Genomic DNA, 56,387 nt, shown 5'->3' with positions numbered 1-56,387 from the left:
TTCGGCCATCGACGCCTGGTAGCGGATCTGGCCCTTCTCGAGCACGTAGGCCCGGTCGGACACCAGCTCGGCGAAGTGCATGTTCTGCTCCGACAGCAGGATGCTCACGCCCTGTGCCTTGAGCTCCAGGATCATGTTGGCCATCTGTTCGACGATCACCGGCGCCACGCCCTCGGACGGTTCGTCGAGCAGCACCAGGTAGGGGTTGCCCATCAGCGTGCGCGCCACGGTCAGCATCTGCTGCTCGCCGCCGCTCATGCGGCCGCCCGGGCGGTTCGGCATTTCGCCGAGATTCGGGAACAGCTTGAACAGGCGCTCCGGCGTCCACAGCGGGGCGTCGGTGCCGTCGTTCCAGCGGCGTGCCGGCTGCTTGCCGACTTCGAGGTTCTCCATCACGCTGAGGTCGGTGAACACGCGCCGATCCTCCGGCACGAAGCCCAGGCCCAGGCGCGCCGCCAGGTGCGGCTCGCTCTTCGAGATGTCATGGCCGAGGAAGCGCACCGCGCCGCGGCGCTTGGCCAGCATGCCGATCAGCGCCTTCAGCGTGGTCGACTTGCCGGCGCCGTTGCGGCCCATCAGCGCGACCACCTCGCCGCGCCGCACTTCGAGGTCGACGTCGTAGAGGATCTGCGCGGCGCCGTACCAGGCGCACAGGGCCTTGGCTTCAAGCAGTACTTCATGCGAACTCATGCGTGCTCTCCCACCGCCGCGTTCACCGCAGCCGCCTTCTCTGCAATCTTCTCGAACGTCTTGCCGCTGCCGAAGTACACCTCCTGCACCTTCGGATGGTCGCGGATCTCGAGCGGCTTGCCCTGCGCAATGAGGCGCCCGCGGGCCAGCACGATCATGCGGTCGGCATAGGCGAACACCACGTCCATGCTGTGTTCGGTGAAGAGCACCGCCATGCCGCGGTCGATCACGAGTTGCTTGGTCAGGGCCATCAGCGAATTGCGTTCCTTGGGCGCCATGCCGGCGGTGGGCTCGTCCATCAGCAACAGCTTCGGGCTGTTGGCCATCGCGATCGCGAGCTCGACCCGCTTGACGTCGCCGTAGGCCAGCACGCTGCAGGGCCGGTCAGCCTGGGCCTTCATGCCGACCTGTTCGAGCAGCGCCAGGGCCTCGTCGCGCTTGTGGTCGGACGCGCGGCGCCAGGTCGAGAACAGCTTGTGGTCGTGCGACAGCAAGGCCATCTGCACGTTTTCAGCCACCGTCAGCGAGGCGAAGGTCTCGGCGATCTGGAAGGTACGGCCCACGCCCAGGCGCCAGATCTCGCGCGGCTTGCGCCCGACCAGCTCCTGGCCGTCGAGCAGGATCGAGCCGCGGTCGGCCGTGAGCTGCCCGTTCACCATGTTGAAGGTGGTGGACTTGCCGGCGCCGTTCGGGCCGATCAGCGCCAGCAGTTCGCCGGCCGCCAGTTCGAAGCTGATGCCGTCGACCGCCTTGACGCCGCCGAAGGACTTGCCCAATTCGTTCACTTTCAGAAGGCTCATGCCTTGGCCTCCTTGAGATCGACCGCTTCGGCCGCGTGGCGGCGCCGGTCGAAGAGTTGCTTGGCGAAGCCCGCGATGCCTTGCGGGAACAGCAGCACCAGCAGCAAGATGATGCCGCCGAGCATGGCGCGCCAGTAGTCGGTGTTGCGCGCCACCGTGTCGTGCAGCCAGGTGAAGGTGACCGCACCGACGACCGGCCCCGCGAGGGTCTGGATGCCGCCGAGCAGCACCATCACCAGGCCGTCGACCGACTTGCCGACGCTCAGCGATTCGGGCGAGATGCTGCCCTTCGAGAATGCGTACAGGGCCCCGGCCAACCCGGCCGCGGTGCCCGCGATCACGAAGGCCACCCATTGCATGCGCTTGACGTCGATGCCGATCGCATCGGCGCGCAGCTGCGAATCGCGGCCCGCGCGCAGCGCATAGCCGAAGGGCGAGAACAGCACGCGCCGCAGCCAAAGCACGCCCAGCCCCACCAGCGCCAGCGTGACCCAGTAATAGGCGCGCTTGTCGGCCAGCCATTCGGACGGCCAGACCCCGGTGAGCCCGTTGCTGCCGCCCGTGAAGCTGTCCCACTGGTAGGTGATGGCCCAGGTGATCTGCGCGAAGGCCAGCGTGAGCATCGCGAGGTAGACGCCCGAGAGCCGGACCGCGAACCAGCCGTAGACGAAGGCGCCCACCGCCGCCACCAATGGCGCGACGATCAGGGCGAGCTCCATCGGCATGCCGCTGGAGCGCACCAGCAGCGCGGCCCCGTAGGCGCCGAGCCCGAAGTACGCGGCGTGGCCGAAGGAGTGCATGCCGGCCGGCCCCATGATGAAGTGCAGGCTGGCCGCAAACAGGGCGGCGATCAGCAGGTCGATCATCAGCACGGTGGTGTAGGGCGAGCCCGCCGTGATGAACGGCATCGCCGCCAGCACCAGGCCGAACAGCGCCGCGGTGATCACGTAGGTGCGGCCCGGACGCCGCAGCGGCTCCTCCTGCATGCCCACGTAGCGGCTCGGTGCCTGCGGCTTGCCGAACAGGCCCCACGGCCGCCAGACCAGCACGATGGCCATGACGAGGAAGTCGACCACCAGCGTGAGCTTGGAAAACGAGACGCTGAGGCCGAACACCTCGACCACGCCGAGCCAGATGCAGATCGCCTTGATCTCGGCGATCAGCAGCGCCGCGGCATAGGCGCCCGGGATCGATCCCATGCCCCCGACCACCACCACCACGAAGGCAGCGCCGATGGTGTTGAGGTCCATCTCGAGCGTGGCCGGCTCGCGCGGCAGTTGCAGCGCGCCGCCCAGGCCCGCGAGCAGCGCGCCGAGCGCGAACACCGCGGTGAACAGCCAGGCCTGGTTGACGCCGAGCGCGCTGACCATCTCGCGGTCCTGCGTGGCGGCGCGCACCAGGGTGCCGAAGCGGGTGCGCGTGAGCAGCAGCCAGACCAGCCCGAGCACCACCGGCCCGACCACGATCAGGAACAGGTCGTAGGAAGGAAACTGGCGCCCGAGGATCATGACCGAACCCGAGAGGCCCGGCGCCCGCGGGCCCAGCAGTTCATCGGGGCCCCAGAGCCACAGCACCGCGTCCTTGATGACCAGCACCAGCGCGAAGGTGGCCAGCAACTGGAAGAGTTCGGGCGCCTTGTAGATGCGCCGCAGCAGCACCATCTCGATCAGCGCGCCCAGCACGCCGACCGCGAGCGCCGCCATCACCAGCGCCGGCCAGAAGCCGAAGCCGGTGCCGAGCCGGTCGACCAGCGTGTAGGCGACGTAGATGCCGACCATGAAGAACGAGCCATGGGCGAAGTTCACGATGCGCGTGACGCCGAAGATCAGCGACAACCCGGCTGCCACGAGGAACAGCGAGGATGCGCTCGCCAGCCCGTTCAGGAGCTGGACGATAAAACCGGAGAAGCTCATTCGATATTCCTAGACGCTCAAGCCAGATCCACGGAGCTGCCATGCGACCGCATGCCCCCCGCCGCGCGATACCGGCGCAGCCAGAGGCCAGGGATACCGCGGAACCGGCTTTGCCGGGCCGCTGGTATCGCCCCCTTGAGGGGGCGGCGCCGCAGGCGCTTCGGGGGTGTTTCCATCTCAATCCGCTGCGCGGGATTTCTTGATCTCGGCGGCGGAAGGCTGGTACTTCGCGTCTGCGCCGTCGAGGTAGACGTAGTCCACCATCACACCCTTGCCGCCGTCGTTCTTGGTGCGGCCGACGAAGGCGCCCATGGTCGACTGGTTGTCCTCGGCGCGGTAAGTGATCTTGCCGAAGGGCGTGTCCACCTGCAGGCCCTTGAAGGCCGCGACCACCTTCTCGGTGTCGGTGCTCTTGGCCTTGGCGATGCCGGCGGCGGCGGACTTGATCATGCTGTAGCCGACCACCGAGCCGAGCCGCGGATAGTCCTTGAACTTGGCCTGGTAGGCCTGCTCGAAGGCCTTGTGCGCCGGCGTCGTGATGCCGTACCACGGGTAGCCGGTCACGATCCAGCCGTTGGGCGCTTCGTCCTTGAGCGGATCCATGTACTCGGGCTCGCCGGTCAGCACGCTCACCACCTCGCGGTCCTTGAACAGGCCGCGGGTGTTGCCTTCACGCACGAACTTCGACAGGTCGGCGCCGAACAGCACGTTGAAGATCGCGTCGGGCTTGGCATCGGCCAGCGCCTGCACCACACTGCCGGCGTCGACCTTGCCCAGCGGCGTGGCCTGTTCGGCGACGAATTCGACGTCGGGCTGGGCCGCCTTCAGCAGCTGCTTGAAGGCCGCGACCGCCGACTGGCCGTACTCGTAGTTGGGGTAGACCACCGCCCAGCGCTTCTTCTTGAGCTTGGCCGCCTCGGGCACCAGCATCGCGGCCTGCATGTAGGTGCCGGGGCGCAGGCGCACGGTGTAGGCGTTGCCGCCCTGCCAGGTGAGCTTGTCGGTCAGCGGCTCGCCGGCCAGGAAGAAGAACTTCTTCTGCTTGGCGAAGTCGGCCACCGCCATGCCGGTGTTCGACAGGAAGGTGCCGGCCAGGATGTCGACCTTCTCGCGCGAGACCAGCTCCTCGGCCACGCGCACCGCGTCGCCCGGGTTGGCGTTGTCATCGCGGCTGATCAGCTCGATCTTCTTGCCGTTGACGCCGCCGGCGGCGTTGATCTCGTCGACCGCCAGCTCCATGCCTTTCTTGTAGGGCTCGAGGAAGGCGGGCTGCGCCTTGTAGCTGTTGATCTCGCCGATCTTGATCACGCCCTGCGCATGCGCGGGAACGAGTGCAGTGGCGAGCGTGGCAACGGCGGCCGCGGTGAAGGCAAGGCGCAATGGATTCATCGGGAACTCCTTGGGATCGAACAGAAAGAAAAGCTTTGCGGCGAACGGGCTCAACGGAGCCCGTCCTCACCCTTGATCTCGGAGGCTTGCAGGCCGCCGATGCGCGCCAGCGGGCGGCCGCTGTCGGTGACCGCGACCGCGACCACGATCTCGTTGGCGCGCGGCGCATCGGACACGCGGGCCTCGATGGCGTCGAAGTGGCTGCGCACGAAGGCCGCGTCCTTGTGGCCCAGCGGCACGTCGATGGCGGTGCCCAGCGTGCCGCGCTTCTTGCTCGACGGCACCAGCGCGGCGCCCTTCTCGACCGCCATGCGCAGCGGCGCGCCGAGCTTGGGATGCAGGATGGCCGCTGCATGCTCGAGCTCGCCGGCCTCGCCGACGATGGCCGCCTTGCCGTAGCTCTGCGCCTCGCCGGGCTGGATGCCCAGGGCCGCCACGGCCTTCTGGCCCAGCAACGCGCCGAGTTCTTCGCCGATCGCGATCAGCTCGTCGAGCGATTCGCTGTAGCGGCCGGCGTAGGGGTTCTCGATCACGGCGATGGCGACCGCGCGGCGCGTGGGCGGCTCGATGGCCTGGCCCATTTCCTTGCGGGTTTCGTCGACCTGGACGACGAGCTTGCGAATGTTGGCGGTCATTGGCTCACCCCCAGGTTGCCCGGCACTGCGTGTCCGGTCGCCCACCCCCTTCCGGGGGCAACACCAGCGGCCAGGCAAAGCCTGTTCCGCGGTGTTCCTGGCATAAATCCGTTGCGACTTGGTTGATGGATGCTGGTTTTCATCGGAGTCCGTCCCACTTAGAAATGTTTTCGGCACGCAGGCCGCCGACGCGATCGTGCACGCGGTAGCCGGTGCTCATCGCGAGGATGAAGACGATCTCGTCAGCCGCCGGCGCACCGGGCACGCGGACTTCGATGGCGTCGAACTGGCCGCGCACATAGCTGGCATTGATGTTGGTCAGCGGCACGTCGAGCGCAGCGCCCGGCGGGCCGACCTTCTTGGTCGAGGGCACGATCGACAGCGCGTTGCCGGGCTGGCCGGTCTTCTCTTCGGCCTTGCCTTGCCGATAGGCGTCGCGGTCGCCCTTCCAGCCGAGCAGTTCGCGCATCGCGTAGCCGCCGGGCACATGCCACAGCGCACCGTGCTCGAGCTCGCCGGCGGCACCGACGATGGCGCCCTTGCCGTAGGTGGCGATCTGCTCGACCGGCACGTCCATCGCGGCGCGCAAGCGGTGCGCCATGTCGACGCCGACCGGATCGAGCAAGGCCATCATCGGCAGGATGTCGGGCTCGTAGCGGCCCGCGAAGGGATTGGTCAGCACCGCGCCGATGGCGCCACGCACCAGCGGCGTTGCAGCGCGCGGTCCGAACTCGTGGTGGATGTGCTCCACATGGGTGAAGACGCGACGTATATCGATCATGAAAAAGAGTCCTGCTTTTCGTTAAGCAAATACTGAACCAACTGCATCGGCCATCGGTTCGCGGCCCGTCCGCGGCAACCCGGGCGAAGCCGTCGAGCTTAAGGGTTGAAGCACTCGCCATTGCCCCTGGCAAACCAGCACCACCGACCACACCAGCCCGGCGCGCTGCAGCGCCGCCGCACGGTCGGCACCCGCATCCAGTGCACGCTGCACCTGCGCCGGCGCCAGCACCGCGACGTGGGTCGTCACGGGGATGTCACCGAGGTCGCTGTCGTCCTTGCAGGCATTGGCGGGCAGGCGGCGGATGCCGGGATCGTCGACATTCACCGCGTTGGCGATCACCGTGGCCGCGGCATCGGCCTCGGCCGCGGTGGCCGCGAGCACGGTCACGCTGTCGGCGATGCCGAGCGAGAAGCTGCGCCCGCGCCAGCCGCTGGTGGCGACGCCGCGCACCGGCTGCTCGGCGCGAAGCTCGAACTGGCCATCGGTGGTGATCGGCCCGGCGTCCCGCAGGTCGAAGCGCGCGAGGTCGGCGAAGAGCCCGATGCGCGCGGAATGCCCCGGCGCGAGATGCAAGGCGATGTCGCCGCCGTTGTTGATCCAGGCGCGTTCGATGCCGCAGCGCTGGTAGCAGGCGATGAGCTCCTGCGCGACCGCACCGGCGACCGCGGCCATCGGCGTGATGAAGCCGGCGCTGAACGGCGCGCAGGCATTCCACATGCGCCGCGCAATGGGGCCCTGCAGCGCGCACGCCGCACCGACCGGCTGGCGCAGCAATGGCAGTTCGGCGACCAGTTCGTCCAGCACCTGGGCGAAGCGCCGCCAGGCGAGCTCATGCGCCACCGCGACCTCGACGGCGTCGCCATGGGCCTCGGCGACGATGTCGATCGGGCCGTGGTTGAAGTGCCAGCGCGCACCGTCGAGTGCGCTGCGTTGGGCGCTCATGATCAGCCCAGCATGGGAGGCTGGCCGAGCGGCCACGGGTTGGCCGGGTCCATGCGCAGCCACTGGCGCGCCAGCGGCGCTCCGTCGTCCTGCCAGGCGCCGCGCGCCAGCGCCTGCTCGAGCGAGAACACATGCTCCATGTGGCCGCCCAGCGCCGCGTAGTCGTCGCGCCGCATGCTGAACTCGATCGGCGCCACGATGGCCGGTGTCGGCACCGTGCCGAAGCTGTTGTCGGGCATGCGCAGCACGTCGGCCATCACGGTGATGCCGCCGCCGGGCCACACATAGGCCGGTGCGCCGCCGCAGGTCACGTTGACCAGCGCGCGCTTGATGGCGCGCGTGAGCAGCACCGGGTTTTCGGTGACACCTGCGCGCAGGCTGCCGCCGGCGCCGCCGAGGAACAGCACGGTGCACAGCGACGGCTCGCAGTTCTCGCCGATGCGATCGACGATGCGGCGAACCTCCGCCGGCATCGGCGCCTCGACCGGCTGCAGCTGCGCGTCGAGCACGTACCACTGCGCATGCTCGCCGGTGGTCGAGGTCATGAGCAGGCGCAGGCCCGGCCGCGCCACGCCCTCTTCCCAGCCCTCGATGATCGACAGCGGGTCGTCGATGTCGGTGCCGCCCCAGCCGTTGCCCGGGTTCGCGACCTGGAAATAGCGCCCCGGCGTCGACTTGCGCCCGCGCATCTGGATGCCCGAAGGCGCCATGTCCAGGCAGCGCCCGGCCTGGTGCTCGGTCAGGACGCCGGTGATGTGGTCGTCGACCACCACCACTTCGTCGGCATGGCCGAACAGCTGCCGCGCGAAGATGCCGACCGCCGCCGAGCCGCAGCCCACGCGCATGCGTTTTTCTTCGACGCCGTTGACGATCGGTGCGCGGCCGGCCTGGATCACCATGCTGGCGCCGCCGTCGATCACGCACTCGACCGCCTTCTTGTTGCCCAGCAGCTGCATCAGCTCGCAGGTCATGCGGCCTTCCTTCTTGCTGCCGCCCGTGAGGTGGTGCACGCCGCCCAGCGACAGCATCTGCGAGCCGTACTCGGCGGTGGTGACGTGGCCGACCACCTCGCCGCGATAGCGCACGTTGGCCTGCTCGGCGCCCAGGAAGCGGTCGGTGTCGATCTTCACCTTGAAGCTGCAGTAGCTGAAGATGCCTTCGGTCACCACGGTCACCATGTCCACGCCCTGCGCCTTGGAGGCGACGATGAAGGGCGCGGGCTTGTAGTCCGGGTAGGTGGTGGAAGAACCCACGCCGGTCACGAAGACCTCGTCAGCATGAAGGAGATCGCCGTTCCAGTCGGCGTCCGCCACCGGCGCCTCGATGCGCTCGGCCTCGCCGGTCTCGCCGCCCGCGCGGGCGAAGGGCACCAGCGCCGGAGTCTCGCTCGTGAGCTCGCGCCGCAGCAGCAGCACCGGATCGACCCGCACCAGCACGCCGTCGCGGTTGGCATAGCGGTCGCAGGCACCGGTGCGCCCCTCTGAAATCTGGCACAGCACCGGGCAGGCATTGCACTCGACCTTGGCCGCATTCATGCGCTCGTTGCGCAGGGGCGCCCGGCCCGTGGCCTCTGGCATTACCGGCATGTCCATGCCGGGCAGTCCGTCTGTCTTGGTGTGTTCGGTCATCGCGGATATCTCGTGGGTTCAGGCCGGCGGGAGTGCAACATCTGTGCCGGCGGCCCGCTTGCAACTGCACTTGTGCTGGAACTGACGTTTGTGTAGCATTCCCTACACCTTCATGTGGTGAACACTACATTTGAGATCAATGTAGCAAACGGACTCGATACTGGCAATGGTGTTTTCGCTGGCATCGCCGACAATTGGTGCATCCCTTTTTCGTTCATAACCATTCCTGCCCCCTATGAGTGCATTCAGCGAAGAACGTGTGCTGAGCGTCCACCACTGGACCGACCGCCTGTTTACCTTCACGACCACCCGCGATCCGGCCCTGCGTTTCTCGAACGGCCACTTCACGATGATCGGCCTGAAGGTCAACAACAAGCCCCTGCTGCGGGCCTACAGCATCGTGAGCCCGAACTACGAGGAACACCTGGAGTTCCTGAGCATCAAGGTCGAGGAAGGCCCGCTGACCTCGAAGCTGCAGCACATCCAGGTCGGCGACACCGTCATCGTCGGCCGCAAGCCGACCGGCACGCTGCTGAYCGACTACACGCTGCCGGGCAAGCGGCTCTACCTGTTCGGCACCGGCACCGGCCTGGCGCCGTTCATGAGCATCATCCGCGACCCCGACACCTACGAGAAGTTCGAGCAGGTCATCCTGGTGCACGGCGTGCGCCAGATCGACGAGCTGGCCTATCACGACCTCGTGACCGACCACCTGCCSMAGCACGARRTCCTGGGYGAACTGATCGAGAAGCAGCTGCTCTACTACCCGACCGTGACGCGCGAGGAGTTCCGCAACATGGGGCGCATCACCGAGCTGATCGAGAGCAACAAGCTCACCGACGACCTCGGCCTGCCGCCGCTCAATGCCGCCGAAGACCGCGTGATGCTGTGCGGCAGCCCGGGCCTGCTGGTCGACCTCAAGCACATCCTCGAGGCGCGCGGCTTCAAGGAAGGCAACACGTCGACGCCGGGCGATTTCGTGGTCGAACGCGCCTTCGCCGAGAAGTAGCCAAGAAGCCCGCGATGGCCGAGCCCAAGGCAGCCGCGCGCAAGAGCGCACCCAAGCCCGCGACGCGCCGCACCGGCGTGCGCGAGGCCTCTGCGCAGGCCACGCGAGAAAGCATCCTGCGCGCCGCGACCAAGGTGTTCGCGAAGTACGGCTTCGACGGCGGCAGCGTCGAGAAGATCTCGAAGGCGGCGAAGTCGTACGACCGCATGATCTACTACTACTTCGGCAGCAAGGAAGGCCTGTTCATCGCGGTGCTCGAGGGCATCTACCGGCGGATGGACGATGCCGAGGCCGCGATCGACCTCGATGCGTCCCGGCCGGTGGAGTCGCTCACCGCGGTGATCCGCTTCGTGCTCGGCTACTACCGCAAGAATCCCGAGTTCGTCACGCTGCTGAACACCGAGAACCTGCACAAGGGCCGGCATATCGCGAAGTCGCTGCGGGCCCGCGAATATTCGTCGCGGGCGATCACGGTCATCCACGAGATCCTCGCCAGCGGCGTCGAGCAAGGCCTGTTCCGCGATGACGTGGCGGCGCGCGATCTGTACCTGCTGATCGCGTCGACCGGCTATTTCTACACGTCGAACCGGCACACGCTGACGGCCTTCCTGGGCGAGCCCCTCGAAACGCCGGAAGCCGTCGCACACTGGGAAAACTTCGTGATCGAGACCGTGCTGCGCACGGTCGACGCCGGAGCTCCCGACGAACAAGAGTCCACTCACTCCCACGAGAGAAATATGACCCCCAAAGCTCACATGCGTTCGCAGGCCCCCAAGGGGGCGCAGGCCTCCCTTGGGGCGGCCCGGCGGGAGGCCTGAAATGAACTGCCCCCACGCTCATCACTTCGTGTATTCGCTGCCCCCCAAGGGGGCGCAGGCCTCCCTTGGGGCGGCCCGGCGGGAGGCCTGAAATGGCAGAAATCGCAACCGGCGCCAAGTCGGGCAAGGTCGTCATCCGGAACATAGGCCTGCTGCTCTCGGGCGATATCGACAAGCCCATCCTCGACGCCGACACCATCGTCGTCAACGACGGCCTGATCGTCGCCGTCGGCAAGGAGAAAGACTGCGATCTCGAAGGCGCGACCACCGTCATCGACGTGAAAAAGACCTGCGTCGCGCCGGGCCTGATCGACAGCCACGTGCACCCGGTCTTCGGCGACTGGACGCCGCGCCAGGGCCAGATCGGCTGGATCGACTCGACCATGCACGGCGGCGTGACCACCATGATTTCCGCCGGCGAGGTGCACCTGCCCGGCCGGCCCAAGGACATCGTCGGCCTGAAGGCGCTGGCGATCACGGCGCAGCGCGCCTTCGACAATTTCCGCCCCGGCGGCGTCAAGGTGCTGGCCGGCGCGCCGGTGATCGAGAAGGGCATGGTCGAGAGCGACTTCAAGGAACTGGCCGAGGCCGGCGTCGGCCTGCTCGGCGAGGTCGGCCTGGGTTCGGTCAAGGCCGGCTACGAGGCCAAGGAGATGGTCGCCTGGGCCCGCAAGTACGGCATCCAGAGCACCATCCACACGGGCGGCCCGTCGATCCCGGGCTCGGGCCTGATCGACAAGGACGTGGTGCTCGAAGCCGATGCCGACATCATCGGCCACATCAACGGTGGCCACACCTCGCTGCCCGAGGCGCACGTGTGCGAGCTGTGCGAGAAATCGTCGCGCGCGATCGAGATCGTGCACAACGGCAACGAGCGCGTCGCCATCGCGGCGGCCAAGGCCGCGCTCGAGCTCAAGTGCCCGCACCGCGTGATCCTCGGCACCGACGGGCCCGCGGGCTCGGGCGTGCAGCCGCTGGGCATCCTGCGCATGGTGGCGATGCTGTCCTCGATCGCCAACATCCCGGCCGAGCTGGTGTTCTGCTTCGCCACCGGCAACACGGCACGCATCCGCAAGCTCAACTGCGGGCTGATCGAGGTCGGCCGCGACGCCGACTTCGTCTTCATGGACCGGGCGCAGCATTCGCCCGCGATCGGCCTGCTCGAAAGCGTGCAGCTCGGCGACATCCCGGGCGTCGGGATGGTGATGATCGACGGCATCGTGCGCTGCGGACGCAGCCGCAACACGCCGCCGGCGACCGAGATCCCGGTGATCATTTAGCTCGCCCCCAGGTTGACTCACTTCGTGTAGTCGCCCACCCCCTGCCGAGGGCAACACCAGCGGCCTGGCAAAGCCAGATCCGCGGTGTTTCATCAATGGGCCTGGCTGCGCCGGCCGCGGGAAAACCGGCGCTGTGTTTGTTGTTCGGCTGCGCGGGCTACCTGAACACCAGGTGCCGCGCGGTCAGGAAATTGACCACCAGCCCGGCGCCGCTGCCGAGCGCGACACCGAGCGCAGGCGCCAGCGGGCCGCCGAGCCAGTGCAGCGTCAGCACATACGCCACATAGTTGACCAGCGCGCCGGCCAGCATGGTGAGCAGGTAGCGAAGGTATTCACGCGCGATCGATGCGCCCGACCGCCGATCGGCGAAGGTGTAGCGCCGGTTCAGCGCCCAGGTGGCGGTGGCCGCGGCAATGAACGAGACCACGCGCCCGCCATACCAGCCGAGCGTCGGCGCCACCAGGTAGAGCACGCCCAGGTCGACGCCGAAGCCGAGCGCGCCGACGACCGCGAACGACAGGAATTCGCGACCGATCTTCACGACCGACCGCGCTGCCGCACGCCGGGAATCGCCAGGTAGCACAGCCGCTTGGCCTCCTGGCGCCCGATGGTCACGGTGTGCAGCACCACGCCGCAGACGAAGGACAGCATCGCGACCAGCATCATGCCGGTCACCAGCACGGCGGTCGGCACTCGCGGAACCAGGCCGGTCTGCAGGTAGGTGGCGACCAGCGGCTCGGCGATGATCACCGACGCCAGCGCCAGCAAGGCCGCGATGCCGGCGAAGAACTGCAGCGGCCGTTCGCTCACGAACAGCTTGCAGATGGTCTTCAGGATGCGCCAGCCGTCGCGGTAGGTCGACAGCTTGCTTTCCGAGCCCTCGGGCCGCGAGCGGTACGGCACCGGCACCTCGGCGAAGGGCATGCGCAGTTCGAGCGCGTGCACCGTCAGTTCGGTCTCGATCTCGAAGCCTTCCGATACCGCCGGGAATGACTTGGCATAGCGCCTGGAAAAGACGCGGTAGCCCGAGAGCATGTCGGTCAGGCGGCCGCCGAAGAGGCTGGCCACCGCGCCGGTCAGGAGCGCGTTGCCGAAGCGATGGCCGCGCCGGTAGGTCTGCTGGTCGGCGCGGTCGTCGACCCGCGAGCCGACCACCATGTCGAGATTGCCCTCCACCATCATCTCGATCAGGCGGCGCACTTCGCCGACATCGTAGGTGGCGTCGCCGTCGACCATCACGTAGACGTCGGCCTCGACGTCCGCGAACATGCGGCGCGCCACGTTGCCCTTGCCGCGCAGCGCGACGTGCGTCACGGTCGCGCCGCAGGCCCGGGCCACGGCCGCGGTGTCGTCGGTCGAGTTGTTGTCGAAGACATGGATCTCGGCCTCAGGCAGCGCGGCGCGGAACTCGTCCACCACCTGCGCAATGGCGAGCGCCTCGTTGAAGCACGGGATCACGGCTGCGATGCGCAGGCCGCTCAGGTCGGGACGATCGGTCATTTCTGGATGGGCAGGATGCGGTAGGCCTTGGCACCGGCTTTTTCGTACATCAAGGCGAAATGGTCAAGGAAGCCGGGCTGGGCTTCGAGCAGCGGGGCGCTTCCGGCGCCCACCGCGATCGCCTCGAAGCCCAGCCCGGCCAGTTTGCGGGCGAACTCGACCGGTGGCAGGACGATGAAGTCGGAATAGCGCCAGGGTCCGATCGCGTCGCCCCACACCGGCGCCGGCCCATAGTAAGTCGCTTCGCTGAGTGCGATCTGGTAGACGCGTCCGCTGGCGTGCTCGCGCAGGTAGTTCATGACGGCGTAGCCGGGCACCTTCGCCTCGAGGAAGGCCGTCCGCTCGGCCGGCGTGGTCGCGATCGCCGCCACGCTGCGCCGCGTCATGTAGAACGAGCCCCCGACTCCGATCACCACCAGCAGCACGCCAAGACAGCGGCCGGCGCGGTCGAGCGTGCCCTGGGCGTTCCAGCGCGGCAGCGCGCGGCGCAGCCAGCCGGCCAGACCGCCCAGCAGCGCCTGCCAGCCCACCACCGAGACCAGCGCGATCAGCGGCACCGAGGCCGCCAGATAGCGCGGATAGCGCGAGGTCAGGGCCCAGACGCCCAGCGAATAGATGCTGAAGACCGCGGCCGCACGCACGGCGGGCGAACGCTTCCAGAGCAGGGCGAGCGGGGCGAACAGCACGCCCCAGAGGAAGCCGTTGGGCCACGCGGCGTGGGCCTTCACGTCGTCGAACTGGTTCTTGTAGTCGGCCAGGTTCCAGTTGGTGAAGCCGAACAAGCGCGAGCCGATCGGGTTGAAGGGGTCGCCGGTCAGGACGGCGTTGCGCGCATACCAGTAGATGCAGGGAACCAGGAAACACAGGAGCGCCACGGCCCAGACCCTGAGCCTGCGTTCGCGCCGCACCACGAACAGCGCCACCAGTGGCAGCACGGTCAGGGCCTGGTACTTGGAACCCGCGGCGATGCCGAGAAAAAATGCTGCCAGCGCCAGCCAGCGCGGCCCCCGCACCGGGTCGTCGGACTCGCGCCACCACCACAGGGCGGTGCAGGCCGCGAGCACGAAGAGCGCCACGCTGATGTCGATCAGCGCGCTTTCATAGTCGCCGATGCCGAGCCAGATCGCGGCGGCGATGAGGCCGGTCACCCGGCTCGCATGCTGCACGCCCAGGCGGTAGACGATTCCCACCGAAAGCCAGCCCGCGAGGCCGCTCAGCAGGTGCGGCAGCACGTCGTCGCCGACCAGCAACCCGCCCGCATGGATCAGGTTGTAGTTGTACGGGAACCAGGGGTAGCGCAGCCATTCGTGGATGGCGAGCCGGCCGCTCTGCGCCAGCTCGCGCGCATAGGGCAGGTGGTACATCAGCTCGTCGAAGGCCGCCGGCGGCGCCAGCGGCTCGACCAGCGCCGGCAGTGCGGTCAGTGCGAGCACCGCCAGCGCCAGCTTCTCGACGAAGGTCCAGGGCGCCGAGCGCTCGCGCGCGCGCAGTTCGCGCCGCCAGGCCGGCGCCTGCAGGCCGGCCGCCAGCACGCCGGCCGCGACCACGCCGATCACCGCGCCCCGGGTGAACAGGCCGGCGATCGCGATCGCCTGGAAGACGCAGACAAAGATCCCGAGCCCGGCCGCGGCCGCCATCGCGGTCTCGAGCCACACATCGCGGCGCATGGGCGCGCCGATGCGCATCAGCAGCGCCCGGCCGAAACCCCAGCATCCGACCACGAACACCGCCAGCGCCGCGTAATGCGTGGCTGCAAACATCAACTTCTGAATAGGAACTCCCGCTCGCCGTTCGCGCTGGCAACGACTTCCCGTGTCATAGATTCGGCGCCAGCAGGCGCTCGAGGTCCGCCTCGCTCTGGTCGCGCCGCGCCGCCTGGTCCTGCAGCTGGTCGTGCCCGATCTTGCCGACGTTGAAATAGGTCGCGTCGGGATGGCTCAGGTAGAAGCCGCTCACGCTGGCGGCCGGCATCATGGCGAGGCTGTCGGTCAGCGTCATGCCGATGTCCGCGCAGTTCAGGAGGTCGAACATCGGCCGCTTCACGCTGTGGTCCGGGCAGGCCGGATAGCCGGGCGCGGGCCGGATGCCGCGGTACTTCTCGCCGATCATCTCCTCGTTGCTCAAGGCCTCGTCGGCCGCATAGCCCCACAGGTCGGAGCGCACGCGGTGGTGCAGCGCTTCGGCGAAGGCCTCGGCCAGGCGGTCGGCCAACGCCTTGAGCATGATGGCCGAGTAGTCGTCGAGGTCGTCGATGAAGTACTTCTCCTTCTTCTCGACGCCCAGGCCGGCGGTGACCGCGAACACGCCCACGTAGTCCGCGAGGCCGCTCGCCCGCGGCGCGACGAAGTCGGCCAGGCAGCGGCTGGGCCGCATCACGCCCTCGATCTCCTGCTTCTCGGTCTGCTGGCGCATGCCGTACCAGGTCATGGCGACTTCGGTGCGCGACTCGTCGGTGTAGAGCACGATGTCGTCGTCGTTCTCGGTGTTGGCCGGCCAGAAGCCGATCACGCCGCTGGCCGTGAGCCAGCGGCCCTCGATCAGCCGCTTGAGCATGCGCTGGCCGTCGGCATAGACGCGCACCGCCTCGGTGCCGACCACCTCGTCCTTGAGGATCGCCGGAAACGGGCCGGCCAGGTCCCAGGTCTGGAAGAACGGCCCCCAGTCGATGTACTTCGCCAGCTCGGTGAGGTCGAAGTTCTTGAACACGCGCCGTCCGATGAACTTCGGCACCGGCGGCACATAGCCCGTCCAGGCGATCGGCGCCTTGTTGGCGCGCGCCTTGGCCAGCGGCCACAGCGGCGTCTGCTTCTTGTTGGCGTGCTGGTGGCGCACCTTGTCGTAGTCGGCGTTGATCTCGTTGATGTAGTTCGCGGCCTGCTCCGACAGCAGAGACTGCGCCACGCTCACGCTGCGCGAGGCGTCGGGCACGTAGACCACCGGCCCTTCGTAGTGCGGCGCGATCTTGACCGCGGTGTGCACGCGGCTGGTGGTGGCGCCGCCGATCAGCAGGGGGATCTTCTTGATCCGGAAGTGCTCGTCCTTCTGCATCTCGCCGGCGACGTACTGCATCTCCTCGAGGCTCGGCGTGATCAGGCCCGAGAGGCCGACGATGTCGGCGCCCTCGACCTTGGCGCGCGCGAGGATCTCATGGCAGGGCACCATCACGCCCATGTTCACGACCTCGAAGTTGTTGCACTGGAGCACGACCGTGACGATGTTCTTGCCGATGTCGTGGACGTCGCCCTTGACGGTCGCGATGACGATCTTGCCCTTGGTCCGGACGTCACGGCCGGCGGCCTCGTCCTGGCGCTTTTCCTCCTCGATGTAGGGGATCAGGTGGGCCACCGCGGACTTCATCACGCGGGCCGACTTCACCACCTGCGGCAGGAACATCTTGCCCTGGCCGAACAGGTCGCCGACGATGTTCATGCCGTCCATCAGCGGGCCTTCGATCACGTGCAGCGGACGGCCGCCCTTGGCCAGGATCGCCTGGTAGGCCTCTTCGGTGTCCTCGACGATGAAGTCGGTGATGCCGTGCACCATGGCATGCGAGAGGCGCTGGCTCACGCCCACCGGATGCTCCGGCGTGCCGCGCCATTCGAGCTTCTTGCTCTCGTCCTTGGCGCCGCTCTTGGCGGTCTCGGCGACCTCGACCAGGCGCTCGCCGGCATCGGGCCGGCGGTTCAGCACCACGTCTTCCACCCGCTCGCGCAGCTCGGGCTCGAGGTCGTCGTAGACGCCCACCATGCCGGCGTTGACGATGCCCATGTCCATGCCGGCCTGAATGGCGTGGTACAGGAACACGGTGTGGATGGCTTCGCGCACCGGGTCGTTGCCGCGGAAGCTGAAGCTCACGTTCGAGACCCCGCCCGACACCTTGGCGCCGGGCAGGTTCTGCTTGATCCAGCGCACCGCGTTGATGAAGTCGACCGCGTAGTTGTTGTGCTCCTCGATGCCGGTGGCGATCGCGAAGATGTTGGGGTCGAAGATGATGTCCTCGGGCGGGAAGCCGATCTCGTCGACCAAGAGGCGGTAGGCCCGCTCGCAGATCTCGATCTTGCGCTCGTAGGTGTCGGCCTGGCCCTTTTCATCGAAGGCCATCACCACCGCCGCTGCGCCGTAGCGCCGCAGCAGGCGGGCCTGGTGCCGGAAGGGGTCCTCGCCCTCCTTCATGCTGATCGAGTTGACGATGCCCTTGCCCTGGATGCAGCGCAAGCCGGCCTCGATCACCTCCCACTTCGAGCTGTCGACCATGATCGGCACCCGCGCGATGTCGGGTTCGCTGGCGATCAGGTTCAGGAAGCGCACCATGGCGGCCTTGCTGTCGAGCATGGCCTCGTCCATGTTGATGTCGATCACCTGGGCGCCGTTCTCGACCTGCTGGCGCGCGACGGCCAGCGCTTCCTCGAACTGGCCGTTGAGGATCATCCGCGCGAAGGCCTTGGAGCCGGTGACGTTGGTGCGCTCGCCGATGTTGACGAACAGCGAGCCCTGGCCGATCTGCACCGGCTCGAGGCCGGACAGCTTCATCGGGGGGACGGCGACGGAGGAAGGATCGGAGGACATGGGCTCACCTGTGGAAACGGGGTCAGGCGAGCGTCGTTGCACTCCAGTGGCTGGAAGCCCAAGCCTGACGCCGCCGCCCGGATGGACGGCAGCGCTGCAACGCTCCTTGGGAGCCGCGGATTTTACGCCGGCTGGGCGGCGCCGGCCGCCGATGCGGGCAAGCCGAAAATGGCGTCGAAGGCCCAGTTGAAGACGAAGGTGTAGACCAGGAAGAAAACCACCAGTCCCAGGTCCATCACCAACGCCTCCCACAGGCTCACGTCCAGCCACCAGGCGAAGATCGGCACCAGGAAGGCCACCAGGCCGCCCTCGAAGCCGATCGCATGGGCGACGCGGCGGCGGACGCTGCGGCCGCGCACGGCCTGGCGCGATTCCCAGCGCTCGAACAGGGCGTTGAACGTGAGGTTCCAGAGCACCGCGATGACCGAGGCGATGACCGCCAGCACGCCCGAGTGGCCCAGGCCCTGGCCCGACATCAGCGCCAGCCCCGCGCTGGCCACGACGATGGCGATGCCCTCGTAGAGGCTGATGTAGACGACGCGGCGTTTGAGCCCTTGCATGAAATCGATCCCGTGTTGGTTGGTGTTGATGGGTACTTTATATTTGTTTGACTGACATATAAAGTCATCTTCTTTCAAGTTAATTGATAGGTCGGACCGCATGAGCTTTTCCAGCGACAACGTGGAGGTGTTCCTCGCGGTCATCGACCACGGTTCTTTCTCGGCCGCGGCGCGGGCCCTGGGCCGGGTGCCCTCCGCGGTCAGCATGGCGATCGCCAATCTCGAGGCGGAACTCGACCTGCTGCTCTTCGACCGCAGCGGCCGGGAACCGCAGCCCACCGAGGCGGCGCGTTCGCTGGAACCGCAGGCGCGCCTGCTGGCGGCGCAGCTCAAGCAGCTCCAGGTGCAGGCGCTGGCGCTCACCCAGGGGCTGGAGAACCGGCTCACGCTCGCGATCGCGCCCGAACTGCTCGCGGCGCCCTGGAGCGGCCCGCTGGCCGCCCTGGCGAACGAATACCCGCTGCTGGAGGTCGAGGTGCTGGCCGCGCCGCAAGCCGATGCGCTGGCGCTGCTGCACAGCGGCCGGGCGCAGCTGGCGCTGGTGTTCGAGCGTCCCAGCCTGGACGGCCGGGAGGGGTTTCAGGAGGTGGCCAGCGACACCATGGTGGCCGTGATGGCGCCCGACCACCCGGTGCTGGCCGCCGCCGGCGGCCGGCTGCGCGAGGAGCACCTGACGACCACGCGGCAGATCGTGGTCGCCGGCCGTGACCTGGCCACCAGCGACCCGCGCTTCGTCTTCGCACGGCACGTCTGGCGCACCGACAACGCGCTGGCCGCCCTGAGCCTGATCACCGCCGGCCTGGGCTGGGGCTGGCTGCCGCGCAACTTCGCCCGGCCGCACGTGGCGGCGGGCGCGCTGGTCGAGATTCCGTTCGAGAACCTGTCCAACGGGCTCGACCTGTGGGTCGACGTCGTGTGGTCGCGCGAGCGGCCGCTGGGCCTGGGCGCCCAGCGCTTCGTGGCGCTGATCGCCCGCAAGAAGGACTGAATTGAAACACCCCCGAAGCGCCTGCGGCGCCTCCCCCTCGAGGGGGCGATACCAGCGGCCCGGCGAAGCCGGTTCCGCGGTATCCCTGGCAATTGGGCTGCACCAGTTTCATGCGCCGCGGGTCACGCGATCACGTGGTGGAGGACGGCGCCGGCTAGCGATCGCGCCCGCCTCCTCCTTCACCATGGCCGCCGCCGTGGCCACCGCCCCCATGGCCACCACCGTGGCCACCGCCACCCCCGTGACCGCCTCCGCCACCGCCCCCATGCCCACCACCGTGGCCGCCGCCGCCGTGGTCACCTCCGCCCTGCCCCGGCGGCCGGCCGCCGGTCTGGAAGCCGGGCGGCGGGCGCCAGCCGGGTGACGGTGGCGGGCGGTAGCCGGGCGATGGCAGCGGCCTGAAAACCGGCGCAGGCGGCGGACGGAAGCCCGGCGGATGCGGCTGATAGCCCGGCCAGGGGTTGGGACGCCAGCCCGCAACCGGCGGCGGTGGCGGGCGCCAGCCCGGAACCGGTGGCGGCGGCGGCCGGCCGCCCCACCAGCGCGGCTGGCCGTACCAGGGCCGGTCGCGGTAGTAGTTGGACCAGTAGCTGCCGATCGCGAAGGTCACGAGTGGCACGCCGATGATCGCGCCGTAGGTCGCCAGCGGCACCCGCTGCTCCAGGTAGGCGTACTCGAGGCTCGCCGCATAGGACCAGCCGCGAAGTCCGTCGGGCAGCACCACGTCGCACCAGCCGTAGCCGGCGGTGCAGCCCATCACTTCCAGCGATTGCCCGGGCGCCAGCGAGGCCACCAGCGGATAGTTGTCGCCGGGGCCGGCACGCAGATTGACGGGCCCGCGGGTGAACGCCTGCTGGGCCGTCGCGGCCAGCGGCAGCATCAGCGCCATGGCGCCGAGGCCGAACCATCGCAGAGCCTTGTTGTCGTTCATGCAGATTTCCTTTTGCGTTCCAGGGTAGGGAGAGCGTCGGCGCGTTGTCAATCAGCGACGGCCTTCAGCTAGAACGTTTCAGCACGCGCGTTCGCGCACGCGAAGAACGTTTGGAGAGCTTCTTCATCCCGGCTTCACATGCGCCGGGATGCGCGAGGTTCAGGCCGGCGCCGGGCCGCCAGCGCGGCGAAGTCCGCGCTTCGCGCTGACGGGCGGCCTGCTGACTCCCCCTCGGGGGGCAGCGACCACACGAAGTGAGGGAGCGTGGGGGCCAGCTCAGGCTGCTTCGCTGTAGAAGGCGGCGCGCCGCAGGCTGCGGCCCGCGAGCGGAGCGACCGCCTGGCCGATCGCCGCGATGTGCTCCGGCGTGGTGCCGCAGCAGCCGCCGACGATGTTGACCAGCCCTTCGGCGGCGAACTCGTGCAGCAGCCGCGAGGTGACATCGGGTGTCTCGTCGAAGCCGGTCTCGCTCATCGGGTTGGGCAGGCCGGCGTTGGGGTAGCAGCTGATGAAGGTGTCGTCGGCGACGCGCGCCAGTTCCTGGATGTAGGGCCGCATCAATGCAGCGCCCAGCGCGCAGTTGAGCCCGATGGCCAGCGGCTGCGCATGGCGCACGCTGTGCCAGAAGGCCGTCACGGTCTGGCCGCTGAGGATGCGGCCCGAGGCGTCGGTCACGGTGCCGCTGATGATCAGCGGCAGCCGCTCGCCGCTGGCCTCGAAGTATTCGTCGATCGCGAACAGCGCGGCCTTGGCGTTCAGCGTGTCGAAGATGGTCTCGACCAGCAGCACGTCGGAGCCGCCTTCGACCAGCGCCTCGACCTGCTCGTAGTACGAAGCCCGCAGTTCCTCGAAATTCACATTGCGCGCGCCGGGATCGTTGACGTCGGGGCTGATGCTGGCGGTCTTGGGCGTGGGGCCGAGGGCGCCGGCGACGAAGCGCGGCTTGTCCGGCGTGCTGAATTTGTCGCAGGCGGCACGCGCGAGCCTGGCCGACTCGAGATTCATCTCGCGCGCCAGGTCGGCCATCTTGTAGTCCTCCTGCGCGATGCGGGTGGCGCCGAAGGTGTTGGTCTCGACCAGGTCGGCGCCGGCGGCGAGATAGCCTTCGTGGATGTCGCGGATGACATCGGGCCGGGTCAGCGAGAGCAGTTCGTTGTTGCCCTTGACGTCGCGCGGGAAGTCCTTGAAGCGTTCGCCGCGGTATTGTTCCTCGGTCAGCTTGAAGCGCTGGATCATGGTGCCCATCGCGCCGTCGAGGATGGCGATGCGGCGGGCCAGGATGGCGGGCAGTTGTTGGGCGCGGGTGTAGACGACGGGCTTCATGGGCCGATTGTAGGAAGCGGCGGCGGCCCGATCGCGGCGTCGGGTCTTGGCCGTCAGCGCCCCGGCCCCCTGAAAAGGGTCACGGCGCCTCGCCGACGATCTCGCGCAAGGCGCGCAGCAAGCGCTCGTTGTCCGCCGGCATGCCGATCGACACCCGGATGAAGGTCTCGAAGCCGGGCTCCTTCCAGGGCTTGGCGATGATGCCGCGCGCCAGCAGGGCCTCGTTGACCGGTCCGTTCGGACGCCCGAGATCGATGAACAGGAAGTTCGCCGCCGACGGCGCGATCCGCATTCCGGGCAGCGCCAGCGCGCGCAGTTGCGCCACCAGCGATTCGCGGTACTGCACGGTCTGCGCCACTGCATGGGCCATGAAAGGCTCGTCGCCCCACGCGGCCAGCGCCGCCGCCTGCGCCGCCTGGTTGACGTTGAAGGGCGTGCGCACCCGGTCGAGCAGCTGCACCAGCGCGGCGTCGGAGGCGATGCCGTAGCCGACGCGCAACCCGGCCAGGCCCCAGGCCTTGGAGAAGGTGCGCAGCACGATCCAGGGCCGCTGCTGGTCGCGCAGTGCGGCCAGCGCATCCGGGAAGCCGGGCGCGAGCCGCGCGTACTCGTAGTACGCCTCGTCCAGCACCAGCAGCGTGCCGGCCGGCGTGGCCGCGAGCAGGCGCTCGAAGGCGGCCGCATCGAACATGCAACCGACGGGATTCGACGGATTGGCGATCATCGCGATCTTCGGCCCGCGCGCCAGCGCCTCGCACCAGGCGTCGAGATCGAATTCGAGCGCGGGCGTGAGCGCCAGCGCCTCGACCTCGGCCCCCATCATGCGCGGGAAGATCTCGTGCAGCCCGAAGCCGGGGCGCTGCGTGAGCACCCGGTCGCCCGGCGACAGCAGGGCCAGGCACAGCATCTGCAGGATGTCCTCGGAGCCGCTGCCGATCACGATCTGGCCGGGCCCGGCGCCGCAGCGCCCGGCGATCGCGGTGCGCAGCGCGGTGCAGGCGGCATCGGGATAGTTGTTGACCTGCTGCGCCAGGCCGACCAGCGCCTGCGCCACCGCCGGGCTGGCGCCGAAGGGGTTCTCGTTGCTCGCCAGCCGGCTGATCTCGCTGACGCCGTAGCGCGCGCGCACCACCTCGGAAGACAAGCCGGCGTTGTAGGGCGGCAGCGGCGCGACTTCGGGACGGGCGAAGCCCTGGAATGGGGATGCGTTCATAGGTCGAATACCTTGCCGGGATTGAGAAGGTGGAGGGGATCGAGCGCGCGCTTGATCGCGCGCATGGCGGCCAGCTCGGCCGGGCTGCGGCTCGCCGACAGATAGGGTTTCTTGTGCAGGCCAATGCCGTGCTCGGCCGAGACGCTGCCACCGAACGCGGCGACCTGCTCGTAGACCAGCGCTTCGATCTGCGCCTCCTGGCCGCCGATCGAGCGGCCGTCGGTCGTGATGTGCAGGTTGCTGTCGCCCACGTGGCCGAAGAACAGGGAGTGGTGGCCCGGCCAGCGCACATCGAAGGCAGCGCGGCAGGCGTCGGCGAACCGGCCGATCTCGGCCATTGGGAGACTGACGTCGAAATTGATCGGCGGATGCATGTGGACCGGCAGCTCGGCGGTGGCCTCGCGGATCTTCCAGAACGCCTGGACCTGCGCCTGGGACTGCGCGATGGCCGCATCGCTCGCCTGCCCGGCTTCCATCGCCTCGCCCAGCGTCTCCTCGAGGACCGTACGCAGCGAGGCCTCGTCGTCGCCGACCACGTCGACCAGCGCCGCGAACGGATGCACCGCCTCGAAAGGCTCGCGCAGCCCCTGCCATTTCAGGGAGGTCTCGACGAAGTCGCGCCACATGAGTTCGAAGGCCGCCACCGCGCGCGGGAAGCGAGCCTGCAGCCGGCCCAGCAGCGCCAGCGCGGCGTCGAAATCGGTGAGTGCAACCAGCGCGGTGGCGCGTGCACGGGGCGCCGGATACAGGCGCAGCACCGCGCGCGTGATCACGCCCAGCGTGCCCTCGGCACCGATGAAGAACTGCTTCAGGTCGTAGCCCGTGTTGTTCTTGAGCATGGGCCGCAGCATCGGTAGCACGCTGCCGTCGGCCAGCACCACCTCGAGGCCCAGCGTCTGCTCGCGCATCATGCCGAACTGCAGCACGCCGTTGCCGCCGGCATTGGTCGACAGGTTGCCGCCGATCTGGCAGGAGCCGCGCGCGCCGAGGTCGACGCCGAACTGCAGGCCCTGCGCGGCGGCGGCCTCCTGCACCGCCGACAGGGTGGCGCCGGCCTGCACCGTCAGGGTGGACGCCGCCGCATCCACCGATTCGATGGCGCTCATGCGATCGAGCGAGAGCGCGATGGCGCCGGGACTCGGCACCGCCGCGCCCGCGAGCCCGGTGAGGCCGCCCTGCGGCACCACCGGCACGCGGTACTCTCTGCACAGGCGCAGCACCGCCGAGACTTCTTCCGTGCTGCGCGGGCGCACCAGGGCCATCGGCGCCACGGGCGGCGCACCGCTCCAGTCGGCGTGGTGGCGCGCGGGGATGGCGTCGCCGGTCTGCAGGCGATCGGCGCCGACGGACCGCGCCAGCGCGGCGAGGAATTCCACGCCGTTCAGCCCGGGCGACGTTCGACGAAGTCCAGCACCGCTTCGAGCATGCGCCGCACATGCGGCTGCACGCGGGCGGCGCGCTCGGGCAGGTAGTCGAAGGGCAGCGCCTCCTGCATGTAGCTGCATTGCGTCATCTCGAGCTGCACGGCATGCACGCCCTGCGCCGGCCGGCCGTGCTGGCGCGTGATGTAGCCGCCGGTGAAGCGGCCGTTGAGCACGGACGTGAATCCCGGCGCCTGCCCGGCGATATCGAGCAGCGACTGCGCCAGGACCGGATCGCAACTGGCGCCCTGGGCGGTGCCGAGGTTGAGGTCCGGCAGCTTGCCGTCGAAGAAGCGCGGCAGCACGGAGCGGATCGAATGTGCGTCCCACAGCGCGGCGACGCCGTGCAGCGATTTCAAGCGCTCGAGCTCGCCCGCGAGCTGGCGGTGGTAGGGCTGCCAGATGGCGTCGCGACGTTGCGCGATCTCGGCTTCGCCGGGCACGTCGCCGGCCGCATAGAGGGGCGTGTCGTCGAAGCTGTCGACCGGACACAGGCCGGTGACGCTCTGGCCCGGATAGAGGCTCGCGCCGTCGGGCGGGCGATTGAGGTCGACCACGTAGCGCGAGTGCGTGGCGATCAGCAGCGAGGCGCCGAGTTCGTCCGCGAAGTCGTACAGGCGCTCGAGATGCCAGTCGGTGTCGGGCACCTGGCGGGCCTCGTCGGTGAAGCGCGCCGCGAGCTGCGGCGGCACATAGGTGCCGACGTGCGGCATCGAGATCAGGAGGGGGCGCTTGCCGGGGTGGAAGCGGAAGGGGGGCTCGGGTGTGGTGAAGCTCATGGGTTCAATCCTCGAGAAGTTGGGTGCGCGCGGCCACGAAGGCGGCCGCGGCTTCGTCGTGCAATGCGTGGCGGCCGCCGGCGACGCGCGTCTGGCCGGCCACCCACACGGCATCGATGGCCGAGGTGCGGTGGCTGGCGAAGACGTGGGCCGAGAGCATGTCGGGCGCGGCGAGCCCCTGCAGCGCGAGGTGGCGGGCATCGAGCGCGACGAAGTCGGCCTGCTGCCCCACCGCCAGGCCGCCGACGGCGCGGCCCGCGGCCTGCGCGCCGCCCCGCACGGCCGCCAGCGTGAGCGCGGTCGCGACCTGGGGGTGCGACCCATCGGCGCCCACGTTGCGCTGCCGCGTGGCCAGGCGCTGGCTGTACTCCAGCATCAGCAGCTCCTCCGCCGCGTTGACGCAGGCGTGGCTGTCGGAACCGACGCCCCAGGCACCGCCGTGGTGGCGCCAGGCCGCGAAGTCGAAGATGCCGTCGCCGAGATTGGCCTCGGTCGTCGGACACAGGCCGGCGACCGCGCCGCTCATCGCCGCGCGCCGGTACTCGTTCGCATCCATGTGCGTGGCATGGACCAGGCACCAGCGCGCATCGACCGGTGCATGGTCGAGCAGCCAGGCCACGGGACGCTGGCCGCTCCACGCCAGGCAGTCGTCGACCTCCTTGGTCTGCTCGGCGATGTGGATGTGGATCGGCGACGTGGGGTCGAGCGCTTCGAGGCCTGCGAGGGCATCGCGCAAGGCGTCGGGCGCAACGGCACGCAGGGAATGCGGCGCGAGGCCGAGCCGCGCGCCCTGCGCGTCGCACACCGGCCTCAGCGCTTCGAGCAGGCGAAGCATCGATTCGGTCGACCGGATGAAGCGACGCTGCCCCTCGTTGGGTGGCAGGCCGCCGAAGCCGCTGGACTGGTAGAGCACGGGCAGCAGGGTGAAGCCGATGCCCGTACGCTGCGCGGCGCGCAGGAGCGCAAGGCTCAGGCTCGCGTCATTCGCGTAGGGACGGCCGCCGGTGTCATGGTGCACGTACTGGAATTCGCACACGCTCGTGTAGCCCGCTTCGAGCATCTCGGCATAGAGCCAGGTGGCGATGGCCTCCATGTGCTGCGGTGCGAGGCGCGCGGCAAAGCGGTACATGAGCGTGCGCCAGCTCCAGAAGCTGTCCTGCTGCTCGGCGCGGTGCTCGGTGAGGCCTGCGAAGGCTCTCTGGAAGGCGTGCGAATGCAGGTTCGGCGTGCCGGGGATCACGGGGCCGCTCGATGCGGGCGTGCCGGAGGGCTGCGCGGCCTCGGGCTGCACCTGCGTGAGCCGGCCGGCCTCGTCCCAGGCCAGCAGCACGTTCTTCGACCATCCGGTCGGCAGCAGCGCATCGGCCGCGAATAGCGTGCGCGTCATGCCGCCTGCTCCACGGCGACGCGGCCCTGCCGGACCACGCAGCGCACGGGCCGCTGGCCGAACCAGTAGGCGAGTTCCGCGGCCTCCCGCACGTTCCAGAGCACGAAGTTGGCCGGCTGTCCCTGATGCAGCGCGCCATGCGTCTGCTGCAGGCCGAGCGCGCGCGCCGCATGGCGGGTGACGCCGGCCAGCGCCTCGGGCACCGTGAGACGGAACAGCGTGCAGGCCATGTTGACCATCAGCAGCAGGCTCAGCGCCGGCGAGGTGCCGGGGTTGTGGTCGGTGGAAACGGCCATCGGCACGCCGGCCGCGCGCAGCGCCTCGATCGGCGGCAGGTGGGTGTCGCGCAGCGTGTAGTAGGCGCCGGGCAGCAGCACGGCCACCGTGCCGGACGCGCGCATCGCGGCGATGCCTTCGGCCGACAGGTGCTCGATGTGGTCGCAGGACAGCGCGCCGTAGCGCGCCGCCAGCGCGGCCCCGCCCATGTCCGAGAGTTGCTCGGCATGCAGCTTGACCGGGAGCCCGAGCGCCCTGGCCGCCTGGAACACGCGCTCGGTCTCGGCCAGCGAGAAGGCGATGCGTTCGCAGAACACGTCGACCGCATCGACCAGCCCTTCTTCGGCCAGCGCCGGCATCATCTCCCGGCAGACGAGGTCGATGTAGTCGCCGCTGCGGCCCGCGTACTCGGGCGGCAGCGCGTGGGCGCCCAGAAAGGTGGTGCGCACCGTGACGCCATAGGCCTCGCCGAGCCGGCGCGCGACGCGCAGCTGCTTGCGCTCGTGTGCCAGCGCGAGCCCGTAGCCCGACTTGATCTCGATGGCGCAGACGCCGTCGGCGAGCAGTTGCTCGAGGCGCGGCGCAGCCTGCGCGTAGAGCGTGTCCTCGTCGGCCTCGCGCGTGGCGCGCACCGACGACACGATGCCGCCGCCGGCTTTCGCCACCTCTTCGTAGCTCGCGCCGGCGAGCCGCATCGCGAACTCGTTGGCGCGCTGGCCGCCATAGACCAGATGGGTGTGGCAATCGACCAGGCCGGGCGTGACCATTGCACCGCCGCCGTCGAAGCGCCGCAGCCCGGCGAACTGGCCGGGCAGCGATGCGCGTTCGCCGATCCAGGCGATCTTGCCGTCGGCCACGACGATCGCGGCCTCGGCCCATGGCATGTCGTCGCCGGCGAGTGCACCGGGCGCGAGGCGCAGCTGCGTCCAGACGCCGTCGGCGGAAGGGAGTGCGGAGAAGTTCATGCGGATCCACCCATGGTGGTCGTACGGGTTGTCGATTCGAGCCGCACCGCGATCAGTGCGGCATCGGCGTCCTGCGGATGCGCCTGCCATCCGCGCGAGCCGCCGTCCCACCACACGCCCTCGCCCGGCCCGCAGTCGAAGGCGTCGAGCCGCCAGCGGCCGCCGAGGACCATCAGCAGGCCGCGCTCGGCGGGCGCGATGTCGGCGGTCGCGCGCAGCAGCCGCCAATCGGCGCTGACGCGGCCGCGGCGCGTCATGAGGTTGAAGTCGGTCGACGTGCCGCCGAGCAGATCGCAGTCCAGCGCCGCGTCGCCGGCGAAGGCGAACGGCACATGCGACAGGTCGAGCCGATGGTCGATGCGGCCGTCCTGCGAATGCAGGCGCACGCCGGCACCTTCGAGCAGCATGATCACGCGGTCGATGCCGGCAAAGGCGGAGAACGGCCCTGGCCGGTCGATGGTCGCGATGCTCACGCGCCAGTCGAAGCCGTCCATGTCCGCGCCCGCCGGCGAGCAGACGATCTCGCGCGTGGTGCCGCCGCCGTTCTTCCACGGCGAGGCGGCCAGCGAGGCGATGTCGAAGCGTTGGAGTGCCACGGGCCCGGCTCCTCGCGCGGCTTACTTGATCATCGGCAGGTTGAGGCCCTGCTTCTTCGCCGTCGCGATCGCGATGTCGTAGCCGGCATCGGCATGGCGCATCACGCCGGTGGCGGGGTCGTTCCACAGCACGCGCGCGAGGCGCCGGGCCGCCGCCTCGGTGCCGTCGGCCACGATCACCACGCCCGAATGCTGCGAGTAGCCCATGCCCACGCCGCCGCCGTGGTGCAGGCTGACCCAGGTCGCGCCGCCCGCGGTGTTCAGCAGCGCGTTGAGCAGCGGCCAGTCCGACACCGCGTCGCTGCCGTCCTTCATGCTTTCCGTTTCCCGGTTCGGGCTCGCCACCGAGCCGGTGTCCAGGTGGTCGCGGCCGATCACGATCGGGCCCTTGAGCTCGCCCGACTTCACCATCTCGTTGAAGGCCAGCCCGGCCTTCTCGCGCTCGCCCAGCCCCAGCCAGCAGATGCGCGCCGGCAGGCCCTGGAAGGCGATGCGCTCGCGCGCCATGTCCAGCCAGCGGTGGGTGTGCTTGTTGTCGGGGAACAGCTCCTTGATCTTGGCGTCGGTCTTGTAGATGTCCTCCGGGTCGCCCGAGAGCGCAACCCAGCGGAACGGCCCCTTGCCCTCGCAGAACAGCGGCCGGATGTAGGCCGGCACGAAGCCCGGGAAGTCGAACGCGTTTTTCACGCCCTCGTCGAACGCCACCTGGCGGATGTTGTTGCCGTAGTCGACGGTCGGGATGCCCATCGCCTGGAAGTCGAGCATGGCCTGCACGTGCACCGCGCAGGACTTGGCCGCCGCCTTGCGAAGCGTGGGGTGCTGGGTCGCGTCGGCCTTGGCGGCCTCCCATTGCGCCAGGGTCCAGCCGATCGGCAGGTAGCCGCTGGCGAGGTCGTGCGCCGAAGTCTGGTCGGTCACGAGGTCGGGCTTGAGGCCGCCGGCCTGGGCGCGCTTCACGAGCTCCGGCAGGATCTCGGCCGCATTGCCCAGCAGGCCGATCGACACCGCCTCCTTGGCCGCCGTGTGCTGCTTGATCAGCGCGATCGCGTCGTCGATGTCCTTGGCCTGCTTGTCGAGATAGCGCGTGCGCAGGCGAAAGTCGATGCTGGCCTGCTGGCACTCGATGTTGAGCGAGACCGCGCCCGCCAGCGTCGCGGCCAGCGGCTGCGCGCCGCCCATCCCGCCCAGGCCGGCGGTCAGGATCCACTTGCCCGCGAGGTCGTTGTTGTAGTGCTGGCGGCCGGCCTCGACGAAGGTCTCGAAGGTGCCCTGCACGATGCCCTGGCTGCCGATGTAGATCCAGCTGCCGGCGGTCATCTGGCCGTACATCATCAGGCCCTTGCGGTCGAGCTCGCTGAAGTGCTCCCAGGTGGCCCACTTGGGCACCAGGTTCGAATTCGCGAGCAAGACGCGCGGCGCGTTCTCGTGGGTCTTGAAGACGCCCACCGGCTTGCCCGACTGGATCAGCAGCGTCTCGTCGTCGTTCAGTTCCTTCAGCGACGCCAGGATCTGGTCGAACGAGGCCCAGTCGCGCGCGGCGCGGCCGATGCCGCCGTAGACCACGAGGTCCTGCGGGCGCTCGGCAACTTCGGGGTCCAGATTGTTCTGCAGCATGCGGAACGCGGCTTCGGTGAGCCAGCTCTTGCAGTTGAGCGTGCTGCCGCGCGGCGCGCGGATCACGCGGCTTGCGTCATGGCGGGGGTCGGCGGACTGGGCGAGGAATTTGTCGGGTGCGTTCATGGCGGTGTTCCTTTCGATGTCGGTTCGGATGGAAGAGATTCAGGCGTGGCTGGGCAGGATGGCTTGCACGGCTTCGGGCCATTGGCCCTGGCGTGCCCACAGGCGCATGGCTTCGATGGACGGTGCGAGGAAACGGTCCTGTTCGATGAAGGCGACGCGCTCGCGGATGGCGGCGAATTCGGCTTCGAGCAGGGGCGAGCTCTTCAGCCCGGCGCCGGGCCGCCCCAAGGCGGGCTGCGCCCCCTCGGGGGGCAGCGAGGACACGCCAGTGCCGAGCGTGGGGGCCGTCGTGCTGCCGCGCTTCAATTCGATGCCTTGCGCCGCAGCCATCGCCTCGATGCCGACGACCACGGCTGTGTTTTCGACCATCTCGCCGAGCCGGCGGCCCGCGAAGGTGGCCATCGACACATGGTCTTCCTGGTTGGCCGAGGTCGGCAGGCTGTCGACGCTGGCCGGATGGGCGAGCGACTTGTTCTCCGACGCCAGCGCCGCGGCCGTGACCTGCGCGATCATGAAGCCGGAGTTGACGCCGCCGTCGCGCACCAGGAACGGCGGCAGGCCCGACAGGCCGCTGTCGAGCAGCAGCGCCATCCGGCGCTCAGAGATGGCGCCGATCTCGGCCACCGAGAGCGCGATGATGTCGGCCGCAAAGGCCACCGGTTCGGCGTGGAAGTTGCCGCCCGAGATCACGTCGCCGTTGTCGAACACCAGCGGGTTGTCCGAAGCCGCATTGGCCTCGATGCGCAGCACGCGCGCCGCATGCGCGAGGTTGTCCAGGCACGCGCCCATCACCTGCGGCACGCAGCGGATCGAGTACGGGTCCTGCACCCGGCCGCAGTCGGCATGGGACGGCAGGATCTCGCTGCCTTCGAGCAGTGCACGCACCGCCCCGGCCACCGCCATCTGGCCCGGCTGGCCGCGCGCGGCGTGGATGCGGGCATCGAAGGGCTTGATCGATCCCTGGATGGCTTCCAGCGACAGCGCGCCCGCCATCAGGCCGGCCGCGAACACGTCCTCGGCGCCGAACAGGCCGGCCAGCGCCAGCGCGGTCGACACCTGGGTGCCGTTGAGCAGCGCCAGTCCTTCCTTTGGGCCGAGGACGAAGGGTGCGAGGCCGATGCGCGCCAGCGCGTCGGTGCCATTGATGACTTCGCCATCGGGCGCCGTGACCTCGCCCTCGCCGATCAGCACGCAGGCCAGATGCGCCAGCGGCGCCAGATCGCCCGAGGCCCCGACCGACCCCTTCGACGGGATGCGCGGCAGCAAGCCAGCGTTCGACAGCGCGAGCAGCGCATCGACGATCTCGGGCCGCACGCCCGAATGCCCGCGCGCCAGGCTCACGGCCTTGGTCGCGAGCACCAGCCGCACCACGCCGGCGGCCAGCGGCTCGCCGGTGCCCGCGCTGTGCGACAGCACCAGGTTGCGCTGCAGTTCGGCCAGGCGCTCGGGCGGGATGGTGGTCTGCGCCAGCTTGCCGAAACCGGTGTTGATGCCGTAGACCACCTCGCCCGCCTCGACGATGCGGCGCACCGTGGCCTGGGCCGCCAGCAGGCCGGCGCGGGCCGACGGGTCGAGCGACAGCTGCACGCCGCCGGCATGCACGCGGCGCAACGTGGCAAGGTCGACGTCGCCGGGCGCGAGGACGATCGGTGCGGTGCCGAGGGGGGTGGTGTTCATGGGGTTCTCCTGTCTATACAAGTAGGTTCGTGCGAAAGGCGAAGCGCGGCGTGCGCGCTCAGCCGAAAGAGGGATTGCCGTCGGCGCGGAACCGGCTGCCGAGCCGGTAGCGCGAGGCGGGATGCAGGCAGCGCACCACCGTCACCGGCTGGGTCCGGGTCCAGGTGCGGCGCGTGAGCAGCAGGCAGGGGTCGGTCACCGGCATGTCCAGGCGCTCGGCCTGCTCGGAGGTCGGAAGCACGGCATCGACCACATGCTCGATCTGGTCGAACGGCACGTTGCGCACCAGGTACTCGCTCGGCGGGACGAGCGAGAAATCCTGCTCGAGAAAATCCGGCACCACGCGCGGGTTGACATAGCGATCCTCGAGCTGCACCGGGGTCTCGTTCTCCAGGTGCAGGCAGACCGTGTGGAAGACCGACTCGCCGGGCCGCAGGTCGAGCCAGACCGCCACGTCGGGCGAGGCGGCGACGCGCTCGGCGGCCAGGAATTCGCAGCGATAGTCGTGGCCGCGTTCGCGGATCTCGCTGGCGATGTTGGCGATCTGCAGCAGGGTCGACTGCGGCCTGTCCTCGGCCACGAAGCTGCCGACGCCGGCCACCCGCACGATGCGCCCCTGCTCGACCAGTTCGCGCAGCGCGCGGTTGACCGTCATGCGGGCGACACCGAATTGCGCCACCAGCTCGCTCTCCGACGGCAGGCGGTGGCCGGCGCTCCAGGAGCCGTCCTGGATCTTGTGCGTGATGAAGGCCTTGATCTGCTCGTACAGCGCCAGCGCGGGGGACGTCGAGGCCGCGGCACGCGGATGCGCGCTGCGACGGGCGTCGGTGGCTTTGCGAAGGCTGGCGGCTGTCATGCGGTCTTTCGTGCGGCGTGGATCAATGCTCGGCGGCGGCCATGGACTCGGCGCGGATCTCTTCGGTCAGGCGCGCCTTGATCTCCATGAACTCGGGCGAGGTCTTGATCGTGTAATGGCGCGGATGCGGGAAGTCCACCGCGATCTCGGTCTTGATGCGGCCGGGCCGGGCGCTGAACACCGCGACGCGGTTGGCCATGAAGATCGCCTCGTCGATGTCGTGCGTGACGAACAGAACGGTCTTGCGGGCCGACTCCCAGATGCCCAGCAGCAGTTCCTGCATCAGCACGCGGGTCTGGTTGTCGAGCGCACCGAAGGGCTCGTCGAGCAGCAGGATCTTGGGGTCGTTGGCGAGTGCGCGGGCGATCGCGGTGCGCTGCTGCATGCCGCCCGACAACTGCTTGGGAAAGTGGTTCTCGAAGCCGCGCAGGCCGACCTTGGCGATGAAGAAGTCGCTGCGCTCCTTCTGGTCGGCCTCGCTCATGCCGCGCTCGCGCAGTCCGAAGCGGATGTTCTGCGCAATGGTGAGCCAGGGGAACAGCGTATAGCTCTGGAACACCACGCCGCGATCGGCGCCCGGGCCCTCGATGGTCTGGCCGTCGAGCAGCACGCGCCCTCCGGTCGGGTAGTCGAGTCCGGCCACGATGCGCAGCAAGGTCGACTTGCCGCAGCCCGAGGGGCCGAGGATGGTGACGAAGTCGTTCTCGCGCACTTCGAAGTCGACCGGCAGCAGCGCCTGCGTGCTCTGGCCGCGCGTGCCGGTGAAGGTGCGCGAGACACCGCGAATGGACAGCTGATTCATCACAGGGTGCTCCAGGCGAAGAGACGGCGGTTGAGCGCCTTGAAGGCGAAGTCGGAGATGAGCCCGATGATGCCGATCACGATGATCCCGAAGATGATCTGCCCGGTGTTGAGCAGCGCCTGGCTGTCGGTGATCATGTGGCCGATGCCGGAAGAAGATCCGATCAGCTCGGCGACGATGACATAGGTCCAGGCCCAGCCGAGCACCAGGCGCAGCGTCTCGGCGATCCCGGGCGCAGCGCCCGGGATCAGCACCCGGGCGACGATGCCGCGGCTGTTGGCGCCCAGCGTGTAGGCGGCCTCGACCAGGTCGCGCCGCGCGCTGCCCACCGTGACCGCCACCATCAGCGTGATCTGGAACACCGAGCCGATGAAGATCACCAGCAGCTTCTGCGTTTCGCCGATGCCGGCCCACAGGATCAGCAGCGGAATGAAGGCCGAGGCCGGCAGGTAGCGACAGAACGAGACGAAGGGCTCGAAGAAGGCCTCGACGCTCTTCCACGTGCCCATCGCGATGCCCAGCGGCACCGCCACCACGGTCGCCAGCACGAAGCCGCCGAACACGCGCCACACCGTCATGCCGATGTCGTGGCTGAAGTTGTACTCGGTGAAGAGCAGCACGGCCTCCTTGACCATCGTGACCGGGCTGGCCAGGAAGGTCGGCGAGACGAAGCCGCCGAGCGTGAACAAGGCCCAGACCACCACGAAGACCACGAAGAAGCCGACGCCGAGCAGCCAGCGCGCCCGCGCGCTGACGGGCTCGAGTGGCGCCAGCGCGCGGCGCCGGCGTGGCTCTGCGGGCGTGGCCGAGGCGCCGAGGTTCACCGGCTTGGTTGAGTTCATGACAGGCGTCGCGCTCATGATCGATGGTCCGTTACTTGATGAAGCTGGTGTCGAAGGTGGCGTTGAGGTCGTCGGGCGCCTTGCGGATCACGCCGGACTCCAGCAGGATCGCCTGCGCGTCCTTCATGAACGGCACGATGTCGTTGGCGAAGAACTTCTGGTTGGCCGCCTTGTCCGACCAGCGCAGGTTGGCCGACGACTTCGCGAACTGCTCGCCGGTCTGCTTGACCGCCGCGCCCATGATTTCGTTCGCCTTGGCCGGGTCGGTCTTGATCATGTCGAGGGCCTCGAAGTACGAATTCGCCAGCGCCTGGGCTGCCTTGGCGTTGGACTTGAGCCAGGTCGGGGCGCAGCCCACGGTGTCCATCACCATCGGGTAGTCGAGCGTGGTGGCGAGAATCTTGCCGGCGGTGGGATTGGCGCGCACGGTCGAGAGGTAGGGCTCGTAGGTCATGGCCGCGTCGTTCTGGCCGGCCACGAAGGCCTGGGCGGCGGGCTGGGGCTCGAGCGAGACCAGCTTGACGTCCTTCATGGACATGCCGTTCTTGCTGAGCATCCAGGCCAGGCCGAAGTACGGCGCGGTGCCCGGGGCGCTGACGCCGATGGCCTTGCCCTTGAGGTCGGCGAAGCTCTTGACGTCGTTGCGCACCGCGATGCCGTCGGCGCCGTAGGACTTGTCCATCTGGAAGATCTGCACGATCGGCACGCCGTTGGCGTTCCAGGCCACGTGCGTCTCGACCGTGGTGGCCGCGCACTGGATCGCGCCGGAGGCCAGCGCCAGGTGACGGTCCTTCTGCGGGATCATGCGCAGGTCGACCTCCAGGCCGTTCTTCTTGAAGATCCCGGCCTTGTCGGCCAGCGTCAGCGGCGCGAAGCCGGTCCAGCCCGACATGCCGAGGGTGATCTTGGTGTCCTGTGCGTGGGCGCTGGTCGCCATGCCCGCGATGCACGCACCTGCCGCCATCAGCGAGGCGATCTTTGCTACCGTCTTGACCATTCAGGTTCTCCTGTTGCGTTTCAAAATTTCGGCTCGCCGGCGACGCGAAAGACGCGAACTCCAGCAGTGCGGCCGAGTTTCATTCCCCGCGATGCACCTGTATATACAGGTTAACCCGGAATTGCGGTCCGGATCAAGCGCCGCTTGGCCCCTTGTCAGGGCGCGAAAGCGGTTTCATGCACCAAACGCTGTCTAGACAGGGTCTGGCGGCGGCGAATGCATGAGGATAAGCAAACGACGTGCCAGATGAAGCGGCTAGCGGGTCAGGGCATCGGCCTGCCTCGAAACGCTGGCCTGCACGACCGCCGCGAAGGGCTCGGCCAGCGGCGAAGCGAAGCTCCCCGGCGGCGGATAGGCCAGCACCACCGACTGCAGCGCGAGCTGGCCGCGCAGCCGCCGGCAGGCGATGCGCTTGCCGTCATAGGCCTGGTCGCGCAGCGGCCGCGTCGTCAGCAAGGAGACGCCGAGCCCGTTCGCCACCAGCGAGCGGACCATTTCGAGCGAAGCGCTCTCGTGCGCGATTCGCGGCGAGACGCCGGCATCGCGGAACAGCGAAAGAAAGTACTCGCGGCTGTGCGGCAGGTTGATCAGCACCAGCGGCTCGCGCGCAAGGTCGGCGATGCGCAGGCTCGTGGCCCGGGCCAGCCGGTGCCCCCACGGCAGCAGCGCGTAGGGGCGCAGTTGCATCACGGGCTCGAGCCGCACGCCGCGCGCCAGGCCGAGGTCGTACATCAGCGCGACATCGAGCGCGCCGCGCTCCAGCATCCGCGTGAGCGTCTCGGTGTCGCCTTCGACCAGCTGCACTTCGATCGCCGGGCAGTCCGCCGCCATGCGGGCCAGCATGTCCGGCAGCCAGCGCGGCGCCAGGGTGCTCAGGCAGCCGACGCGCAGCAGGCCGGCCAGCTCGCCCGAGCGCGGCGCGGCCAGCGTGCGCGCCTGCTCGAGCAGTGCATGCGCCTCCCGATGGCGCAGCGCACCGGCCGCAGTCAACTCGAGCCCGCGCGCGTGCAGCCGGACGAACAGCGGTTCGCCCCAGAGTTCTTCGAGATCGGCGATGGCCTTGGAGATCGACGGCTGCGAGACGCTGAGCGCCTCGGCCGCGCGGGCGGCGCCGCCATGCCGGGCCGCGGCGACGAAGTATTCGAGCTGGCGAAGGTTCAGGTGAATCATCTTTCTTGATCCAAGGCATCAATGATGAGTATTTTCAATTGATTCAATGGAGGCCGACCATGGCGACCTTCCGGTCACGAAAGGACCCCACCATGACAGCCTCCGCCCGTCCGCTCGACGGCATCCGCATCCTCGACTTCACCCGCGTGCTCGCCGGGCCCTTGTCCACCGCTCTGCTGGCCGACCTGGGCGCCGAGGTGATCAAGATCGAACCGCCGCAGGGCGACGACTACCGCGCCATCGGGCCGATGAAGAGCGGCCAGAGCGCGCTCTTCACGGTGATGAACCGCAACAAGAAGAGCATGGTGCTCGACCTGAAACATCCCGATGCGGTGCGGCTGGTGCGCGAACTCGCGGCCCGCGCCGACGTGGTGGTCGAGAACTTCCGCCCGGGCGTGGCCGAGCGGCTCGGCATCGGCCCCGAGTCGCTCGCGCGGCTGAATCCGAAGCTGGTCTATGTCAGCGTCTCGGGCTTCGGCCAGACCGGCCCCTATGCCCATCGCCCGGCCTACGACATCATCGTGCAGGCCATGAGCGGCCTGATGGAGGCGACCGGCGACCCCGACGGCCCGCCCACGCTGGTCGGCGAGGCGGTGTCGGATGTGGTGGCCGGCCTGTTCGCCTCCTGGGCCACGCTGGCCGCGCTGCTGCAGACCCAGCGCACCGGCCGCGGCCAGCACGTCGACGTCGCGATGTTCGACACCACGCTGAGCTTTCTCGCAACCTCCATGGCACGCTATCTCTTCACCGGCAAGCCGGCGCGGCGGGTCGGCAACCGGCACCCGTTGTCGGCGCCCTTCGGCGTCTATCGCGCGCAGGACGGCCACTTCGCGCTGGCGGTGCTCAACAAGAAACTGTTCGATGCGATGGCCGTCGCGATGGAGCGCCCCGCACTCGTGCAGGACCCGCGCTTCACCACCGACGAGTTGCGCTCCGAGCAGGAGCCGGCGTTGCGCAGCCTGATCGAGGACTGGGCCGGCGCGCATCCGGTCGAGGAAGTCGTGCGCCGGCTCGACGCCGCAGGCGTGCCCGCCGCGCCGATCTGGAACATCGCGCAGGCGCTGGAATCCCCGCAGGCCCAGGCGCGCGAACTGCTGCGCGAGGTTCATGACGATCGCCTGCCCGGCCTGCGCCTGCCGACGCAACCGGTGCGCTTCAACGGCGCCGCACCCAACCGCAGCGCACGCGCGCCCGCGCTCGGCGAACACACCGACGAACTGCTCGCCAGCCTGCTGGGCTGCGGCCTCGACAAGCTCGCCGAGTTGCGCGAAGCCGGCGCCTTCGGCGTCCCGGCGACCTCCTCTTCACCACGCAAGGAAACGACATGACACGACTCGGCGTCACCGAAGAAGACCAGGCCCTGGCCGATGCGGTCGCGCGCTATGCGGCCGAGGCCGTCGCGCCGCTCGCGCGCGCCATCGACGAGGAGGAGCGCTCGGCGACCTGCCATGTGCCGCAGCTCGCCGCGCTCGGCGTGATGGGCATGAACCTGCCCGAGCGCTGGGGCGGCCCCGGCGTGTCGCCGACGGCGATGCTGCTGTCCCTGGTCGAGATCTCGCGCGCCTGCGCCGCGACCTCCTCGATGATCGGCGCCCACTACCTGGGCACCGACGCCGTGCTGATCGGCGGCGACGATGCGCAGCGCGCGCGCTACCTGCCGCGCGCCGCCAGCGGCGAGTGGCTGGCCGGCTTCGCGCTCACCGAACCGCGCGGCGGCTCGCACCCGGCCGACCTGCGCACGCGCGCCGTGCGCGACGGCGACCACTATCGCATCGACGGCGTCAAGCACTTCATCTCGAACGCGGCCGAGGCGAAATTCCTGGTGGTGTTCGCCAAGACCGACGCCACGGCCGGCGCGCGCGGCGTCAGCGCCTTCATCGTCGACACCGACCTGCCGGGCGTGCGCATCTCGTCGCCCGAGAAGCTGATGGGCATCCGCGGCGGCCATGCCTTCGAGGTCGCCTTCGAGTCGGTGAGCGTCCCGCTCGCGAATCGCCTCGGCGACGAAGGCAGCGGCTTCAGGACCGCCATGAAGGTGCTCGACAACAGCCGCCTCGACGTCGCCGCGACCTCGCTCGGCATCGCCGAAGCCGCGCTGGCGGCGGCTGTGGCCTGGGCCCGCGATCGGCAGATCGGCGGCGAGCCGCTGGCCGGCAAGCAGGGCATCCAGTGGATGCTGGCCGACATGAAGCTGCGGCTCGAAGCCTCGTGGGGCCTCACGATGCAGGCCCTGGCACTGCGCACGGCCGGCGAGCCCTTCACGCTGCAATCCGCCATGGCCAAGCTCCATGCGTCCGAAATGGTGGCCTTCGTTGCCGACACAGCGCTGCAGATCCACGGCGGCTACGGCTTCACGCGCGAGATGCCGCTCGAGCGCTACGTGCGCGATGCGCGCATCCTGCGCATCTACGAGGGCTCGTCGGAGATCCAGCGCAACATCATTGCGCGCATCGTGCTGGGCTGAGCTTGCTTGCCCGATGCGGGCAGCCATCCCATAATTGACCTTTACGTAAACGTCAATTCACTCATGGCAGCCACTTCCTTCATCGCCCAGGACCCCGACTATGCGCAGCGCGTGCGCCAGAGCTTCGAGCGCCAGGGCGCCATGGCCACCATCGGCGCGCGGCTGGGCGAGATCGCGCCGGGCCGCGTGGCGATCGAACTCGACTGGGCCGCAGGCCTGACCCAGCAGCACGGCTCCCTGCACGCCGGCATGGTGGCGACCGCACTCGATTCGGCCTGCGGCTACGCCGGCTTCACGCTGATGCCGGCCGACGCCGCGGTGCTGACCATCGAATACAAGATCAACCTGCTCGCGCCCGCCAAGGGCCAGACCTTCCGCATGGTCGGCAGCGTGGTCAAGCCGGGTCGCACGGTCACGGTCTGCGAGGGCCATGCCTACGCGATCGACGAGGGCCGCGAGAAGCTGGTGGCCACCATGGCCTGCACGCTGATGGCCGTTTTCGGCCGCGAAAACATCCATTCCTGACGGCCGCGGGCGCGCCGCCAAGCGACAATGACGTCCGGCTCGCCGCCATGAGGCTGGCGGGCCGCCCTTCATCCACCGCCGAACCGTGTCCGCCTTGCCCATCGCCTCTTCCGTCTCCGCGCTCGCGCCTTCGTCCGGCGCCGACGATCCGCAGCTGATCCTCCACGAGATCTTCGGCTACGCGCAGTTCCGCGGTCCCCAGCAGGCGATCGTCGATCACGTCGTGGCCGGCGGCGACGCGCTGGTGCTGATGCCCACGGGCGGCGGCAAGTCGCTGTGCTACCAGATCCCCGCCATCGCCCGCCAGCGTGCGGGCCACGGCGTGACCGTGGTGGTGTCGCCGCTGATCGCGCTGATGCACGACCAGGTCGGCGCGCTGCACGAAGCCGGCGTCGACGCCGCCTTCCTCAATTCGACGCTCGACTGGGAGCAGACCCAGGACGTGGAGCGCCGCATGCTGCGCGGCGAGATCACCCTGCTGTATGCGGCGCCCGAGCGTGTCAACACGCCGCGCTTCCTGTCGCAGCTGGATTCGCTCAGGGAGCGCGGCAAGCTGGCGCTGTTCGCGATCGACGAAGCCCATTGCGTGAGCCAGTGGGGCCACGACTTCAGGCCCGAATACCGTGCGCTGACGGTGCTGCACGAACGCTATGCCGGCGTGCCGCGCATCGCGCTCACGGCCACTGCCGATGCGCTCACGCGGGCCGACATCGTCGAGCGGCTGCAGCTCGAAGAGGCGCGCCAGTTCGTCTCGAGCTTCGACCGGCCCAACATCCGCTACACCATCGTCGAGAAGAAGGAAGCCACCACGCAGCTGATGCGCTTCATCGAGCGAGAGCACGAGGGCGATGCGGGCGTGGTCTATTGCCAGTCGCGCAAACGGGTCGAAGACGTGGCCCAGACCCTGCGCGATGCCGGCGTCAACGCCCTGCCCTATCACGCGGGCCTCGATGCCGCGGTGCGCCAGAAGCACCAGGACCGCTTCCTGCGCGACGAGGGCATCGTGATGGTGGCCACCATCGCCTTCGGCATGGGCATCGACAAGCCCGACGTGCGCTTCGTCGCCCACCTCGACATGCCGAAGAACATCGAGGGCTACTACCAGGAGACCGGCCGCGCCGGCCGCGACGGTGCGGCGGCCGATGCCTGGATGGCCTACGGCCTGCAGGACGTGGTGAACCAGCGCCGCATGATCGACGAGAGCCCGGCCGGCGAGGAATTCAAGCAGGTGATGCGCGGCAAGCTCGACGCCCTGCTGTCGCTGGCCGAAGCCAGCGATTGCCGGCGCGTGCGGCTGCTGGGCTATTTCGGCGAGAAGAGCACGCCCTGCGGGAATTGCGACAACTGCATCACGCCGCCCCGGGTCTGGGACGGCACCGATGCGGCGCGCAAGCTGCTGTCGACCATCTACCGCGTGCAGCAGCAAAGCGGCATCAGCTTCGGTGCCGGCCACATCATGGACATCCTGCGCGGCAAGGCAACCGAGAAGGTCAAGCAGTTCGGGCATGAGAGCGTCAGCACCTTCGGCATCGGCGCGGAGTTCAGCGAAGCGCAATTGCGCGGCGTGCTGCGCCAGCTGATCGCCACCGGCGCCCTGTCGGTCGACGCCCAGGCCTACAACACCCTGCAGCTCACCGACGGCTCGCGCGCCGTGCTCAAGGGCGAGACCCAGGTGATGCTGCGCGAGTCGGTCTCCTCGCCGGCCGAGCGCAAGCCGCGGCGCGAGAAGTCGGTTCGCGGCGCGCCCTCGCCCGCCTCCGCAGCGCTCGACGCGTCCGGCCAGGCCCGCTTCACGGCACTCAAGGCCTGGCGCGCCGAAGTCGCGCGCGAGCACAACCTGCCGGCCTACGTGATCTTCCACGACGCCACGCTGGCCGCGATCGCCGAACGCGCACCGGCCACGCTCGAGGATCTTCAGGGCATCAGCGGCATCGGCAGCAAAAAACTTGAAGCCTACGGCGAAGACGTCCTCCGAGTCTGCAGAGCTTTCTAAGCTCGCCCCCAGGTTGCCCGGCACTTCGTGTCCGGGCGCCCACCCCCTACCGGGGGCAACACCAGCGGCCCGGCAAAGCCGGTTCCGCGGTGTTATGTTGCTCGCCCCCAGGTTGGCTCACTGCGTGTAGCCGCCCACCCCCTACCGGGGGCAACACCAGCGGCCCGGCGAAGCCGGTTCCGCGGTGTTTCACCAACGGGCCTGGCTACGCCAGCCGAGCTATGGGCGAGTGACGATCCTGTTCTCACGCAGCGGCGAGCGCACCAGGTAGGGAATGCCGGCGGCCTCGGCCTTGCCAAGCATGACTTCGGCCTTGCTGGCAGCCACGGCTGGGCAGGCACCGGTGCTGCGCAAGGTCAGCGCGGCCGCCAGCCGGGCTTCCGCCGGATCGCCCAGCGCGTGGCCGAAGTCGTCCGCCACCGCGCAGGTCGGCGCGAAGCCGTCGCCGTAGTCGCCGAAACCCTGTTGGTTCACACCCTGGAACTGGATCGCGAAATACGTCGTGCCGCAATTGTCCTGCGGATAGAAGCCATAGGGCTTGCCGCAGGTCGCGCCGCCGACCAGGTTCACCACGATGCCCACGCCGCGCAGGCTGTTGACGAGCGATTCGCTGGCCGAGCAGGTGTCCGGCCCCGTGAGCACCGTGACGCGCGACAGGCCCAGTTGCGGCAGGGGCTGCCCCGCAGCGGTCGAGAGACCGCGCGTGGTCGCGTGGAACGGAATGATCGTCTGCTGCAGGGCCAGGCGAAACGGATTCTTGCTGTTGAACTGCAGCCGCTCGAACAGCCTGCCGCTGGTGGCCCCGGGGGTGCCGACCATGTAGGCCAGTTCGCTGGCCACGTCGAGCAGCCCGCCGCCGTTGTAGCGCATGTCGATCACCAGGTCGGAGATCGACGCCGCCTTGAGCTGGTCGACGGCCGCGATCAGCTGCGATTCGGCGGTCGCGAGGTGGTCGTTGAAGAGCAGGTAGCCGACCGGGCCGCTGGCGGTGGGGATCGCCTGCACGCTCTGCACCGGCGTGCGCGAGATGCGGGCCGAGGTCAGGCTCACCAGGCGACGGCTGCCATCGGCCGCCTGCAGCCTGAAGCTATGGGTCTCGCCTTCGCGCGCCGGCCTCAGCCCGGCGTTGAGTCCGCCGACGTCGGCACCGGCCACGACGTCGATGCCGTCGATCTCGACCAGCTTGAGGCCGCGCTCGATCGTCGCCTGCGCCGCAGGCGACCCGGGTTCGGCGAAGGCCACGCGAATGTCGCGCGGCGGCGCGGCGCTCAGGAAGGCCAGTTCGAGCCCGTAGCCGACCTCGACACCGCTCTGCGACAGCGCTCGATAGTCCGCCGTGTCGGCTGTGAAATGAAAGCGGTCCCTGGGCTTGCCTGAAGCGGTCAGGTTCGGCGTCTTGAGCACGCCGAAATACGCGATCGGCGTGGTGTAGTCCGCGGCCGCGAGCGTGGTCGGCACCTCGGCGAACCAGAGGTAGGTTTCGTCGATCCACGCGCGGACCCAGCGCTTCTCGGTGGCGAGCGAACCGCTGCGGTCAGGGAAGGCGGCCCCGGTGTCCGGGTCGACGCCGAAGCGCGGCGCGGCGCACTGGCCGGCGACGCTGGCGGAAGCCACGATCGGATCGTCGCCCGGCGCCGCAGGCGTGGGCGCCGACAGCGCAGCCGGTGGCAACGTCGCGCCACCACCTCCGCCCCCACCGCATGCACCGAGCAATGCCGCCACAGCCAGCGCTGCGGCACCCATGGCGCGACGACCCGCGCCCATCTTCCGGCCACCCCTCATCGATCACGCTCCCTCGCGCGCGCGGAAGAAATCCGGCGCTCTTTCTGTGTTGGTGTCTACTGGACGAAGCCCATCCCGCGCGACTCGCGCACTTCGGGCTTGATCCGGTGCTCTGCATCGAGCTGGTCCAGGAACTCGGCGGCCGAGAACTCGACCGCCAGGATGTCGGTCTGGCGTTTGACGGCCGCGAAATCACCCGGGCACAGCTGCGGCAGCCTGGCCAGCCGCAGCTTGATCTCGCTGGTGATCAGGCTCGCATCGCCGGCCAGCGCCTCGGTCACGAACATCCGCTCGCGCTGCTCGCCGGTCAACGGCATGAACTTGATCTTGAAGGTGAAGCGGCGCAGCGCGGCCTGGTCGAGCCGGTCGAGCAGGTTGGTGGTGCAGACGAAGATGCCGTCGAAGCGCTCCATGCCCTGCAGCATCTCGTTGACCTCGGTCACTTCATAGGTGCGCTGGGCCCCGCGGCGGTCCTGCAGGAAGCTGTCGGCCTCGTCGAGCAGCAGCACGGCCTTCTCGGCTTCGGCTTCCTTGAACATGGCCGCCATGTTCTGCTCGGTCTCGCCGACGTACTTGCTCATCAGGTCGCTCGCCTGCTTGATGATCAGCGGCCGCGCGATCGCCTTGGCGATGTGCTCCGCCAGCGCCGTCTTGCCGGTGCCGGGCGCGCCGTAGAAGCACATGGTGCCATGGCCGCGCGCCCTGAGCGCCTCGACGATGCGCGGGATCTCGAAGCGGGTCTCGACGTTGAGCATCTCGAGGTCATACGTGGTGACGCTGCGGCGCGCGCCCAGCCCATCGGCCGTGCCGAGCGCGAGATCGGCATTCTTGAGCTGGCGCTCGATCAGGCTTTCGACGGACCCTCCGTCGGTCATCGCCAGTTCGGCGAAACGCACCGCGGTCCGGATCTGCGCCGGCGTCAGGCCCTTGCGCCCGGCCAGCTTGGCGGTGAAGGCTTCGGACACCGCCACGCCTTCGAGCGTCTTGCGCACCAGTTGCTCGCGGGCGCCGGGCGGCGGCGACTTGAGCTCCAGGTGGTAGGCGAAGCGGCGCCGGAAGGCCGGATCGATCTGCTCGATCCGGTTGGTGACCCAGAGCGTCGGCACCGCGTTCGTTTCGAGGATCTGGTTGACCCAGGCCTTGCCGCTCACGCTGCCGCTGGTGGGAGAGGGGATCTGCTCGGCGCGCGCCATGATCTGCGCCGCCTCGGTGCTGATCGGCGGGAACACGTCCTCGACCTCGTCGAACAGCAGGGCCGCCTGCTCGCTGCCCTTCAGGAACACCTGCGCGATCTGCAGCGAGCGGTAGCGATCGCGGCCCGACAGCGAGTTGCCGTCGCGGTCGGCGTACTCGACCTCGAACAGCTCCAGCCCCGCGGCCTGCGCGACGACCTTGGCAAGCTCGGTCTTGCCGGTGCCCGGAGGGCCGTAAAGCAGCACGTTGACGCCCGGCTCCTTGCGCCCGACCGCGGCGCGCAGCAGGGTGACCAGCATCTGCGTATCGTCCAGCACGAAGGAAAAGTCATGGACCGACAGCGCGCTCTTGGCGGACGGCCGCGTGAACACCGCCATCAGCTCGTTGCGATCGCGGTACTCGCGCATCAGCACCGGCGGCAGCTTCTCGCTGACCTTCATGAGATCGGCCAGGTCGGTGATGTTGTGCTCGGAAATCAGGTTCTCGACCAGACCGATGCGCTCCAGCCGGGACCCGGCGCGCAGCGCCTCGCCCACCTCGCTGGCGCTGACCCCGGCCACTTCGGCGATCGCGGCATAGGCCTCGGGCGCGTTGTTGACCTTGAACTCGACCAGCAGCGAGCGCAGATCGCGCTGGTAGCGCGCCAGCGTGCCATAGAGCAGCAGCGCGCGCTCGGCCTTGTTGAGCTGCAGCAGGCCGGCCAGCGCGTCGATGTTCTTCTCGACCAGGGTCGACTGCTTGCGCAGCGCATGGGTGAGCCAGTCGCGCGTCACCGACAGCACGGACAGCAGGTCCTTGGGCTGGTCCTTGGCGTATTCGTCGAGGTAGAAAAACAGCGTGCCTTCCTCGTAGGGGCCGCGCCAGACGCCATGGCGATCGAGCAGCGTGCGGCCGTCGTAGGCCTCGACGCCCTTCCAGATCTCGTTGCCGACGCAACGCCGCACCAGAAACTCGCGCAGCCGCTGCAGCACCGGCAGCGGCCAGACCAGGTGGCGGCCGGTCAGGGAGAGCAGCCCATTGAGGTCCCGGCGCACATTGAAGCGCGGGCCCTGCTTGGCCGCGAGAGTCAGCACGAAGTGCGAACACATGAGTTCGAGCACCGGCGCTTCCTTGAGTCCGGGCGATGGCAATGCGTGGCCGCGCGAAGCCGCGGCCACCACATCGACACCGGAACGCTTGACCATCGGACAACCTCCAGCTAGGAGCGGGTGAATCTGGAAGCGACCATAGCGCAGAGTTTTGGCTTCGGGAAGCCTAAGTGCACGAAATACCCTCATGTTGCGATTCCGTCCACAATCCACCCGATGGTTGGAATCGAAGACATCGAACGCGCGGCCGTCCGCCTTCAGGGACAGGTGCTGGACACCCCCTGCGTCGAATCGCGCACCCTTTCCGAGATCGTCGGCGCCCAGGTTTTCCTCAAGTTCGAGAACCTGCAGTTCACCGCCTCGTTCAAGGAACGCGGCGCTTGTAACAAGCTGGTCGACCTCTCGGAGGCCGGCACCCGCGGCGTGATCGCGATGTCGGCCGGCAACCATGCCCAGGGCGTGGCCTACCACGCCCAGCGCCTCGGGTTGCGCGCACTGATCGTGATGCCACGCTTCACGCCAGGCGTGAAGATCGAACGCACGCGCGGATTCGGCGCCGAGGTGGTGCTGCACGGCGACACGCTCGATGCGGCCCGCGCGCACGCGCTGGCGCTCGCGGAGCGCGAGGGGCGGGCTTTCGTCCATCCCTACGACGACGAGGCGATCATCGCCGGGCAGGGCACGCTGGCGCTCGAAATGCTGGATGCGGTGCCCGACCTGGATGTGCTGGTGGTCTCGGTCGGCGGCGGCGGGCTGATCGCCGGCATGGCGGTCGCCGCCAAGGCGCGCAAGCCGGACATCCGCATCGTGGGCGTTCAGACCTCGCGCTTCCCGGCCATGGTGAATGCGGTGCAGGGCACCCACCACCCTCAGGGCACGAGCACGATCGCCGAAGGCATCGCCGTGGGCACGCCCGGCGTGCTGACCCGCGAAATCATCGCCCGCGAGGTCGACGACCTGCTGCTGGTCGACGAGGGAGACATCGAGCAGGCGGTGCTGATGCTGCTCGAGATCGAGAAGACGCTGGTCGAGGGCGCGGGTGCGGCCGGACTCGCCGCGCTGATCCGGCATCCCGACCGCTTCCGGGGCCAGCGCGTCGGCCTCGTGCTGTCAGGCGGAAACATCGACCCGCTGCTGCTGGCGGCGATCATCGAGCGCGGCATGGTGCGGGCCGGCCGGCTCGCGCGCGTGCGCGTCAGTGCGCGCGACGTCCCGGGTTCCCTGGCCCATATCACGGCCACCGTGGCGGAAGCGGGCGCCAACATCGATGAGGTGCACCACCAACGCGCGTTCACCATGCTGGCGGCGCAGAACGTCGATGTGGAACTGGTGCTCCAGACCCGTGGGCGGGAGCATCTGGCGGCCGTGCTGGATGCCTTGCGCAAAGCGGGATTCGAGGCTGCAGAGCAGCGTTGAATTCAGCCCGACGCCGTTGAATCCGCGGCGGTGGCCAAGCCCGACCACTGGGTCTGGCAACCCCCTAGACCGCGGCCGGCGGACCCAACGGTAAAATGGCCGGAGTCTTGAGAACCCAAGGAATCCCGATGTCCAATCCCACCCCCAACGAGCCCGGCCATGCAGTTGCCGTCGAACCCGACGCGGTCGAGTCGATCGTCCCTCTCATGCCCCTGGTGCTGCCCCTCGTCGGCGGGGTGCTGATGCTCCTTCTGGCCTCCATCGCCATCTACATGGCCTGATTCCGGCGGTCGCCCCGCGGACACCCCGTGTCCCCGTGCCGGCGCGACCTGCCTCAGATCCAGGGGGTGGCCCAAGTGCCGACCCGCCCTGGTCCACCCGGGCTTCCATCCAGCCTCCTCCCTAGACGGAAGCGTTTTTTCCAACGGACTTCGCCCGCCCCATGGCGTCGAGTCCCGTTCGAAAAGACGATTTTCAACTTCGGAGATAGACGATGAACGCACCACTGAAGGGACTCGCCATGCAGGCCCCCTCCTTTGTCAAGAACGCGAAGCTGATCGCATGGGTGGCCGAGATGGCCGCGCTGTGCAAGCCCGACCGCATCCACTGGTGCGACGGCAGCCAGGAAGAATACGACCGGCTCTGCCAGCTGATGGTCGAGGCCGGCACCCTCAAGAAGCTCAACCCGGCCAAGCGCCCCAACTCCTTCCTCGCCTCTTCCGACCCGAGCGACGTCGCGCGCGTCGAAGACCGCACCTTCATCTGCTCCGCGAAGAAGGAAGACGCCGGCCCGACCAACAACTGGATGGCCCCGGCGGAAATGCGCGCGACGCTGCAGCCGCTGTTCGACGGCTGCATGAAGGGCCGCACGATGTACGTGGTGCCGTTCAGCATGGGCCCGCTCGGCTCGCCGATCGCGCACATCGGCATCGAACTGTCCGACAGCCCCTACGTGGCGGTCAACATGAAGATCATGACCCGCATGGGCCGCGCCGTGTACGACGTGCTCGGCGACAACGGCGAGTTCGTGCCCTGCGTGCACACGGTCGGCGCGCCGCTGGCAGCCGGCCAGCAGGACGTGGCCTGGCCCTGCAACAAGACCAAGTACATCGTCCACTACCCCGAGACGCGCGAGATCTGGAGCTATGGCTCGGGCTACGGCGGCAACGCGCTGCTCGGCAAGAAGTGCTTCGCGCTGCGCATCGCGTCGAACATGGGCCGCGACGAGGGCTGGCTGGCCGAGCACATGCTGATCCTCGGCGTGACCAATCCGGCCGGCAAGAAGTACCACGTGGCCGCGGCCTTCCCGAGCGCCTGCGGCAAGACCAACTTCGCCATGCTGATCCCGCCGGCCGGCTTCGACGGCTGGAAGGTCACGACCATCGGCGACGACATCGCCTGGATCAAGCCCGGCGCCGACGGCAAGCTGCACGCGATCAACCCCGAGGCGGGCTATTTCGGCGTCGCGCCCGGCACCAACATGCAGACCAATCCGAACTGCATGGCCAGCCTCGACCGCGACGTCATCTTCACCAACGTGGCCCTGACCGATGACGGCGACGTCTGGTGGGAAGGCATGGGCGCAGCCCCGGCGCACGCGATCGACTGGCAGGGCAAGGACTGGACGCCCGCGATCGCCAAGGAGACCGGCGCCAAGGCCGCGCATCCGAACGCCCGCTTCACGGTCGCCGCGATCAACAACCCGGCGCTCGACACGGCCTGGGACGACCCGAAGGGCGTCGCGATCGACGCCTTCATCTTCGGCGGCCGCCGCTCGACCACCGTGCCGCTGGTGACCGAGGCCCGCAACTGGGTCGAAGGCGTCTACATGGCGGCGACGATGGGCTCGGAGACGACCGCTGCGGCCGCCGGCCAGCAGGGCGTGGTGCGGCGCGATCCGTTCGCGATGCTGCCCTTTGCCGGCTACAACATGAGCGACTACTTCCAGCACTGGCTGGATCTCGGCAAGAAGCTCGAGGCCTCGGGCGCCCGGCTGCCGAAGATCTACACCACCAACTGGTTCCGCAAGGGCGAGGACGGCAAGTTCGTCTGGCCCGGCTACGGGGAGAACATGCGCGTGCTCAAGTGGATGATCGACCGCATCGAGCAGAAGGCCGAAGGCAGCGAACACGTGTTCGGCGTCAGCCCGCGCTACGAGGACCTCAACTGGACCGGCCTGGACTTCAGCGCCAAGCAGTTCGACACCGTCACCAGCATCGACAAGGCCGCCTGGCAGGCCGAACTGAAGCTGCATGCCGAGCTGTTCGAGCAGTTGGCGCACCATCTGCCACAGGAACTGCCGGCCACCAAGGCGGCGATCGAGAAGCGCCTCGCGGCCTGAGCCTGAGCCTCTCGCCGCCAATGAAAAAGCCGCCCTCGGGCGGCTTTTTCATTTCATGCAGCCGGCCCGAAGGCCGGCGAATCGATCAGTAGTACTGGCCGAGATTCACGCGGCGCATCGCTTCATGGAGCGTCGGGACGCGGACGTCGGCGGAGCGCTGAGCCACACGCTCCAGCGAACGCGCCTTGCCGGCGGCGGGCAGTTCGACCTCAGCGGCCTGCTGGCGCGTGGCGATGGCGTTGAGTTCGCTGAGGATGCGCGGGTCCTGCTTGGCGTAGGCCAGGAACTGCTCGTCCGCGCGCTCGGCCGCGCGCCGCTTGGCGGCACCGCGGGTGGAGGCGATGACGCGAGCAGCCAGCGAACGCGCAGTGCCGGCGAACAGCGCCAGGCCGACGAAGGCCACGCCCCACAGCACCACCCAGGCCAGCATCAGGCCGCCCTCGTCGGTGACGGTCATCAGCCGGTCGGCGACGACCAGCAGGGACGACACGATGGCCGCCAGCAGCAACGCGGCCAGGCCTCGGGCGCCATCGAAACCGCGGCGGGCGGCGCGGACGCGGTCGAACGCCGCCTCGGCGCGAACGATGCCGGGGTGGGTTGCGGGCTTGTCAACGTGAATGAAGCTGGTCATGGTGTTCCTCCTGAAAGGGGACGAGAGGCCGGAGCCGATGCCCTGATATTAGGGGTTACCCTAGTGTTTTTCCACTTTATCCTGTTGATGTTTATCATTCACATCACTTATGGATGTCAACTTTCGCACGCTCGACCTGAACCTTCTTCGCGTGTTCGACGAGGTGATGGCGGAGCGCAATCTCACGCGCGCTGCCCGCAACCTGTCGATCACCCAGCCCGCGGTCAGCAATGCGCTGCGTCGGCTGCGCGAAGTGCTTGGAGACGAACTGGTGCGGCGCGCTGGCGCAGGCGTGGAGCCGACGCCGCGGGCGCTGGCGCTGTGGCCCACGGTGCGCGACGCGCTGCGACAACTGCAGCACACCCTGGCCCCAGGTGAATTCGATCCCGGGACCGCCGACACCAGCTTCCTGCTGGCGATGGCCGACGCCACGGCCGCCGAGCTGATGCCGGGCCTGATCGGGATCGTCGAGGAGGAAGCCCGGGCGGTGTCGCTGCGCGTGTTGCCGCTGACCACGCGCGATCCGCGGCGGATGCTGGAGCAGGAGGAAGTCGACGTCGCGATCGGCTACTTTCCCGCTGTGATCGCCAGCCTGGCCGCCCGCGGGCAGTCCGGCGTCGGCGCGCCCTTCGAGACGCAGCGGCTCTACGTGGGGCAGTACGTGTGCGTGATGCGCCGCGGCCATCCGCTGGCGGATGCGCCGCTGACGCTCGACAGCTACTGCGCCGCGCGCCACCTGCTGGTGAGCTTCTCGGGCCGGCCCTACGGCTTCATCGACCAGACGCTGGGCGCCATGGGGCGCGAACGGCGCATCGTGGTCACGGTGAACCAGTTCTTCACGGCCGGGCGGGTGGTCGCCAACTCGAATCTGCTGACGGTGATGCCGCGGCACTTCGCGCGCGTGACCGGCATCGACGATCACCTGGTGCTGCGCGAGCTTCCGTTCGACCAGCCGCTGGTGCATGTGGATGCGCTGTGGCATCGGCGCGCCCAGCATGCGCACGCCCACGGATGGCTGCGGCAGGCGTTGCTGCGCGCTGCGGGGGCGGCGTTCTCCGGCTCGCCGGGCGAGCCGGCGGCTTGACGGTCAGCGGACGACGCTGAGCCAGGCGCTGGCGGCGGCGCGCAGTTCCTGGGCCTGATAGGCATCGAGGCCGGCGCGGCGGTCGGCGCTCTGCATCAGGATGGCGGCCGGACTGTCATCGACGGCCTTGTCGGCCGGGCGGAGAAAACGGGCCACGAGGGCCATGAGCTGAAACATGATGGTGCGCTGCCCAGCGGGCGGCGCCAAGTTGACGATGAATCAAGAATAAGGGTTTTCCCCAATTTATCAAGCCAAAGGTTATGCGCAGCACGCATGAAGGCATCGTCTAGACTGCATCCATGAAGCTTCAGTTGCTCTCGGATCTGCACATCGAAGTGCATCCCCAGCTCCAGATCGCCCCGGCGCCTGGCGCCGACCTGCTGGTGCTCGCCGGCGATATCGGCTCCTACCAGGAGGGCTCGCGGCTGGTGGCGCCCGATTTCGGGCTGACCCGCTTTTCGCCGCGCCATGGCTGGCCGGCGCCGGTGATCTATGTCCCGGGCAACCATGAGTACGACAACGCGGATTTCGACGAGGTGCACAGCCGGCTTCGAGAAACCTGCGAGGCGCTGGAGATCGGCTGGCTGGAGCGCGAAACCCGGACGATCGACGGCATTCGCTTCGTCGGCACCACGCTGTGGGCGGACTTCGACGCGCTGGTCGAACCCTCGGACACGCTGGGCGATGCGCTCAAGAAGCGCGGCAAGGCCGTGCGCGCGGCCAATTTCTATCTGGAGAAARCCGCCACGCAGCGTGCCGGGCGAATCTTCCTCGCGGACGAGATGAGGGAGCACTCACTGATCTGCCAGGACTGGCTGCGCAACGAGCTCGCCCAGGACTTCGACGGCACGACCGTGGTCATCACGCATTTCGCGCCGACCCTGGCGAGTGCCGATCCGCGCTATGGCCTGAGTCCCGGCACCGCGGGCTTCTGCAATTCGCTGGATGAACTGCTGCCCCGGGCCGATCTCTGGCTGCACGGCCACCTGCATTGCCAATTCGACTACCTGAAGGACGGTTGCCGCGTGGTCGCGAATCCCCTGGGCTACATGGGCAAGGGCGAACAGGAGGACTTCAGGCCCGATCTGCTGATCGAGGTGCCGCGGCGGCCTGCGCGCGCCGGCTGAACCTGCCCACCCGGGCGCGCGACCGCCCCTATGATCGGCGCGCATTCGCAGCAAGGGATACGCGTGCTCAACGGCTTGTGGCTTGGCTTCTTTCTGACGGCGGCAGTGACGGCGCTCGCGCGCTGGCTGCTCGGCGGCGACGCGACCGTGTTCGCCGCCGTGGTCGAGAGCCTGTTCGCTATGGCCCGGCTCTCGGTCGAGGTGATGGTGCTGCTGTTCGGCACGCTCACGCTGTGGCTGGGCTTCCTGCGCATCGCCGAGGCCGCGGGCATCGTGGACCTGCTCGCCCGGCTGCTGGCGCCGTTGTTCCGCCGCCTGATGCCCGAGGTGCCGGCCGGGCATCCGGCGCTCGGGCTGATCACGCTCAACTTCGCGGCCAACGCGCTCGGGTTGGACAACGCGGCGACGCCGATCGGGCTCAAGGCGATGCGCGAATTGCAGACGCTGAATCCGAGCGCGACGACCGCGAGCAATGCGCAGATCCTGTTCCTGGTACTCAACGCCTCGTCGCTGACGCTGCTGCCGGTCACGATCTTCATGTACCGCGCGCAGCAGGGCGCGGCCGATCCGACGCTGGTGTTCCTGCCGATCCTGCTGGCGACCAGCGCGTCGACCCTCGTCGGGCTGCTGTCGGTGGCCTTCATGCAGCGCCTGCGGCTGTGGGACCCAGTGGTGCTGGCCTATCTGCTGCCCGGCGCGCTGCTGCTCGCCGGCTTCATGGCGCTGCTGGCCACCCTCTCGGCCGCAGCCCTGGCTTCGCTCTCCTCGCTGCTTGGCAACCTCACGCTGTTCGGGCTGATCGTCGGCTTCCTGCTGGTCGGGGCGCTCCGGCGGATCAGGGTCTACGAGTGCTTCGTCGAAGGCGCCAAGGAGGGCTTCGACGTCGCGAAGAACCTGCTGCCCTACCTTGTCGCGATGCTGTGTGCGGTCGGCGTGCTGCGCGCCTCGGGCGCGCTCGACCTGGCGCTCGAAGGCATCCGCTGGGCCGTCGGGCACACCGGCTGGGACACGCGCTTCGTCGACGCGCTGCCGACCGCGCTGGTCAAGCCCTTCTCGGGCAGCGCGGCACGCGCGATGCTGATCGAGACCATGCAGAGCCAGGGCGTCGACAGCTTCCCGGCGCTGGTCGCGGCCACCATCCAGGGCAGCACCGAAACGACTTTCTATGTGCTGGCGGTCTACTTCGGCGCGGTCGGGCTCCAGCGGGCACGCCATGCGGTGGGCTGCGCGCTGCTGGCGGAACTGGCGGGCGTGATGGCGGCCATCGCGGTCGGCTACTGGTTCTTCGGTTGACCGGCTGAGCCGGCGGCAGCGACCTCGCGCCCGATCGGCCAAAATGGGCCTCCAACTGCCCGCTCTTCCGTGACCGCACCCGCCCAGGCGCAACCGCCCTCCTTCTCCCTCGACGAATTCCGCGCATCGCTCGGCATGTTCGCCACCGGCGTGACCATCGTCACGGCGCGGGCCGCCAACGGCGCGCTGGTCGGCCTGACGGCCAACTCCTTCAACTCGGTCTCGCTCGACCCCCCGCTGGTGCTCTGGAGCCTGGCACGCAGCGCGGCGTCGATGGCGGCGCTGCGGACCGGCTCGCACTACGCGATCAACATCCTCTCCGCCAGCCAGAAGAGCCTGGCGGAGCGCTTCGCGACCAAGAACGTCGATCGCTGGCGCGAGGTCGCCTACACCGAGGGCATCGGCGGTGCGCCGGTGCTGGTGGGCGCGGCGGCCAGCTTCGAGTGCTTCAACCGCAGCCGCTACGACGAGGGCGACCACGTGATCTTCGTCGGCGAGGTCGAGCGCTGCACGCACAGCACGGGCGCCTCGCCGCTGCTGTTCCACGGCGGGCGCTTCTACACGGAGCATCCGCTTTGAAGGCGGCGCCGGCGGTGCTGCTGGCGGTGGCGTGCGCGGTCGAAGCCGCGGCGGCGCAGGAAGCACCGAAGCCCGAGAAGCAGAACTGGTTCGACGACCCGTTCTTCCAGGTGTCTTCGGGCATGCGCAATTGCCCGGTTCCGGAAGGCCCGTTGATGACCGCCGAGGAACGGCGCGCGCAGATGCATTCGCGCCTGGAGCGCGGCACCAGCTGCTGGCTGGCCGGCCGCTGCGCCGACAGCAACGCCTACCGCTACGACAAGGCGCTGGCGCCCCGGGTGCAGGCGGCCCTGGCGGCGGTGCCGGGCGTGCGGCGCGGCAGCGTCTGGGTCGTGATCCAGCGCCGCTGGGTGTACCTGCAGGGCTGCGTGCCCTCGCGCGAACTGGCCGCGGCGCTGGACCGCGCCGCGCGCACGGTGCCCGATGTGGAGGTGGTCCTGCCCAACCTGATGATCGGCACGCGCGGCCGCCCGCCCTACCCGATCGCGACACACTGAACAAACAAGAAGAATGATCGAACGCAAGCACCACCTCGACCCTCGCGCCACCACCCTGCTCATCGCCTGCTGCGCCTTCTGGGGCTTGCAGCAAATCCTGATCAAGACCACGGTCACCGAAGTGCCCCCGCTGTGGCAGGCCTCGATCCGCATGGCGGGTGCGGTGGTGCTGCTCTGGGCCTGGTGCGCCCGGCGCGGCGTGCCGCTGTTCGAGCGCGACGGCACGCTGCCGGGCGGGCTGCTCGCGGGCGCGCTGTTTGCGGGCGAGTTCATCTGCATCTACCTCGGGCTCCAGCTCACGACGGCGTCGCGGCTCACGGTGTTTCTCTATACCTCGCCCTTCGTGGTGGCGCTGCTGCTGCCGCGCTGGGTGCCGGCCGAGCGGCTGCACGGCCTGCAGTGGGTGGGGCTGGCGATCGCCTTCGCGGGCGTGGTGCTGGCCTTCAGCGAGAGCTTCGGCCACAGCACCTCGGCCCAGTTGCGCGGCGATGCGCTGGCACTCACCGGCGGCGTGCTGTGGGGCCTGACCACGCTGGCGATCCGCGCCACCCGGCTCGCCACCGCCAGCGCCGAGAAGACGCTGTTCTATCAAATCGCGGTGACCGCAGCGATCTCGCCGCTCCTGTCGCTGCTGCTCGGTGAGCGCTGGAGCTTCACCTACTCGGCCTATGCCTGGTTCTCGATCGCGCTGCAGACCGTGATCGGCGCCTTCGCGAGCTACCTGGCCTGGATGTGGCTGCTGCGCCACTACCCGGCCACGCGCATCTCCTCCTTCACTTTCCTGACGCCGCTGCTCGCGCTGGTGTTCGGCGTGCTGCTGCTCTCGGAGCCGCTGACGCTGCAGCTGCTGCTGGCGCTGACCGGCGTGGCGCTCGGCATCGTGCTGGTGAACCGGCGGCCCGGAGCGCAGGCATGAACTTGCAGCCGGTGCTCGATGCCATCAATGCCGAACTGCGTCCGCTGCTCGGCGCCGAAGGCCAGGTCGCCAGCTACATCCCGGCGCTGGCGCGGGTGCCAGCGCAGCAGTTCGGCATTGCGCTCAGGACCTGCGACGGCCAGGAGGCCTCGGCCGGCGACGCCGACACGCCGTTCTCGATCCAGAGCATCTCGAAGCTGTTCACGCTGACGCTCGCGATGCGGCGCCTGGGCGACGTGCTGTGGGAGCGGATCGGCCGCGAGCCTTCGGGCAATCCCTTCAATTCGCTGGTGCAGCTGGAGAACGAACAGGGGCGGCCGCGCAACCCCTTCATCAATGCGGGCGCGATCGCGGTGGCCGATCGGCTCGTGAGCCTGGGTCACGCCAAGGCCGACCTGCTTGCGCTGATGTCCGAGCTCTGCGGCGAGCCGATCGCCTACGACGAGGAAGTGGCCGCCTCCGAGGCCGTGACCGGCTTTCGCAACATCGCGCTGGCCAACTTCATGAAGAGCTTCGGCAAGATCGACAACGATGTGCGCGAAGTGCTCAGCCTGTACTTCCACCAGTGCGCGATCCGCATGAGCTGCCGGCAGCTGGCGCGCGCCGCCGGTTTCCTGTGCCGAGACGGCGCCCATCCGATCGACGGCGAGCCCGAGATCACGACCGAGCGGCACGCGCGCCGCATCAATGCGCTGATGCTGACCTGCGGCACCTACGACGCCGCCGGCGACGTCGCCTTCTCGATCGGCCTGCCGTGCAAGAGCGGCGTCGGCGGCGGCATCGTTGCCGTGGTGCCGGACAAGCTGACACTGTGCGTCTGGTCGCCGGCGCTCGATGCCACCGGCAATTCGCTGCTGGGGCTCAAGGCGCTCGAGCTTTTCACGGCCCGCACCGGACTTTCCATTTTTTGAATGCATTCATGACAGACACCGACACTGCCCCTCCGATCCAGCAAGCCACCCTCTGGAGCGACGAGCTCT

Annotated in this window: 51 protein-coding genes and 1 riboswitch (2 of these 52 only partly in view); of the genes, 19 read left to right on the top strand and 32 right to left on the bottom strand. The window is 68.9% G+C overall.

Annotated elements, in window-relative coordinates:
* The 8 genes from AC1D2O_RS22500 to AC1D2O_RS22465 all read right to left on the bottom strand — a co-directional run.
* A protein-coding gene (locus AC1D2O_RS22500) for an ABC transporter ATP-binding protein (RefSeq protein ID WP_478092960.1) crosses the window boundary here: on the bottom strand, window positions 1-690 show its 5' portion. It extends 45 nt beyond the left edge of the window; 690 of the gene's 735 nt are visible here — the first part of the coding sequence; its start codon is at window positions 688-690; its stop codon lies beyond the left edge, outside the window.
* Window positions 687-1,490, bottom strand: coding sequence for an ABC transporter ATP-binding protein (locus tag AC1D2O_RS22495; protein ID WP_478092958.1), 804 nt, complete (start codon window positions 1,488-1,490; stop codon window positions 687-689). The genes AC1D2O_RS22500 and AC1D2O_RS22495 overlap by 4 nt, the downstream gene beginning before the upstream one ends.
* On the bottom strand, window positions 1,487-3,403 hold the full coding sequence (locus tag AC1D2O_RS22490) for an ABC transporter permease (protein ID WP_478157929.1): 1,917 nt from the start codon (window positions 3,401-3,403) through the stop codon (window positions 1,487-1,489). The genes AC1D2O_RS22495 and AC1D2O_RS22490 overlap by 4 nt, the downstream gene beginning before the upstream one ends.
* A 177-nt stretch (window positions 3,404-3,580) precedes the next feature.
* Window positions 3,581-4,792: an ABC transporter substrate-binding protein gene (locus tag AC1D2O_RS22485; RefSeq protein WP_478157928.1), complete on the bottom strand. Its 1,212-nt coding sequence runs from the start codon at window positions 4,790-4,792 to the stop codon at window positions 3,581-3,583.
* Window positions 4,793-4,842: 50 nt separating this feature from the next.
* Complete coding sequence (locus AC1D2O_RS22480; protein ID WP_478157927.1) at window positions 4,843-5,427, bottom strand: amino acid synthesis family protein; 585 nt, start codon at window positions 5,425-5,427, stop codon at window positions 4,843-4,845.
* Window positions 5,428-5,566: 139 nt separating this feature from the next.
* Window positions 5,567-6,208 (bottom strand): amino acid synthesis family protein, encoded by a 642-nt coding sequence (locus AC1D2O_RS22475; protein ID WP_286508576.1) that lies wholly within the window; start codon window positions 6,206-6,208, stop codon window positions 5,567-5,569.
* Window positions 6,209-6,229: 21 nt separating this feature from the next.
* The gene (locus tag AC1D2O_RS22470) at window positions 6,230-7,153 is read right to left on the bottom strand and encodes a UPF0280 family protein (RefSeq protein WP_478093733.1); all 924 of its coding nucleotides are present in this window, start codon (window positions 7,151-7,153) and stop codon (window positions 6,230-6,232) included.
* 2 nt (window positions 7,154-7,155) lie between these two features.
* Window positions 7,156-8,781, bottom strand: a complete 1,626-nt coding sequence (locus AC1D2O_RS22465) for a 6-hydroxynicotinate reductase (protein ID WP_478093731.1) — start codon at window positions 8,779-8,781, stop codon at window positions 7,156-7,158.
* A gap of 235 nt (window positions 8,782-9,016) precedes the next feature.
* Here AC1D2O_RS22465 and AC1D2O_RS22460 point away from each other — a divergent pair, with 235 nt between their 5' ends.
* From AC1D2O_RS22460 to AC1D2O_RS22450, 3 genes are all read left to right on the top strand, one after another.
* Window positions 9,017-9,790, top strand: coding sequence for a ferredoxin--NADP reductase (locus tag AC1D2O_RS22460; protein WP_478157926.1), 774 nt, complete (start codon window positions 9,017-9,019; stop codon window positions 9,788-9,790).
* Between the two features lie 14 nt (window positions 9,791-9,804).
* Complete coding sequence (locus tag AC1D2O_RS22455) at window positions 9,805-10,608, top strand: TetR/AcrR family transcriptional regulator (protein WP_478157925.1); 804 nt, start codon at window positions 9,805-9,807, stop codon at window positions 10,606-10,608.
* A 92-nt stretch (window positions 10,609-10,700) separates the two neighbouring features.
* A complete protein-coding gene (locus AC1D2O_RS22450) occupies window positions 10,701-11,888 on the top strand; it encodes an amidohydrolase family protein (protein WP_478092163.1) in 1,188 nt (395 codons plus the stop codon).
* A gap of 157 nt (window positions 11,889-12,045) precedes the next feature.
* Here the strand turns inward: AC1D2O_RS22450 and AC1D2O_RS22445 are convergent, their stop codons facing one another.
* The 5 genes from AC1D2O_RS22445 to AC1D2O_RS22425 all read right to left on the bottom strand — a co-directional run bounded on the left by AC1D2O_RS22445 (window position 12,046) and on the right by AC1D2O_RS22425 (window position 18,514).
* Entirely contained in the window at window positions 12,046-12,429 is a 384-nt protein-coding gene (locus AC1D2O_RS22445) for a GtrA family protein (RefSeq protein ID WP_478092162.1), read from the bottom strand.
* Window positions 12,426-13,388, bottom strand: a complete 963-nt coding sequence (locus AC1D2O_RS22440) for a glycosyltransferase family 2 protein (RefSeq protein ID WP_478092160.1) — start codon at window positions 13,386-13,388, stop codon at window positions 12,426-12,428. Before AC1D2O_RS22440 ends, AC1D2O_RS22445 begins: the two co-directional genes overlap by 4 nt.
* A complete protein-coding gene (locus AC1D2O_RS22435; protein WP_478092158.1) occupies window positions 13,385-15,148 on the bottom strand; it encodes an ArnT family glycosyltransferase in 1,764 nt (587 codons plus the stop codon). The genes AC1D2O_RS22440 and AC1D2O_RS22435 overlap by 4 nt, the downstream gene beginning before the upstream one ends.
* Window positions 15,149-15,203: 55 nt before the next feature.
* A complete protein-coding gene (gene metH, locus AC1D2O_RS22430) occupies window positions 15,204-17,918 on the bottom strand; it encodes a methionine synthase (protein ID WP_478157936.1) in 2,715 nt (904 codons plus the stop codon).
* 57 nt (window positions 17,919-17,975) lie between these two features.
* Window positions 17,976-18,068, bottom strand: a riboswitch (S-adenosyl-L-homocysteine riboswitch).
* A gap of 8 nt (window positions 18,069-18,076) precedes the next feature.
* Window positions 18,077-18,514: a PACE efflux transporter gene (locus tag AC1D2O_RS22425; RefSeq protein WP_442287629.1), complete on the bottom strand. Its 438-nt coding sequence runs from the start codon at window positions 18,512-18,514 to the stop codon at window positions 18,077-18,079.
* A gap of 100 nt (window positions 18,515-18,614) precedes the next feature.
* Here AC1D2O_RS22425 and AC1D2O_RS22420 point away from each other — a divergent pair, with 100 nt between their 5' ends.
* Window positions 18,615-19,502: a LysR family transcriptional regulator gene (locus AC1D2O_RS22420; RefSeq protein WP_478087876.1), complete on the top strand. Its 888-nt coding sequence runs from the start codon at window positions 18,615-18,617 to the stop codon at window positions 19,500-19,502.
* A 154-nt stretch (window positions 19,503-19,656) separates the two neighbouring features.
* On the opposite strand, the gene AC1D2O_RS22415 is transcribed toward AC1D2O_RS22420, so the two are convergent.
* The 15 genes from AC1D2O_RS22415 to AC1D2O_RS22345 form a co-directional block, all read right to left on the bottom strand.
* On the bottom strand, window positions 19,657-20,433 hold the full coding sequence (locus AC1D2O_RS22415; RefSeq protein WP_478087878.1) for an SH3 domain-containing protein: 777 nt from the start codon (window positions 20,431-20,433) through the stop codon (window positions 19,657-19,659).
* 276 nt (window positions 20,434-20,709) lie between these two features.
* Entirely contained in the window at window positions 20,710-21,756 is a 1,047-nt protein-coding gene (locus tag AC1D2O_RS22410) for a homocysteine S-methyltransferase family protein (RefSeq protein WP_478087880.1), read from the bottom strand.
* 79 nt (window positions 21,757-21,835) lie between these two features.
* Window positions 21,836-22,969 carry a histidinol-phosphate transaminase gene (locus AC1D2O_RS22405; RefSeq protein WP_478087882.1) on the bottom strand — a complete coding sequence of 378 codons (1,134 nt, stop codon included), beginning with the start codon at window positions 22,967-22,969 and terminating at the stop codon, window positions 21,836-21,838.
* On the bottom strand, window positions 22,966-24,354 hold the full coding sequence (locus AC1D2O_RS22400; RefSeq protein ID WP_478087910.1) for an FAD-binding oxidoreductase: 1,389 nt from the start codon (window positions 24,352-24,354) through the stop codon (window positions 22,966-22,968). The genes AC1D2O_RS22405 and AC1D2O_RS22400 overlap by 4 nt, the downstream gene beginning before the upstream one ends.
* Window positions 24,351-25,169, bottom strand: coding sequence for an N-formylglutamate deformylase (gene hutG / locus AC1D2O_RS22395; RefSeq protein WP_478157924.1), 819 nt, complete (start codon window positions 25,167-25,169; stop codon window positions 24,351-24,353). The genes AC1D2O_RS22400 and hutG overlap by 4 nt, the downstream gene beginning before the upstream one ends.
* Window positions 25,170-25,173: 4 nt before the next feature.
* The gene (locus tag AC1D2O_RS22390) at window positions 25,174-26,556 is read right to left on the bottom strand and encodes a formimidoylglutamate deiminase (RefSeq protein WP_478087885.1); all 1,383 of its coding nucleotides are present in this window, start codon (window positions 26,554-26,556) and stop codon (window positions 25,174-25,176) included.
* Window positions 26,553-27,797, bottom strand: a complete 1,245-nt coding sequence (gene hutI, locus AC1D2O_RS22385) for an imidazolonepropionase (protein ID WP_478087886.1) — start codon at window positions 27,795-27,797, stop codon at window positions 26,553-26,555. Before hutI ends, AC1D2O_RS22390 begins: the two co-directional genes overlap by 4 nt.
* Entirely contained in the window at window positions 27,794-28,393 is a 600-nt protein-coding gene (locus AC1D2O_RS22380) for a HutD/Ves family protein (RefSeq protein ID WP_478157923.1), read from the bottom strand. The genes hutI and AC1D2O_RS22380 overlap by 4 nt, the downstream gene beginning before the upstream one ends.
* 21 nt (window positions 28,394-28,414) lie before the next feature.
* Window positions 28,415-30,133, bottom strand: coding sequence for a urocanate hydratase (gene hutU, locus AC1D2O_RS22375; RefSeq protein WP_478087890.1), 1,719 nt, complete (start codon window positions 30,131-30,133; stop codon window positions 28,415-28,417).
* 39 nt (window positions 30,134-30,172) lie between these two features.
* A complete protein-coding gene (gene hutH / locus AC1D2O_RS22370; protein WP_478087892.1) occupies window positions 30,173-31,810 on the bottom strand; it encodes a histidine ammonia-lyase in 1,638 nt (545 codons plus the stop codon).
* Window positions 31,811-31,868: 58 nt separating this feature from the next.
* Window positions 31,869-32,666, bottom strand: a complete 798-nt coding sequence (gene hutC / locus AC1D2O_RS22365; protein WP_478087894.1) for a histidine utilization repressor — start codon at window positions 32,664-32,666, stop codon at window positions 31,869-31,871.
* 22 nt (window positions 32,667-32,688) lie between these two features.
* The gene (locus tag AC1D2O_RS22360; RefSeq protein WP_478087896.1) at window positions 32,689-33,468 is read right to left on the bottom strand and encodes an ABC transporter ATP-binding protein; all 780 of its coding nucleotides are present in this window, start codon (window positions 33,466-33,468) and stop codon (window positions 32,689-32,691) included.
* Window positions 33,468-34,310, bottom strand: a complete 843-nt coding sequence (locus tag AC1D2O_RS22355) for an ABC transporter permease (protein ID WP_478087898.1) — start codon at window positions 34,308-34,310, stop codon at window positions 33,468-33,470. The genes AC1D2O_RS22360 and AC1D2O_RS22355 overlap by 1 nt, the downstream gene beginning before the upstream one ends.
* 31 nt (window positions 34,311-34,341) lie before the next feature.
* A complete protein-coding gene (locus AC1D2O_RS22350; RefSeq protein ID WP_478087900.1) occupies window positions 34,342-35,307 on the bottom strand; it encodes an ABC transporter substrate-binding protein in 966 nt (321 codons plus the stop codon).
* 255 nt (window positions 35,308-35,562) lie between these two features.
* A complete protein-coding gene (locus tag AC1D2O_RS22345; protein ID WP_478087902.1) occupies window positions 35,563-36,477 on the bottom strand; it encodes a LysR family transcriptional regulator in 915 nt (304 codons plus the stop codon).
* 92 nt (window positions 36,478-36,569) lie between these two features.
* On the opposite strand from AC1D2O_RS22345, the gene AC1D2O_RS22340 reads away from it, so the two are divergent.
* From AC1D2O_RS22340 to recQ, 4 genes are all read left to right on the top strand, one after another.
* Complete coding sequence (locus AC1D2O_RS22340; protein WP_478087904.1) at window positions 36,570-37,805, top strand: CaiB/BaiF CoA transferase family protein; 1,236 nt, start codon at window positions 36,570-36,572, stop codon at window positions 37,803-37,805.
* Window positions 37,802-38,941, top strand: a complete 1,140-nt coding sequence (locus tag AC1D2O_RS22335; RefSeq protein WP_478087906.1) for an acyl-CoA dehydrogenase family protein — start codon at window positions 37,802-37,804, stop codon at window positions 38,939-38,941. Before AC1D2O_RS22340 ends, AC1D2O_RS22335 begins: the two co-directional genes overlap by 4 nt.
* A 63-nt stretch (window positions 38,942-39,004) precedes the next feature.
* A complete protein-coding gene (locus AC1D2O_RS22330; protein ID WP_478157922.1) occupies window positions 39,005-39,466 on the top strand; it encodes a PaaI family thioesterase in 462 nt (153 codons plus the stop codon).
* Window positions 39,467-39,566: 100 nt separating this feature from the next.
* Window positions 39,567-41,459 (top strand): DNA helicase RecQ, encoded by a 1,893-nt coding sequence (recQ, locus tag AC1D2O_RS22325; RefSeq protein WP_478086500.1) that lies wholly within the window; start codon window positions 39,567-39,569, stop codon window positions 41,457-41,459.
* A gap of 219 nt (window positions 41,460-41,678) precedes the next feature.
* On the opposite strand, the gene AC1D2O_RS22320 is transcribed toward recQ, so the two are convergent.
* Window positions 41,679-43,241 carry a S41 family peptidase gene (locus AC1D2O_RS22320; protein ID WP_478086496.1) on the bottom strand — a complete coding sequence of 521 codons (1,563 nt, stop codon included), beginning with the start codon at window positions 43,239-43,241 and terminating at the stop codon, window positions 41,679-41,681.
* Window positions 43,242-43,297: 56 nt separating this feature from the next.
* Entirely contained in the window at window positions 43,298-45,619 is a 2,322-nt protein-coding gene (locus AC1D2O_RS22315) for an ATP-binding protein (protein ID WP_478086494.1), read from the bottom strand.
* A gap of 120 nt (window positions 45,620-45,739) precedes the next feature.
* Between AC1D2O_RS22315 and AC1D2O_RS22310 the strand changes: the two genes are divergently transcribed.
* From AC1D2O_RS22310 to AC1D2O_RS22300, 3 genes are all read left to right on the top strand, one after another.
* Window positions 45,740-46,939 carry a threonine ammonia-lyase gene (locus AC1D2O_RS22310; RefSeq protein ID WP_478086493.1) on the top strand — a complete coding sequence of 400 codons (1,200 nt, stop codon included), beginning with the start codon at window positions 45,740-45,742 and terminating at the stop codon, window positions 46,937-46,939.
* A 128-nt stretch (window positions 46,940-47,067) separates the two neighbouring features.
* Window positions 47,068-47,220: a hypothetical protein gene (locus AC1D2O_RS22305; RefSeq protein WP_478086492.1), complete on the top strand. Its 153-nt coding sequence runs from the start codon at window positions 47,068-47,070 to the stop codon at window positions 47,218-47,220.
* A gap of 212 nt (window positions 47,221-47,432) precedes the next feature.
* Window positions 47,433-49,280, top strand: a complete 1,848-nt coding sequence (locus AC1D2O_RS22300) for a phosphoenolpyruvate carboxykinase (GTP) (protein WP_478086491.1) — start codon at window positions 47,433-47,435, stop codon at window positions 49,278-49,280.
* Between the two features lie 85 nt (window positions 49,281-49,365).
* Here the strand turns inward: AC1D2O_RS22300 and AC1D2O_RS22295 are convergent, their stop codons facing one another.
* Entirely contained in the window at window positions 49,366-49,911 is a 546-nt protein-coding gene (locus AC1D2O_RS22295) for a hypothetical protein (protein WP_478086489.1), read from the bottom strand.
* Between the two features lie 109 nt (window positions 49,912-50,020).
* Between AC1D2O_RS22295 and AC1D2O_RS22290 the strand changes: the two genes are divergently transcribed.
* Complete coding sequence (locus tag AC1D2O_RS22290; protein WP_478086488.1) at window positions 50,021-50,995, top strand: LysR family transcriptional regulator; 975 nt, start codon at window positions 50,021-50,023, stop codon at window positions 50,993-50,995.
* A 3-nt stretch (window positions 50,996-50,998) separates the two neighbouring features.
* On the opposite strand, the gene AC1D2O_RS22285 is transcribed toward AC1D2O_RS22290, so the two are convergent.
* A complete protein-coding gene (locus AC1D2O_RS22285; RefSeq protein WP_478086487.1) occupies window positions 50,999-51,172 on the bottom strand; it encodes a hypothetical protein in 174 nt (57 codons plus the stop codon).
* A gap of 122 nt (window positions 51,173-51,294) precedes the next feature.
* Here AC1D2O_RS22285 and AC1D2O_RS22280 point away from each other — a divergent pair, with 122 nt between their 5' ends.
* The 7 genes from AC1D2O_RS22280 to AC1D2O_RS22250 form a co-directional block, all read left to right on the top strand.
* Window positions 51,295-52,122 carry a metallophosphoesterase gene (locus tag AC1D2O_RS22280; protein WP_478157921.1) on the top strand — a complete coding sequence of 276 codons (828 nt, stop codon included), beginning with the start codon at window positions 51,295-51,297 and terminating at the stop codon, window positions 52,120-52,122.
* Between the two features lie 63 nt (window positions 52,123-52,185).
* A complete protein-coding gene (locus tag AC1D2O_RS22275; RefSeq protein ID WP_478086484.1) occupies window positions 52,186-53,415 on the top strand; it encodes a nucleoside recognition domain-containing protein in 1,230 nt (409 codons plus the stop codon).
* Window positions 53,416-53,550: 135 nt separating this feature from the next.
* Window positions 53,551-53,994, top strand: coding sequence for a flavin reductase family protein (locus AC1D2O_RS22270; RefSeq protein ID WP_478086498.1), 444 nt, complete (start codon window positions 53,551-53,553; stop codon window positions 53,992-53,994).
* The gene (locus tag AC1D2O_RS22265; RefSeq protein WP_478086483.1) at window positions 53,991-54,491 is read left to right on the top strand and encodes a BON domain-containing protein; all 501 of its coding nucleotides are present in this window, start codon (window positions 53,991-53,993) and stop codon (window positions 54,489-54,491) included. Before AC1D2O_RS22270 ends, AC1D2O_RS22265 begins: the two co-directional genes overlap by 4 nt.
* A 13-nt stretch (window positions 54,492-54,504) precedes the next feature.
* The gene (locus tag AC1D2O_RS22260; protein ID WP_478086482.1) at window positions 54,505-55,407 is read left to right on the top strand and encodes a DMT family transporter; all 903 of its coding nucleotides are present in this window, start codon (window positions 54,505-54,507) and stop codon (window positions 55,405-55,407) included.
* Entirely contained in the window at window positions 55,404-56,318 is a 915-nt protein-coding gene (locus tag AC1D2O_RS22255) for a glutaminase (RefSeq protein WP_478086480.1), read from the top strand. Before AC1D2O_RS22260 ends, AC1D2O_RS22255 begins: the two co-directional genes overlap by 4 nt.
* Before the next feature lie 8 nt (window positions 56,319-56,326).
* Window positions 56,327-56,387: the beginning of a hypothetical protein gene (locus AC1D2O_RS22250; protein WP_478086479.1), read on the top strand. It continues 419 nt past the right edge of the window; only the first 61 of its 480 coding nucleotides appear in the window; its start codon is at window positions 56,327-56,329; the stop codon falls past the right edge of the window.

This window comes from Variovorax sp. P1_G12 (assembly GCF_056405555.1).
Note: the sequence above shows the minus strand (reverse complement) of the source record. Positions and strands in the feature narration are given on the sequence as shown.

Bases quoted from the DNA above. Each gene is read 5' to 3' on its own strand.
- AC1D2O_RS22390 (WP_478087885.1), bottom strand. From the start codon at position 26,556: ATGACGCGCACGCTATTCGCGGCCGATGCGCTGCTGCCGACCGGATGG.
- AC1D2O_RS22290 (WP_478086488.1), top strand. From the start codon at position 50,021: ATGGATGTCAACTTTCGCACGCTCGACCTGAACCTTCTTCGCGTGTTC.
- AC1D2O_RS22480 (WP_478157927.1), bottom strand. From the start codon at position 5,427: ATGACCGCCAACATTCGCAAGCTCGTCGTCCAGGTCGACGAAACCCGC.
- AC1D2O_RS22320 (WP_478086496.1), bottom strand. From the start codon at position 43,241: ATGAGGGGTGGCCGGAAGATGGGCGCGGGTCGTCGCGCCATGGGTGCC.
- AC1D2O_RS22310 (WP_478086493.1), top strand. From the start codon at position 45,740: ATGGTTGGAATCGAAGACATCGAACGCGCGGCCGTCCGCCTTCAGGGA.
- AC1D2O_RS22285 (WP_478086487.1), bottom strand. From the start codon at position 51,172: ATGTTTCAGCTCATGGCCCTCGTGGCCCGTTTTCTCCGCCCGGCCGAC.
- hutG (WP_478157924.1), bottom strand. From the start codon at position 25,169: ATGAGCTTCACCACACCCGAGCCCCCCTTCCGCTTCCACCCCGGCAAG.
- AC1D2O_RS22295 (WP_478086489.1), bottom strand. From the start codon at position 49,911: ATGACCAGCTTCATTCACGTTGACAAGCCCGCAACCCACCCCGGCATC.
- AC1D2O_RS22410 (WP_478087880.1), bottom strand. From the start codon at position 21,756: ATGAAGCCCGTCGTCTACACCCGCGCCCAACAACTGCCCGCCATCCTG.
- AC1D2O_RS22440 (WP_478092160.1), bottom strand. From the start codon at position 13,388: ATGACCGATCGTCCCGACCTGAGCGGCCTGCGCATCGCAGCCGTGATC.
- AC1D2O_RS22485 (WP_478157928.1), bottom strand. From the start codon at position 4,792: ATGAATCCATTGCGCCTTGCCTTCACCGCGGCCGCCGTTGCCACGCTC.
- AC1D2O_RS22335 (WP_478087906.1), top strand. From the start codon at position 37,802: ATGACACGACTCGGCGTCACCGAAGAAGACCAGGCCCTGGCCGATGCG.
- AC1D2O_RS22345 (WP_478087902.1), bottom strand. From the start codon at position 36,477: ATGATTCACCTGAACCTTCGCCAGCTCGAATACTTCGTCGCCGCGGCC.
- AC1D2O_RS22470 (WP_478093733.1), bottom strand. From the start codon at position 7,153: ATGAGCGCCCAACGCAGCGCACTCGACGGTGCGCGCTGGCACTTCAAC.
- AC1D2O_RS22270 (WP_478086498.1), top strand. From the start codon at position 53,551: ATGTTCGCCACCGGCGTGACCATCGTCACGGCGCGGGCCGCCAACGGC.
- AC1D2O_RS22340 (WP_478087904.1), top strand. From the start codon at position 36,570: ATGACAGCCTCCGCCCGTCCGCTCGACGGCATCCGCATCCTCGACTTC.
- AC1D2O_RS22465 (WP_478093731.1), bottom strand. From the start codon at position 8,781: ATGACCGAACACACCAAGACAGACGGACTGCCCGGCATGGACATGCCG.
- hutI (WP_478087886.1), bottom strand. From the start codon at position 27,797: ATGAACTTCTCCGCACTCCCTTCCGCCGACGGCGTCTGGACGCAGCTG.
- AC1D2O_RS22455 (WP_478157925.1), top strand. From the start codon at position 9,805: ATGGCCGAGCCCAAGGCAGCCGCGCGCAAGAGCGCACCCAAGCCCGCG.
- AC1D2O_RS22255 (WP_478086480.1), top strand. From the start codon at position 55,404: ATGAACTTGCAGCCGGTGCTCGATGCCATCAATGCCGAACTGCGTCCG.
- AC1D2O_RS22450 (WP_478092163.1), top strand. From the start codon at position 10,701: ATGGCAGAAATCGCAACCGGCGCCAAGTCGGGCAAGGTCGTCATCCGG.
- AC1D2O_RS22260 (WP_478086482.1), top strand. From the start codon at position 54,505: ATGATCGAACGCAAGCACCACCTCGACCCTCGCGCCACCACCCTGCTC.
- AC1D2O_RS22330 (WP_478157922.1), top strand. From the start codon at position 39,005: ATGGCAGCCACTTCCTTCATCGCCCAGGACCCCGACTATGCGCAGCGC.
- AC1D2O_RS22300 (WP_478086491.1), top strand. From the start codon at position 47,433: ATGAACGCACCACTGAAGGGACTCGCCATGCAGGCCCCCTCCTTTGTC.
- hutC (WP_478087894.1), bottom strand. From the start codon at position 32,666: ATGACAGCCGCCAGCCTTCGCAAAGCCACCGACGCCCGTCGCAGCGCG.
- AC1D2O_RS22315 (WP_478086494.1), bottom strand. From the start codon at position 45,619: ATGGTCAAGCGTTCCGGTGTCGATGTGGTGGCCGCGGCTTCGCGCGGC.
- AC1D2O_RS22415 (WP_478087878.1), bottom strand. From the start codon at position 20,433: ATGAACGACAACAAGGCTCTGCGATGGTTCGGCCTCGGCGCCATGGCG.
- AC1D2O_RS22475 (WP_286508576.1), bottom strand. From the start codon at position 6,208: ATGATCGATATACGTCGCGTCTTCACCCATGTGGAGCACATCCACCAC.
- AC1D2O_RS22405 (WP_478087882.1), bottom strand. From the start codon at position 22,969: ATGAACGCATCCCCATTCCAGGGCTTCGCCCGTCCCGAAGTCGCGCCG.
- AC1D2O_RS22425 (WP_442287629.1), bottom strand. From the start codon at position 18,514: ATGCAAGGGCTCAAACGCCGCGTCGTCTACATCAGCCTCTACGAGGGC.
- AC1D2O_RS22355 (WP_478087898.1), bottom strand. From the start codon at position 34,310: ATGAACTCAACCAAGCCGGTGAACCTCGGCGCCTCGGCCACGCCCGCA.
- AC1D2O_RS22420 (WP_478087876.1), top strand. From the start codon at position 18,615: ATGAGCTTTTCCAGCGACAACGTGGAGGTGTTCCTCGCGGTCATCGAC.
- hutH (WP_478087892.1), bottom strand. From the start codon at position 31,810: ATGAACACCACCCCCCTCGGCACCGCACCGATCGTCCTCGCGCCCGGC.
- metH (WP_478157936.1), bottom strand. From the start codon at position 17,918: ATGAAGCTGTCCGGCCTCGAGCCGGTGCAGATCGGCCAGGGCTCGCTG.
- AC1D2O_RS22350 (WP_478087900.1), bottom strand. From the start codon at position 35,307: ATGGTCAAGACGGTAGCAAAGATCGCCTCGCTGATGGCGGCAGGTGCG.
- AC1D2O_RS22495 (WP_478092958.1), bottom strand. From the start codon at position 1,490: ATGAGCCTTCTGAAAGTGAACGAATTGGGCAAGTCCTTCGGCGGCGTC.
- hutU (WP_478087890.1), bottom strand. From the start codon at position 30,133: ATGAACGCACCCGACAAATTCCTCGCCCAGTCCGCCGACCCCCGCCAT.
- AC1D2O_RS22360 (WP_478087896.1), bottom strand. From the start codon at position 33,468: ATGAATCAGCTGTCCATTCGCGGTGTCTCGCGCACCTTCACCGGCACG.
- AC1D2O_RS22305 (WP_478086492.1), top strand. From the start codon at position 47,068: ATGTCCAATCCCACCCCCAACGAGCCCGGCCATGCAGTTGCCGTCGAA.
- AC1D2O_RS22490 (WP_478157929.1), bottom strand. From the start codon at position 3,403: ATGAGCTTCTCCGGTTTTATCGTCCAGCTCCTGAACGGGCTGGCGAGC.
- AC1D2O_RS22435 (WP_478092158.1), bottom strand. From the start codon at position 15,148: ATGTTTGCAGCCACGCATTACGCGGCGCTGGCGGTGTTCGTGGTCGGA.